Origin of the sequence: Leptolyngbya sp. NK1-12 (assembly GCF_032598965.1) — a bacterium.
Classification (GTDB): Bacteria; Cyanobacteriota; Cyanobacteriia; order Elainellales; family Elainellaceae; genus Elainella.
Map to the genome: position 1 here is coordinate 516118 of NZ_CP053587.1, position 57671 is coordinate 573788.

The window sequence follows — 57671 nt, forward strand, 5'->3', positions numbered from 1 at the left end:
CGTCAGCGCATTATCAGCCAGTGAACTGACCGTGATATTATTCGATGCTTCTAGCAGGATATTGGCGCTACCGGGCAGTGCTTCCAGTCGGGCTTCAGAAATGGTAAATGTGCCGCTGCCGTCGGTTGCAAAAATCGTTCCCTCTGGATTACCCACACTTGGTACATTGGGATCGAGCTGCTCATTTGCACCACCACTACCATTCACGATCACAATATCTTCTGGATCAAGCAATAGCGTTCCGAACGCGCCATTTGGGGCACTCAAATCAGCAACGCCATCAAACGTCAGATTCTTCTTTCCAGAGACTTCAGCAAAACCGCCGTTACCGAGCCGAAACCCACCGCGAGCGCTGATGTTGCCATAAAACTCGGTGGAGCCATCGGCCCAAATGATTACCCGTCCACCATTGCCGCTGTTGGTTGCATCTGCATTGACGTTGGAATCCCGACTAACAAAGGTTTGAGTTGCATTCGGAACTGTGCCATTTCCCTGATAATCACCGCCCACTCTCACCGTTCCGCCACCATTCACACCTGCTGCATTCACCTGAGCATTTACTAATCCGACGCGATTACCAAATACACCAACCTCACCGCCTGTTTGCCCCGACACATTCAAAGTCCCAGCCGCAATTGCCGTACCCGGATCAGCCGGAGCATTCATACCTGAATCGGTCAGGCGAATCGTGCCATCGGGGTTTGCCGTCGCGCCCAGATCAAGACCTTCTGTACCCATCGTCAACAAAATTGGCAGCGCTGCGACTGGAAGCGTCCAGGCATTCGGTTGGCTGCTGCTCAACATCGTCGGGTCAATTTCCAGACTCAACAACTGTCCCGGTATGCTGAGGCGAACGAAACGACTTCCTGGTACCGCCGTTACTAAAATCTGTCCCTCTGGAGCTGTGAGGCTACCTGTATTGATGACTGTTCCACCTAATAGATTCAGGCTCTCACCCGTACCCACAGCCAAATCACCGGCATTTAGGATTGCTCCCGGTTGCCCTAGCGTAAAGCCAAACCCACTCGGCTCACCGACTAAATCTGCATAGTTGCTGCTGCCCAGAGCGCTGAACCATTCCGAGCCAAATTGGATGCCGTTCGCCGTCGTAGCGGTAAAGCTAGCAGGCACATCCAACCGCGAATTCGGGCCAAACACAATTCCGGCTGGATTCATTAAATATAAATTCGAGTTACCACCCGTCACCCGAATCAAGCCGTTGATCACCGAAACATCACCACCCACTACACGACCGAGAATGTTGCGAATATCTGGGCGAGACAGAAAGTTAGCAATCTGTTCGCGGCTCAGCCCAAACTGCTCAAAGCTGTGAAACAAATTGGCGTTATCTCTGGAACGAGTGCCGCCACTGATGTCAATTCGGTTGCCCTGCCGGTTTACAACAGTGCCAGTGCCATCACGGGCTGGGGTAATGCGCTGGGCCTCTGCTGCTCCAGCCCATAGAAGAATTAACAGAAGTAGTGAAAGTGACCATTGCAGCCGCCTCAGCAAACCCAGGCCCGTCTCCATCACGACCTCCGGCAGAGATTGAGTATTTCTAGCAGTTTATGAACTGCAACTGAGTCAGGCTTCAGTTAATCACAAAATGTTGTAGTTCTACATTACTGTTTATATTTAGATATGCAAGTTAACGCTATTCTCACTTCAGCCGCTGCTCCAGACCATGCCAAACTTGCACGATATATACAGTGTCGTCTAAAACCTCAAAGTAGATTAAATACCCGCGTTTACCCCAATTTACTTTTAGCTTTCTACGATTTGGATTTGCTCTAAGCTGAGGGCAACGCAATGGATTCGTGATAAGCTGTTCGCTGCCTCAAAGATCGCCTGAGCAGCCCTTGCAGCCGCATCCGGATTCTTAAGTGCTAGAAAATCGTAAACCCGATTGAGATCATCTAATGCTTCTGGTAGCCAAACTACTTGGGGCATGGTAATGGATTGTCTGTTCCAAGGCTATAGACCCATTCTGCTACAACCTGATGTGGAATCACTCGCCCCGTCTGCTTAAACTTCTGCCAACGACGGCGATTTTCTGCTTCTATCTGCTCCTCTTGATCTGGATCAACCCCATCGGTCAACTGTAGCAGTGCTGCTGTGATTACCTCCTCCGGACTGTTGTAAGCTCCAGAAGCAATCTGCTGTTCGACAATCGTAGCTAACTCAGAAGACAGAGAGATTTGCATTGCTATTTCTGGCTGTGATGGACTAAGACCATATGATCGTTATGATAACGCAGCCTGCAAAAAAATCGTGCTGTGCCGATCAGCTAAAATATCAGCAAATTCAGGAGACGAACGATGATCCAAATCCTTTTGCCTGAGTTAGCTCCAGGCACGGTACTGCGGTTCCCCTGCTCTTATTCTGAATATGAGCGCATTGCAGCTCAGCGAGGCGATAGCAGCATTCCTCGCATCAAATACCGCAATGGAGAGATCTTGATTATGGTGCCGTTACCTGAGCATGGTAAAACTGGCGATGTCCTACCAGATATTGTTAAAACGCTACTTGATCAGCAAGATCGACTCTATGATTCCTATACTCCCATTACTATAACGCTGCCTCAGTTAGGAGGAATTGAGCCAGATCATTGCTTTTACATTACCAATTGGAAAGCCGTGCAAGGCAAGAAACGCATCAACTGGCAAATTGATCCACCTCCTGATCTTGTCATTGAAATCGATGTGACTAACTTCAGTGCTGTAGACGATTACGCACCCTATAAAGTACCAGAAGTTTGGATGTTTAAGGAGCAGTTACGCATTTATCAACTAATGGAAGGAGCCTATGTGGAAACCTCGGAGAGCCGCTACTTCCCAGGTTATGACCTCCAATCCATTGTTGCGGAAGTTCTCAAAACTGCCTATGAGCAGAATACCAGCGTCGCGATTCGGCAGTTGCGAGCTACATTGCGGCCTTCATCATGAACAGCTCACCGTAACCTAGAAAAGTAAGCCAAGCACAGAATTTATGACGACTGTAGTTGCTGCCTCGATTAGCCAAATTGAACTCGCGCCCGGTAGCGCCATTTCGATAGAACAGGCACCGATCTAACCGTGGTTCGAGCCGTTCGGCAATTTTGCCGCGAATTAGCTACATAAGGGCGATTCAGCGAATCGGTTTACTCGCCACATCACCAAGCTGAATTTGATTCAACAGGTCAGTCCAAGCCGAAGCCGTAGCTGCATCATTTGGTTGTGCTCGCTGCTGCTCAGCTAGTACAGTTAATGCATCCAGCCAGAGACCAGAATTGCGATAAACTGTTGCCCGCTCTTGGGGAGTAGTTGCTGCTTGCAAGGCGGTCTCCAACGCAGGGCTAAGAGCAATTCGAGTAACGGCACCTTCTACCGTCAATTTCATCTCACCGCACGTTACAGTAAACGTCCAAAGATATTCTTGATTTTCAGATAATGTAACACTTGAAGGTAAAGGTATACCAATTACACCGGGCAGCATAGCTGTTTCAGTTGGAGTAAATTGGTAGATGAGGCTGCCAGTTGCATCTTTTAATAAAAACTGCATAGACTGGGAATCGCTGAGTGAATAAGGCACATACACCCAAAACATCGGCTGAGAAGCAACCGTCAATCCCTCACCAGAGAATCTCGGTACAATCGAGGTCAGCAATTCATTTGTCTGTCCGCCTAATTCGCAGCTTCCATGACCGGCTCCTCCTCTGCGGGCCACGGGTCGTCCGCGTCCCGTTTGAGCCATTAGCAGCGGCGCACTCACTTCAGGTACATGAATCGAAGTAGATTCTGACACTGGGGTTAACGCTGAGTCATTGATAGGATAATTAGCAGGTGTAAACCCCATCAACCCAGTTGATAATCCGGTGGTGGTTAAAATCAGTATCCAAGCGTAATCCAAACCAATTCGGTTCATGATAGGACTCCAGAAAAAACAAGATTAATCAAACGCTACTGTTGCTTAGCTTGAACTCTGGTATAGATCACCAGTATTCCTGCTGCCGTTACAATCGAAAACGCAGGCGGCACTAACGGTACCCATCCCGCTTGCAGAATCAGCCCATAGCAGCACCCAAACAAAACCAAAACGGCACAACCTGCCGCTAACCAGATCGCTGCTTCCGACCGCCAATGATAGGCAATCACGCTACCCAACAACGCCCATACCCAGATCCAAACAATTTCACCCCACTCTGGTAACCACCAGATCAGCGGTCGTTTATCCTGCACCGTGCTCAAAATCTGGCTAACCATGTGAGCCTGCACCAACACCCCTGCCATTTGCTCAGACAGGTTTTTGCTATAGGGTGTTTGGTGAAAATCTTTATAGCTAGAGTCTGTTGTTCCAATCAGAATAATTCGGCCCTGCACCAAATCCGGCGTCAGCTGATTGCGGTTCAAAACATCATCCAGCGTTAACTGTTCGGCAATTTGTTTGGAGGCGCGGTAATTGAGCAGAACCTGATAGCCACCATTCGACATTCCTTGATAGCCGCCGGCATTCGACTCCATGGCCGGGAAGGTTGTCGGACCAATCCGGACATCGGTTGGATTCCACTGAATTTGCAGATTCGGGTCGTGCTGCTGCAAGTATGCGGTAGCGAGCAAAAAACTAAACGAAAGTTGGCTTTGGCAGGCCGACTTTTCCGGTGGAGCCTGTCCCAGCAGATGCCGACGAATACTGCCATCCAGATCGACTGGAAAATCACTAAAACCAACACGCTGCTGAAGTTGAGCCGTAGGAATATTCGGTGGCGGCGGAATACCCGGTTCGGCATCGGTGGCTCCGGCATAGCAAACGGCAATCAGGTGCGGTTGGTTTTCGCTGAGTTGTTCCGCTAAACGTCGATATTGGGGTTCTATCGCAAAATCGCGATAGATATCTAAGCCAATCACAGCTGGCTGATAGGGTTCTAGTTTATCGAGCAGTTGAGCCAAACTTTTGTTCGAGAGCGAAGAGCCTTGGCGCTCGGTCTGAGCCTGCACATCGGCCTGCGTCACCGTAATTACCAGCAAACGGGGATCGGGAGGTTCGGTTTGGGGACGCCAGCGGAGCAACTGGTCATACATCGCCAATTCCAAGGACTGGAATCCGCCAATCTGCCTGACACCCAACACGACTGCCAAGACAACGATACTGGTTAACAATACGGTCTGGAACCAGTCTTTCGTGAAGCGTTTCTTGGTCTCTTCAACGCCATCGCGGAGTTGTTTCCACGAGAGCGGAGTTTCGGCTGGGTTTTGGCAAATCACCGGCAGCCAAGAAGCACCCGGAAAGTCATTTTCTAAACCCTGAAGTTTTTCCCTGGCTTCGCGCACCGAACGGTAGAACGATTTTCCGCCTGAGAAGGCTGTCAGCAAATATTTCAAAAACTCTTGAGCAACCTGATCGGGAACTGGCTCTCGCATCACCACAAGTTGGGGGATATTCAAGTCTGCCATTGCTTTTGCTAGACCCAAACCATCGCAGGAGTTGAAAATCGCGAACTTCAACCCTCGATCAATCGCAGCTTTGAGGGCATGTTTTAACTGTTCGATCGTCAGACGCTCAGTTCGGTTAATGGCAATCTCACCGGTAGCTCTTCCCATCAAGCTAGAGCTATGTCCGGCAAAAAACAAAATGTCCCAACCTCGCTCATCCCAAAGCTGGTGATTCAACTGTTGCCGAGACGCTTCTACCAGAAAAACCACCTCTGCGCCAGGAAGTTGCGCCAGAAACTCCCGGTCCTTTTGAATGTCAATACCTTCGCTATTGCCCAGAACAGCAAGTATTTTGACTTTTGGGGCGAGCCTTTGAGTAGTTTGATCGACTCGCTTATGGTCGGGAACCGCCAGCGAAATTTCGGCCTGCGGATAATCCTCGAGAAAATTCCAAAGGTGCCAGGGAAACTGCCGCAGTTGCAGATCGTCAGTTTCAATCACAACCCGCAAATCCATTGCCGGCACAAGCACTGTTCGCAGTTGCCGCTCAATTTTACCGAACGAACTTGCACCCAGCCAACAATTTAGCTCGCGCTTGAGCTGTTGAGAGATCCCATGAAAATCAGCTTCGGAAACATTCGTAACACCCATTTCATCTAGCTCAATGCCTCGCATCCCTAAATTGAGCCGCCCTAAGCGGCGATGCAACGCCTGATACAGCAATTGCCACTGCTGATACAAATCTGGTATCTCTGGAGCTGGAGGTAGACTACCCGTAAATTGAGTTGGGGCATGAGTTGGAGCAGTGGTTCCAGATTCCCATACCTGAGCGGTGACGCTGGGAAAACCCTGCTGCCAGCTTCCTCTACCTAGATTGAGAATGACTAACTGACTCATTGCTGCTTCTCCGGCCCGCTTCAGAATCACACGATAAATGCTTCAACAAAGCTGTCATCATTTAAGGAAATTTGCAAACTAAAACGGGTGCTAGATGTGCATCTAAATTGAAGCTGAATATAGATATCCTGCTCACGAGCCTGAACTAACTGCAGCACATCGCCGGTTTCTGAGCACAATCTCAAAATTAAATTGGACGGAACAAAATTGCTGGTTTGGCTGGAATAAATTTGAACTAATACCCGAAGTCGTTCATCCGCCTCTGCTTTCAGCCCCACCACGAGCAGAACTGGTGGAATATCTGTCTCAGTTGTCCAGTTAATCTGTTTGATTCGGGTAACTTCAGATTCACCCACTTCTACGGTATCTCTGAAATTCCAAGCCAGGGAAGTTGAGTCAAATCGGGTTTCCAACGACTGCCAGCCTGCCACAATGTTCTCTAACTGATTTTCCAACCATTGACGCAGTAATATCGGGGCCATTGCTTGCCGCTGCTGACAGAGCTGTGATCGCCAAGTCGCTTGTTGCAACAGAGCGCCCCACATCGCAAAGGGAACCGCTAATCTAGGAAACGTGATTGAAGGGTTACCCAGCCGCTGCATCAGCTGTTCGGCTTGGGCAGCAGGCAGCTCAGATAAAGGCACAATTTCTACCTTGGCCGGTGACTCAGAACATAGGTCATAGCTGACCCAGAGGGAATTCATATCCTGGATTAGGGATTGTTTATCCAGATAATACATGCGTTGGCCCAAATCATAGTTACCCTGGGTTTTTAAATTGTGATGCGTTGTATATCCCCAAACTCTCAGCCAGTTTCGCTCCAACTTCTGGCCTAACTTGACCTGAACCGCAACATAGTACTCAACAGTCCAACTTGGGATATCAACCCATTCTTGAGGCACTTCTAATTCAGCATCATCAATAGTTTCTCCTGGCAGTAGAACCATCCGAGTAGAGCGATCCAGCCGGATTACAATTCCATTTACTAATTCCCATAGAGCAGGCAAATCAACCTGAAATTCTAATTGGGCCATTGGGGCAATCTCGGACTGGAGCCACGGCAAAAAGGTGTTGAGGCAGAGCTGATGCAGATAGGCGATCCAACGCCGGTTGGGAGTACCACTAATCTGGCTTTGCTGCCAAGCATCTGCTTGCACGTCCGGTGGAATTTCTAACCACCATTCCGTTGAGTCAGCAAACGTGAACGTCATTTTGTTTCCTCCTATGAGTCGATAGCAGAGGCAAGGTCAGACTCGCTATAGCGAATGGTTAGCCAGTCTTCTAAAGCAGCCCCCATATCTATAACACTGGTTGAAGTTGGAGAAATATTCAGGGTGTCTTGGCTCCACTGCACCAGAATTTTCAGTAAATCCTTTTTGGTTTGAGTCAACCGGCGTGACACCGTTGCTTGGCTGAGGCCCGTTTGCTTTGCCATTTGCATTTGGTTGAGATTTTGCCCGTAGTACAGATGCAAAAGCTGCTGCGATTGCCAATCAAACTGCTGTAGCGCCCCTGACAGAACAGTACTAACCTGAGCTTGCTGGGTTTGGCGAGCTTGCGCATCTTCTTGAGCAATTAACTCACTAAGAAGGGAGTCAGAGAGAGGATTGGGCAAATCATCCTGGACTTCGCCTGCCTCTTGTCCGGTTTTGATCACATTCAGAGAGCCAATCGAGGGATAAAGATAGGCGCGAATTGAGTTAGCGCAATCAGTTAGCCACTGCTGGATGCTTTCTGGGCTAACCGGACTACCCGCACTCGCTAACTGATGCTGTCGCTCAGTATTATAGAGATTAGCAACCGCCGCCCACAGCGCTTGGTTCGGCTGTTTCGGTTCAGAAGCAAATGAATTGTGGGCATAAAGCTCCTTAAAGCAAACCCAAGCCAGTTGGTATTGGGCAATATTGCTAGCCGACAAACCTAAATTCTGCAAAGTGTCAACAAATCGTTTGCGTCCAACCTTACGCAGCAGCGTCCAGTTTGTACAGAGATCAACTTCCTGACGTTGACGTAGCGTATCTCTCAAAATAGTTGAAAACACTAATGAAGCATATAGCTTGAAATCGGAGTACTTATTAGGATCGTATCGTCTCAACACCTGATGAATTTCTGCTATTACCGTTTGAAACGAGTCGGAAAATCGACTCTGTGTACTGGTAAACTTGGTCAGCGTGCGTTTGACTGTCCAGTAGCACGGTTCTTGAAGGTAAGCTGACAAATGCATAGCAGCCATTTGGCTAAAGGATTGGGTCTGCCAAACTCTGTACCAGTAAAGCGCCCAAAATTTATCGGATTGGGGAACATCAGGCAGTTGTTCTAGGCGACTTCGAATACTGCGGCGTAGAGTTGGATCCGTGCTCCAAGTCTTGAAATAATCGTTCTCAAATTGGATAAACGTTGAGAACAATTCAGAGAGTTCTTGGCGGGGGCGCATAAAGAGAGACCTCTTGAGTAGACTGCTAATTCGAAACAGTTTTTTAGTGTGAGGGACACCCTACAAAACTCTACACTGGAAAACTTTTGGAAATTATGCAGCGAGGATAAATCTTTAATGCTGCTTTACTCTTTCCCGGTCTCTCTGAGGTTTGTTAAGAATTCAACTTAATTAGAACCAAGATCAGGGTGTTGTCGCCGCCCTTCGGGTTTCATGTTTAATTATGTTGTTCTACTTAGCCGGGTTTGAATGATGGCATAGCTGCAGCAGAGGTTGTTGCCATCGTAGAGGCGCGGCACATCCACGACCAAGAACCAGTTGAGGCGCTTGTGCCAAGGGGGATGCCAAAGGGGATGGTAGATGTCATACTACAAATTCTGGCAGAGTTTGGCTGGAAGTTGCTGAATTATCCGCTGAAACGGAGACGGATCATGCAATCCCTGGGCTAAAATCAGAGCACCTTGAATGGCGATTACCCCATCCTCACCTTGCTGTTGGGCCAGATTTTCCTCTAGGCCTGCTTCAATTAACACAGCAGCAATTGCATCAATCCAACTTCGAAATAGAGCGTTTACCCGCTGATGAAACACATCACGGGCTGAACCCAGCAGCAGAATAGCAAACAGGCACGGCTGATGGCCTCCTTCGTAAACCTGATTCAGGCGATCGCACATCTGCTGCAATCGGGATAAAGGTTCACCTGGACCGTTGAGCACTTGCAAAATATTTTGGTTCAACCATCGCTCCAGATAATCCAATACGGCTTCAACCATTTCGTCTTTACCGCCGGGAAAATGGTGGTAGAGGCTGGCCTTTCCCAAGCCAGTCGCTTCAGAAATTTTCGCTAAAGTCGCGCCATCGTAGCCATACTGGCGCAATAGACGCAACAAACAGGGAATATAGGTTTCTCTGGACATGAAGCAATTCAGAAATCAGCTGTTGACATTGTACCGAACGGACGGTACAATATTTTGGTTTTGTTAGGAGTAAGGGGTGGGGGGTAAAGAGTAGGGGGTGGGGAGTGGGGGGTAATGTTGGTTGGACTATCGATCATTGGTAATAATTGAAACTTTTTATTTTTGACGAATATTAGATTGCTATGCAGCATCAGGAGAACGGTCATGATTCAGCTCTATGGTCACGAACTATCTGGTAACAGTTATAAACCAAGACTGTTGCTGGAATTGCTGAATGTCGAATATGAATGGATCAAGATAGATCTGATGAAGGGTGAACATAAAACACCAGCCTATCTGGCGATGAATCCGTTTGGTCAGGTGCCGTTGCTGGTGGATGGAGATGCCACGCGTTTCGTGGGTATGACTGGCATCGCAGCATCCACAACCGCTTAGGAGGATACTATGCCACGCAAATTTGGCGAAATTGCCTTTACGCCGGAGGTGAAAGCGGCGCAGGAGGAACGCGGCTCGCGACAGACCTATGAAAAATACATTGCTAACGGTCCCGCTAACAATACGATTACTCCAGAGATTGCAAGATTTATTGCCCAGTTGGATGGATTCTATCTTGGAACGGTTGGTTCTAACGGTTATCCTTATATCCAGTTTCGGGGCGGTCCAGCCGGATTTCTGAAGATTCTGGATGAAAAAACGCTGGGTTTTGCTGATTTTTCCGGGAATGTGCAGTACATCACCGTTGGGAATTTATCAGGGAATAACAAAGCATTTCTATTTCTGATGGATTACCGCCATCGCAAACGGATCAAAATTTGGGGTAGAGCTGAATTGATTGAAGGTGCATCTGAGCTGAGTGAACAACTGCGAGTTCCAGGTTATGCGGCCCAAGTGGAGCGGGTTATTCTCTTTCATGTGGAAGCAATCAGTGAAAACTGTCCGCAACATATTCCAATTCGCTACTCAGAAACCGATCTGGAGGCCATGATGGCTCCTCTGCGAGAGCGGATCACGCAGCTAGAGCAACAGATTGGCGAACAGAATGCAGCTTTAATCACTCTCAAAAACCGCAAAGTGCAGTAGATTCTACAATTGCACTGCTCAACGACAGCTGATTTTTTGCTCAACTTAGACCGATTGGTTTTAGAGAAGCTAGTATGTCTCTACCGTTCCCAACGAAATTTACGCTCTGATTCTTGAATTGGGACGTCATTGATACTGGCAAACCTGCGCATCATCAACCCATTTTCGGCAAATTCCCAGTTTTCGTTGCCATAGGAGCGATACCAGAAGCCTGAATCATCGTGCCACTCATATTCAAATCGCACGGCAATGCGGTTGTCCATAAAGCACCAGAGTTCTTTCTTGAGGCGATAATCTAGCTCTTTTGCCCACTTGCGCTTGAGAAACTCGATGATGGCAGGTCGTCCGCTAAAAAATTCGGCTCGATTCCGCCATTCCGAATCAACAGTGTAGGCGAGAGCCACCCGTTCTGGATCACGAGTATTCCAAGCGTCTTCTGCGGCCTGTACTTTGGCTTTCGCCGTTTCTAGGGTAAAAGGGGGGAGGGGAGGTCTGCTTTCCATTGGTGTAGTGAACGGGTGAGGGGTGCAGGTGTATAGAATGCAGCAATTCTATAGCGAAATGCTCTAGTTAGTAAAACAAGCGATGCATGGCTGTTGTACTACTCAATAACAGTTGCCACAGCCCGATGAAGGCCAGAACCATGCCTATATATTGTATCCAACTGATCAATTCAGATTGTGGCTTGGAGCGATTTGATAAATGCTTCATTGCATTCTTTGTTATTTCTAAAATATTTGGCGATGAAGGCTCGTCTACTGTCGGAAGAATTGAGCAGCATCTGATATGCCTACGGAAGGGCAGATTAGCAAGTGGATGGCCGATCACAGTTGCATACCTGGAAAACCTGCCCCTCCGATGAATGTACCGGGTTCTACCATTTTTTGTAGGGCAAAAACTTACCGTTCATGATTACCTTGACCCGATCTCCTTTTGGATCTGTTTCCTTCTCAATATCCAGCGTAAAATCAATGGCGCTCATGATGCCGTCGCCAAATTTCTCATGAATTACTTCCTTTATGGGCATGCCGTAGACCTGCATGATTTCGTAGAAGCGGTAGATCAAGGGATCGGTGGGCACTAATGGACCCAAACCTTTAGCGGGATAGGCCATCAGCTCTGGCGCTAAGTCAGCACTCAACCCTAATGCTGTTAAAATTTTGGTCGCTTCTTCCTCCGAGGCACTAGCCTGACGGTAAATGACGGCAGCAATCCAGATCTCGTCTCGACCAACTTGGGCTTCTAGATCGGCAAAGCTGACGCCGGTGGCTTCTTTGGCGGCCAGTAGTTTTTTGGTGATTTCAGGTACTTCAATACCAGACATGAGAATTATCCTCGCAAATGAACAACGTCAACATAGCAAAACAGATAGCAAAACCATCAGGACTCAACGGCTGCGGTGCGACGAATACGAGATTCTTCTACCGCACGGGTTTCCCGCGATAAATGCAGCTCCATTTCGGCCTTGAGGGGATGATAGGCCGGATGTTGGTCCAACGATTCGCGATGACGCGGACGGGGAAAGGGAACATCCAGAATTTTGGCGATTTTGGCTTCTGGGCCGCGAGTCATCATCACAATTTTGTCGGAGAGCAGCAAGGCTTCTTCGATGCTGTGGGTGATCAGGATCACCGTCTTGCGCTGCTGTTCCCAGATGCGTTCCACTTCGTCTTGCAAAAAACCACGCGTCAGAGCATCTAGTGCACCAAACGGCTCATCCATCAGCAAAATTTGTGGATCGATTGCCAAGGCACGGGCAATGCCCACCCGCTGTTTCATGCCGCCCGATAGTTCATGGGGGTGGCGATGTTCGGCTCCCCGCAACCCGACTAGTTCAATATACTCCTGGGCAATTGCTGTTTGCTGAGCTGCGGGTAGCTTGGGATGCACTGTGGTAATCGCAAACCGAATATTCTCTAACACTGTCATCCAGGGCATGAGGGCATAGTTTTGAAACACCACTCCTCGATCTGGACCCGGTCCGCTGATCGGAACGCCACCAATCGTCACGGTTCCGGTTGTGGGTTGGGACAATCCGGCGATGATATTCAACAGAGTAGACTTACCACAGCCCGAGGGACCAATAATCGACACAAACGTATTCGGCTCAATCTCAAGATTGATATCCTCTAGGGCAATGTAGTCGAGGGTTGCTTTGCGGGTAGCTCGACTCAGCCAATCGCGCTTGCCAAAATAGACCTTGGAAACCTGGCGGATGGATAAGTGAGCACTAGCAGACATAGTAGCAGTCCCAGCAGGAGAGATTGAGGAGGTAATCATAGTCGCTGTCCAAAGGAGACCCAGGTTTGCAATAAACCAAACAGGCGATCGAGTAATAAACCCACAACGCCAATCACTAAAATAGCGGTAATGATGCTGGTGATTTTGAGGTTATTCCATTCGTTCCAGACAAAGTAGCCAATCCCAGACCCACCTACCAGAATTTCGGCTGCCACAATCACTAACCAGGCAATGCCAATGCTGATCCGCAAGCCCGACACAATGTAGGGAGCTGCTGCCGGCAAAATCACCTTCGTCAGGGTGCGCCAGCGAGATGCGCCCAGCGTGCGGGTGACATCCAGATAGGACTGATCCACATGGCTAACGCCAAATTTGGTGTTGATCAGCGTCGGCCAAATGCTGGTAATGGCAATCACAAACAGAGCCGTGCTTTCCGAGTTTTTCAGTAGCCCCAATCCCAACGGCAGCCAAGCCAGCGGCGACACGGGTTTCAGGATCTGAATAAATGGATCAACGGCGCGGGAAATGACTTCGGATAGGCCAGTTAGAATACCGAGAGGAATGGCAATTGCGGAACCAATTGCAAATCCCAACAGCACCCGTCGCAGACTTGTCAGCAGCAGCCAGCCGATGCCCCGGTCGTTGGGACCGTAGTCAAAAAACGGATTGGAAATCCACCACCAGAAATCCTTCAGCGTGGCGCTAGCTGAAGGCATGAGCTGGGAAAACCAGCCCATTCGTGCTCCTACTTCCCACACCAATAGCACCGTACCCAGAATCAACAAAAACAGTAAAAATGCTTTCTGGTTAGTATTGAGGCTAAACTTCTTGGCGGGCATCGCCGCTACCGGAATCGCTGAATTGTTCATAGCGCCTCCCTATTTGCCAAACTGCTTGACTTGAGCGCTGACATAAGCAGCCGGATTCTTGGGATCGAGCGAGTCAAACTTGAGGGTTTCTTTGCGTTCTAGCTGACTCGGTGGAGTTTGGCCCAGTTCCTTTTGCAGTTCCGCTGCCAAGTCGGTGAGAAAGATATCCTGGGCAATCTGGTCATAGTTAGCTTTGTCGGTCGGCATCAGTTCCCAGCGCACCAACTGAGAGGAAATCCACTTGGCGAAACTCTTCCAGGGATAGGGATCAAAGCCGATCCGGTCAGGGACATTCTGCGTATTGCCCAACCCATCCTCAAATTCACCTGTGAGCACCGCTTCTACTACCGGCAGTGGCTGGTTGAGGTATTTTCGCTCGATTAGCGCTCCGGCAATTTCTTTGCGGTTGGCCGGATCATTGGCATGACCCGCCGCGTCGATAATCGCTTTGTTCACGGCACGGAAGGTGTTGGGATTGGCGTCAATCCAGCTCTGACTGGCGGCAAAGGCACAGCAGGGATGACCATCCCACAGCTCCTTGGTCAGCATATGAATAAAGCCGACCTTTTCGTAAACGGCTCGCTGGTTAAAGGGATCGGGCATCAGCATGGCGTCGATTTCTCCAGCAGTCATTTTGGCGACGCTGTCGGGGGGCGGCACTGGGAAGATTTGCACGTCCGTATCGGGGTTTAAGCCGCCGGTTGCCAAGTAGTAGCGCAGCAGTAGGTTATGCATCGAGAAGGGGAACGGCACCCCAATCTTGAAACCCTTGAAGTCTGCTGGACCCTTCACCGTGTCCTTGTGCTTGATGGCAACGGTGATGGCTTGTCCGTTGATGTTCTCGATACTGGCGAGCTTGATCGGGAAAGCGGTAGACCCCAACCCCAAGGTGATGGCGATTGGCATAGGAGAGAGCATATGATAGGCATCCAGCTCTCCAGCAATTGCCGAATCGCGCACCGCTGCCCAGTTCGGCATCTTCACCACCGATACGTTCAGACCGTGTTTTTTGTAGAAGCCTAACGGCTCTGACATCACAATCGGAGTGGCGCATGTGATTGGGATAAAGCCTATTTTTAGATCAGTTTTTTCAAGATTCGCAGGAGTGTCTGCTGCTCCGGCAGTATCGGTACTTTGATTGGCGGCTTCCTGAGTACAGCTCGCCATTGCAATCAAGGCTCCGGCCACCGCAACTCGTTTCAAAAACTCGCGACGGCTGTAGTCGCCATTGCGAATCGTGTTGCTGAAGAACTCGATAGCATTCACTCCGAATGCTGCCGCCATTGCCTGATCCAGTCCACCCGCCTCCCGAATCAGCTCGCGGCAAAACTGCTCCCGCTCCAGATTGCCGCCGCCTATGGTTTTTAGCAGCAGCGCTTCCCGCATTTCCACTTGGGTCAGGGTATTCGCTAAATCCAATGCAGTGGGCTGATAAACCCCCATCTTCACTAAATCGCTGATCCAGTCGGCTGGATGTTCCGGCATGCTTTCTAAAAATTCCCAGTGATCCTGTGGCAAATGATTTCCACCACAATAACATTGGGCGTCAACGAGAATAGACGCGCTCGTAGAAACTGTCATAGCAAAAACTCACCTGATTGAATGCGTGGGTTCGTCTCGCATTGATGTGCCATTGCACTGCTCTTGATATCGTTAGCGTATCAAGATTTCGTGGAACGTGTATTGCAACTTTTTTCGTTTAAATAGGACTTTCTTTTGATGGTTTTGGAGGTCACCGCAAGCAGCCGCAGACGCCGATCGCTCAATTCCTTTAGCAGCGTTTCATAGGTTTGCCAGCTAATCCCAGACAGGTGAATGATTCCAGTGGGAGGAGTGAGGGGAGTCGCAACTATAGGACGATTTGAGAAAAGGACATGGTTCAATTTTAGGACGATCGCCCAAAATCTCAGGAAAAATTAAACACGATTGTCGAACTCACAATCCAACAACTGTTGAATTCATTCCTGTAAAGGTTGCACTTTATTCTGCACAATATCTCAAATAATTTCGTCCTCAACCTGGAAATATGTATGAGCCAAAATATCTCTCAAACTCGCTATTCTTCGCCATTCAATATCAGGGGCAAGCTCCCGCACCTCTTGAGGTACATTTTTCACGGCTTCTCCAATCATTTGCAGATTACGAGCAGTCGCATCAAACGTTTTCTCATCGCCATAAACTGTTCAATGCTCATACCCTGCGTATAACGGAGTACCTTGGCACAGCAGCCTAGGATATCCTCCAAATAAAGACGAACATTACGCGACATGGATCGCTTCTTGCTCCACAACATCTCGAATTTGTGGCTTCAGCGATCGCCGACTGACTAAATCAACTCGCGTTCCCAATTGATCTTCTAGATAAAGCTTTACATCCATATAATGATCAAATGTAATCGGCGGTTCAAACTCAACCAGAATATCAACATCACTATCCGATCGGGCTTCATCGCGTGCAATAGAGCCAAAAATCGATAGAGAGCGAACCCCAAGTTGCTGCAAAACAGCCCAATTCTGCTTTAAGATCGACAGTACTTTTTCCCGTTGCATAGCCGGTATTAAAAATCTGGTTATGGTACACCATAGGCTCATTTTATCAGTTTGACTAGTGCTATCAGATCGCATCCCGTTGATCAGCTATAGTTTGCGTAAGAGAAGCACTGCTTAAGACACGGCCATCTGGGCTTCAGTCGTTCGCCACACGTGAGGTGATGCGTCATGAAATTGGCGAAACTGGCGCACGAAATAGCTAACATCCGTATAGCCAATTGCTTCCGAGATCTGGTTGATTGTTTGGGTCGTGGTTGCTAGCAGCCAACGGGCTTGCGCCATTCGCCGTTCAATAATCCAGCGTTTAACGGTGTGGCCAGTCTGGGTTTGTACAAGATTTGTTAAATAGGCCGGAGAATAGCCCACTGCTTGGGCCACATCACTGAGACTAATCGGTTGATGGTAATGGGCTTCGATAAACCGAAACACTTCGTCTAGTTTGGGGCTATGGGGAAAAATCGAACTGGGGCCAGCATTGGCTTCTTCTTTAGCCTGAGAACCAGTCTGAGAACTGCTGGTATACCATTGCTTCAGCACGGCTTGTCGTTCTAAGCGCGTGGTAATCGCGGCCAGCAACTGCTCAACCGTGCAGGGTTTGGTCAGGTAGTCATCGGCACCCAGTTCCATGCCCTGCCGCAAATCTGCCATTGTTACCTTTGCCGTCAGGAAAATGAACGGAATAGCCGTGGTTTTGGCATCCTGATGCAGGATTGACAACACTTGATAGCCGTCCATATCAGGCATCATAATGTCGCAAACGATCAAGTCGGGAAGGTAGCGCTTGGCGAGCTGCACCCCGGTCGTACCACTTTCAGCCACTAAGACAGAAAACCCCTCGAAATTCAAACAGCGTGAGAAAATCTCACGGGTCTGAGCTTCGTCCTCAATCACCAAGATTTTTTTCATCAGGCTATGAGCTTCATCGGCAGGTTTATCTTTCCTTTGATAAGATTTTTAGAGTAATGTTTGTGTGTAAGAGACTACAGTATTTATCTAAATTAATGCAGCGATGACTGGATAACTGCTAAGCAGAGACTCAATAGTTACCGAGTAGTTACCGAATAGCTACCAAACCTTCGGAATAGGGATCTGCCACTTTTACAGCAGTCTCGCTACTCATGCCATTTCCGATTAACCCTTGGACGATTTATGCGTGCCGATTCCCACCGTTTGTCGATACTTTCCGATCCGCTACCAATTCCGCGTGCATCGGTCCAGTATCCTGTTTTTTCGTCTAGTCCCGTTGCCGTGAGCGACCTCAGCCCACCGCTCAAGCTCCAATCCTACAGCCTACCGAGTCAGGTCTCCTATCAAGAATTGGCTCGCTTCTTTCGACGTCATCCTGATGCCTTGGGCGTTCTCATTACAGAAGATAATGCAGAAAATAGGCCAGAGAATAAAGCCATAAATAGAAACGCTAGCACGCCAATTGGCATGGTATCGCAGCAGCGGTTGAACCAGTGGCGATCGCAACGAGACCTTTGGCGCAATGCCCTGCAGCGACCTCTGGCCCAACACGTTGCCTGGTGGCAGGCCGCCAGTCAGTATGTGCAAATCGAGGATTGGCTACCGCTGCAAGATGCTATTGATCGATTATTGGAGGAACAGGTAGAGGAGGAACCAGCCGATGCGAGTAATCTGTCAGAACCCATTGTGATCATCACAGCCACAGGGGCCAAACTTTGCGATCGCAATCATTTGTTTGCGGCCTACACGCGGCTGATTCGCGCCCAGCAGAAAGCCTTAGTCGAGCCGGCGATTGAAACGCTACGACGGCAGCAGCAGCTAATCTTAGATGCAATTGGGGATGGCGTCTATGGTGTAGATTTGCAGGGCAATGCCACGTTTATCAATCCAGCCGCGGCCCAAATGATTGGCTGGGAGCCACAGGCGCTAATCGGCAAATCAATGCACCAGGTTTTACATCATTCCCGTCCTGATCATTCGCCCTACCCGCGCGAAGCCTGCCCGATCTATGCAGCGTTTCAGGATGGAATTATTCATCGTGTATCTGAAGAGGTATTTTGGCGCAAAGATGGCAGTTGTTTTCCGGTAGAATATATTAGTACACCGATGCGAGATGAGCAAGGAAAACTGGTCGGAGCGGTCGTTGCCTTTCGAGACATTACTCAGCGCAAGTGGGCAGAAGCAATTTTACAGCGCACCAATGAAGAACTCGAACAACGGGTCCGCGATCGCACCATTGAACTACAACAAGCCAACGAACAGCTCAAAGAATTAAGCGAATTGCGTTCACGAGTGGTGACAATGGTCTGCCACGAATTTCGGAATCCGCTCAACAATATTCTGCTATCAGTATCCTCTCTGGAGCGGTATGGTGCTCAGCTGACACCAGAACAGAAGGGACATTATCTTCTGGGCATTCAGGACAACGTAGAGCGGATGACCCAAATGATCGATGCGATCCTGATTATTGGCCGTGTGGAAGCGAAGCGGATTGAACCACAGCCGAGCCAGTTTGATCTGATTCCGTTTTGCCGCGATCTGATGGCAGAAATAGCTGGAGAAATACAGCACCCCCGCCTTCAGTTTACATGTCGATTCAAACGACTTCTGGTCACGCTTGACCAATGCTTACTCCGCTCGATTCTCACCAATATTCTCACGAATGCGATTCGCTACACTCCAGCTCCAGGTAAAATTCAGTTCAAAGTTCTGAAACAACACCATCAGATTGTTTTTCAAATCACGGATCAGGGCATTGGCATTCCTCCTGAGGATTTACCCTATCTGTTTGAACCCTTCCAGCGCGGGCGCAATGTCAGCAATATTGCCGGAACCGGGCTAGGGTTGAACATTGTCAAACGGTTTGTCGATCTGCACGGCGGACAGATCAACGTATCGAGTCAATTGGGCCAGGGCACAACGTTTCAAGTCAGCTTGCCATTGCATTTGCCGGTTTGCGGCTAAGAATCGTGCGGTGGCGCGGGTCGCTGGCTGTGGTGACGATATGCTCCAATCCAACCGAGCAGATCGCGGCTTCTACGTCAAACGTGTAGTAGTCGTCCGACCAGGGTTCGGTGCTTTTCATTAAGGTAAACAGCACCGGCGGCAGGTTTTGGATCACCGGCGATTGGGGGTTGTTATCGACCACGGCCAGATAGCCCTGCGGACGCAACAGCCGCAACGCCTCGCGGAAAATCGCAACCGTAGCCGTGCGCGGTAATTCATGAATCACAAACTGCAATGTGATCAAATCAAACGAGTTGGCGGGCAGTTCCGTCGCTTCGGCATTGGCGTGTATCCAGGCGCTAATTTCTCGGTTTTCGTCTCGCTGTTGGGCCACGGCCAGCATGTAGGGAGACAAATCGAGTCCTACGGTCCGCACGGGTATTGTTTGACTAGCTTGGTAAAACCGATGCAGCGCCAGCGTCGAAATTCCCACCGAGCAGCCGATATCTAAGATATCCTGCACCGGCTGAGCGATATGGGCAGCTAGCACCTGATGGAAACTGCCTCGTAACCGTGCCTGCGCCTCCGGCCAGCTAAGGGATTCCTGCTTCCAGACTCGCAGCGCCATCGCATGGGTGGCGGATTCCGCCTCAAACGCTGCCTGCCAGCAGAGATTCCCGGCTTCGTAGGCATGGAACGGCAGTCGGTAATAGTCAGGATAGGTGATGCGGGGATTGGTGAGTTGTCCCAACTGTTGCTGGATTCCTGAGTTAGCCAGCGCTTCATAGTTTTGCCGCCAGGGGATGCCGTTCTTTTCAGCCGTTTTGATCAGCACCTGTCTGGCCTGTTGTTTCATTACGGCATAGAGCGGCTTGGTTTGAATCAAGCGGTTGACGCAGCGGGAGAGCAAATCATCTCCAGCCCAGGCGGGTTTAGGCAGTTGGTTGGTTTGACTCATCGGTGACACATTCGTGATCGTCACAATCTTCATTATTGTATAGAGGAGCCGAGGCATCGCCTTGCATAATAAATTTGATTCTTTACATAGGAATTGGGTTAGACGCGACTCCACTCAACCTGACTGTTCTAGCCCCAAAGTCCCTACCCGTTCATCATCTTCAGTCCCTGTACCCCGCTAAGCGAATCCTGATATGACCAACACCCCCAACTCCAATCGTCAACCCAGCCAGACCGAGCATACCCTGACACTGCCCGACCGTCAGATTCGCTACCAAGCCTCTGCCGCGTGGCAAACCCTGTACGAGCGCGAAAAGCCCGTAGCAGAGATGTTCCATGTTGCCTACCTGGTTGAACCGGAGGCCAAATCCGACTCACCCCGCCCGCTGACCTTCGTGTTTAATGGTGGTCCGGGAGCTGCCTCAGCCTATCTGCATATGGGCGCACTGGGACCCAAACGCATCTACTTCGATACCAACGGCAGCCTGCCCAAACCGCCCGTTCGTTTGGTGGATAACCTGGAGAGCTGGCTCAGCTTCACCGATCTGGTCTTCATTGATCCAATTGGCACCGGCTTCAGCCGCAGTTTACCTCCAGACAAACATGGCAAAGACGGCGAGAGCAAAGACAGTTCCGATCAATCCGGTAGCAGCCATTCGGGCGAATCCGACAAACCGCAAGAAATCGAATTCTGGGAAGTGGAACGAGACCTGAGGGCGCTGGGAGAGTTCATTCAACGGTTTTTATCACGGCAGAAGCGCTGGCTATCGCCGATTTTTATTGCCGGAGAAAGCTATGGCGGGTTTCGGGTGGCGCGGTTGGCCCGCAAGCTCCAGCAAGAATTTGGCGTCGGCCTATCCGGTGCAATCTTGATCTCGCCGGCCTTAGAATTCAGTCTCTTAGGCGGCAGTGACTACAACCTTACTTCTTGGGCGACTCTGTTACCGTCGTTTGCAGCAGCGGCAGCGCACCACGGACGGGCCAAATGGGCAGTCACACCCGGCGATCTGCAGAGCCACATGGCCGCCGCGGAAGCCTTTGCTCGCAAAATCCTGATTCCGCTACTGGCTACCGGCGATGCCTATCCGGTTGAAGAGCGACAGGCGGCCTATCAGCAATTAGCGGATCTAATTGGCCTCCCGTTATCCGTCGTCGAACGACAGGCCGGACGGATTGACATTGAGGTGTTTGCCCGTGAGCTGCTACGCGACCAACAGCGAATTGTCGGCCTCTACGACGCTTCCATCACTGCCATCGACCCCTTCCCCAACCGCCCCTTATACGAAGGCAGCGACCCCACCCTAGACGGATTAGACCGGCTATTTACCGGCGCGATCAACAGCCACCTGCGCGACACCCTTGGCATCGAAACCGACCTCTCCTACTACCTGCTCAACTACGAAACCTTCAAAGCCTGGAAATTTGACCTCAAAGGCGAACTCAAACAAGGCTTCATCGGTGCCGTTGATGATTTGCGCGTCGGTATGACCCTCAACCCCTACATGCAGGTCTACATCACCCACGGCTTTTTCGATCTCGTCACTCCCTACTTCGCCTCCAACCACCTCGCCGACCTGATGCGCCTCAACCCCGAACTGCGCCCTAACCTGACGCTAAAACACTACCAAGGCGGCCATATGTTCTACACCTGGGATGATTCTCGCCAGCAGTGGTTTAGGGAAATGGGGCAGTTTTATCAGCGGGCGGGAGGTGAGGGGTGGGGAGTGGGGAGTGGGGGGTAGGGTGAAGAAACTGAAGATCCTGAAGATCGGGCTGAAGATCTAGCTGAAGTTCAAGCTGCAAACTGAATTACGCCCACTCTATGCTAAACGCAGATGAACGGCACTGACGGTTCCTAGCCGTGATCGCTGAGCAAAGGAGAAAAACTATGGGTGTTGTTTGGAGATATTGGACGCATGTTCGATTGCAGATGTCGGGGGAGTTGCGAAAATCCGAGGTGGTGGCAGCAAAGCTGTTCTTTCAGCAGCAGTTTCCCGATTGGGCCGACGCCATTACCGTTCCCGATCGATTGGTGCAACAACAGCTCGTGGCTTTGATGCGACCGTTGGATCGCTCTCTGGCGGCCCTAGAGCGGGCACGTCTCGCCGAATGCTGCCTGCGCTGCTATGTATCCAACCAAATTCCCCAAGTCTGTTTTGGGTTGATGCAGCGGTTTAAGCTTCAGGCCGGGTTGCAGTGGGGTAACTTGCTGCCCTACATTCTGAATGACTTGGATCCGCTCCAGCCACAGGCAGTCCACACGCCATTCCAACCGCTCGCAATTCGGGTTGTGCAAACGTTTGATCCGGAACAGAGCCACCTCAGCACCTGGACCAAGCGGCTGGTGTTGCAGCAGAAGAGTTTGATTGCGGTACTGGCCGAGCATGGGATTTATCTGGCGAGCAGTTGGGCGATTTTGAGCCATACCTCACCGGCCCGGATGCGACGCTTGCTGGCGGGAATGTTGGCAACGCCTGAACTGGAGCGGGCGAGTCTGCTGCTAGAGAGCTACCATGCTGTGTATCGCCATGACCGGGTGCAGCGGCAATCCACTCAAGTCGGACGACGCTGTAAGGAACCCAGCCACGAGCAACTCCAGCGCATGGTGCAGTATTTACAGGCTCAGGGCGCAAAGGACGATGGTCCTGGGCGGGTGCTGCAAGAATTGCGCCTGCTGGCTGAAAAGTTACGTCAAGTCAAAAGAATGCCAACGGTTTCGCTCGATGATGAAACAACAGGTTTTCTGGCCTATCAGCACCTCAGCCGCAGTGCCCCCAGCGAGGACGAACAGGACGAGTTTCTTAGCCACTACTACCGTGCTGCTGAGCAATGTCTGTATCAGGCGGTGCATCAGGTGCTTGAGGAGAGGCTAGCCGATTTACGCCAACAAAAAAATCCTAAAGACCAGGTATTCCTGAAGGCGTTGGCTTTGTTTCATCAGCAGCGCCAGTCAATGGCACAAATTGCGCCCCAAGTTGGCCTCAGCAAACAATTTCAAGTCACGCGGCTACTCGGTTTGAAGCAATTGCGGCTAGCTGTACGGCAAACCTGGCTGAAGCAGATGCGAGAACGACTGCCCCAATTGCTCGCAAACTATCTGGAACCGAACCAAATTGAACGCCTGGAACGCCTCGATGTTTTGCTCGAAGAGTATATTGATCGGATTCTGGCAGCAGATGCCAGCGAATCCTATAGCCCCTATCGCAATTCCAGCAGCATGTTCACGGTTTGCCTATGTCAGTATCTAGAGTTGAGAAGTACGAATGGAAGCGGTTATACAAATAAAAAACCATGAGCACTGAGAAACACCACATCGCTGAACTGATCAGCTTCACTGCTCAACTGATCTGTACCAATGGCGAAATCGTCACCAATGCTTGTTAATCAATCAGAATTCAGTTTACAGACAAGTTGATCAATTCATCTACCAAACAGTTCTATATCATTCCTAGCAGCATCTTCTAATACCATGTCCCTTTGATCGGGCTACAGATTCCATCATGCAACGGGTTTCGGTATGCAGCTTCCATCATTCAAAACTCGGTTCGGCTGACTCACCGGAAGCCAAAACTCAAAACTAAGAATTGGTATAACTACTCATCGGAGTAAGTGAAGAGTGCAGTTGATCCTCGCCGTTTATTTCCCAGATGAACCATTCGAGCCGGTTGATGGGTTGCGCATTTTGGAGAATACCCACGAAAGGATCAGCGCCAGCAAACTGCCCAACAACACTTCTTCGGCCCTGCGCAGCGATTGCTCAAAGCCAACCGCACTCGACTTCTGAACTAAAGCAGCGGTCAGCACCAGCGCAGTCGTCATCGGAGCAATCTTCCAACTTCCTGGTGTTTTAATTAGATTGGTGCAAACTAGAACCGTCAGAGCCAGGGTCGGAGGTAAGATCCACTCAACCGGACCGAAGATCAACAAGGCAAGAACGCCGGTTACACAGCCAACCAGGGTATTCATGAAGCGTGAAATAAAACTGGGCCAAGCAATTCGCACATCTGGATCAGAAACTACAATGAACGAAATAATCGCCCAGACCGGATTCCGGTCCCCAATGCCGCGCAACCCTACCCAAAGCAACAGCGTACCCAAAAATATTTCAATAGCATGGTTGAGGCTTGTGATATTGCGCAACTTTGTGATGTTGCGCGACAAAGAGGGGCGCATAGAGAAACCAGAGGGCCGATGCAGCAGTACAAGCTGATTTTAAGGCATATCAGAAATTTTCTGTCGTCTATCCAGAGGAGATTCCAGGGTTATGATGAAAGCTATTGATCGTGCCCAGTTATCGCAGAATGCGACACCAGTTTTGTTCGGCTCTCCCTTGTAATCGCCAAAGCACGCTTGGTTTCAAAATCGGAAGACAACACCTAGGTAAGGTCCCTGGAACAGCAGATTCAATTCAAGGTTTTCTCCCCCAGCCTCTGTATCATATCGCAGACTGGAAAGGCGATAAGCTAGTAGCAGTGATGTATCTCCCGAAAACATCCAATCGAGACCGCCCGTAAAGGAGGCTGCCATCAGGGTGCCGCCAATGCCCAAACCGGCCAGATCGCCTCTGATCCAACCAGCGAGTTTAGGTGACAAATTCCAGCGCAGTCGTCCGCTGACCAGCGGTTGCACCAGTGTTCCGCTTCCCTCAAAATTGCGACTGGTGCCAAGATTGGTGCTGAGATCAATCTCCTGCCGCAAGGTATAGATTCGTATGCCTAAAATCGCATCAAAGGCCAGCGGGCCCAATTCAAATTCGTTGTTTGCCTGATTGACATTTTCGGCTATCCGGTAGCCAACAGCCAGATCAAACTGCCCATACTGTACCTTGATATCCGCAGTAATTTCGGAAGGAAAGATATCGCAGAGGCAATTAGGAATGGAAAGAGAACGGGAATTCTCCTGCCCTAGATTGAAATAAGCCCCATCAAAAATCAGACCCAGGTTGCCTCGCCAAGCTTCCACCCGTCCCGCTGCTGCAAAATTCAAGGGATCTAAGACATCGTCCAGTCCCAGGTCAATGTCTGCTGTAAAGTCTCTTACCGTTGCGCTGCCCTCTACGCTGAGCGGCACAAAGCCGTAGGGAGTGAGGGTAAAGCGCCAGCGAGGAGAGGTTTCTTCTGCCTCTGGAACAGGTTCCGAAGGCTTGGATTCAGCAGGAGGTTCAGCCTGAGCAACTGGCTGATGGTCAACTGACTGAACTTCTCCTAGATCGGCACTGCTCGAGCTGAGCGGTCCTAAAGCTTCACTGCTCAAACTGGGCGGCTCAGATTCTGGCAGCACCTCAGCCGAATTAGATACATTAACTGAATCTGATAGGATACCAGAATTAGTAACAATGGAAGCAGCATCAGAACGCTGTACATTAACGAGCGGTTTGACTAGCGGTGTAGTTTGAAAGACATAGGACTGGGTATCGTGAAGAGAGACTGGCGCAAGCAGTAAATCTATCTGTTCAGAGGATGAACTGATTGGTGTGGTTGCAACGGGCAGCACTCCCGTTGCAAACGCTGCCTCGGCAATTTGTTCAGCTTGAAATTCGGGTGGTGCAACGATTGCTGCTGTAGAAAGGGAGACTGCTGCTGCAAATTCATCTGTTTCTGTGAGTTGAGAGGTTTCGGATGCATATCCGGCATCTATCGTTAATCCAATTACACCAGCAACAATTGAAGTAATCTGCATCAAGTGTTTAAATCGTACTGTTCGCATGAGCTAACCCCTCACCCTCGGCGTGTTTGCAAAAGATTCTTCAACCCCAACGACTCTGCTTGAATCGCATCGAGCAGAGGACCGCCCTGCTCACGATCAGCTAAATCTAGCAATGTTCGATTGCTCCGCGCACCCAAAAAGTCGCTGACATCAATGGAGCTAGACTGAACATTCTTCAGAATGGCTAGTTGTTGATTAGTTTCAGCAATACTGATGATAGTATTGCTGCCCTGCTGTCGAATCTCCAGTTGGTCAAAGGTCAAACGACCGGGCAGAAAGAGGAGATCTCCATCTGCATCAAAGTCCTGAATGGTGTCAGTACCGCTTCGGGGTCGTAACGAAAACAGATCACAGCCACCACCGCCAATCAGCAGATCGTCTCCTGGCCCGCCACTCAAGAAGTCGATACCATTGCCTCCAATCAGCGTATCTTGACCGGACTGGCCAAATAGCTGATCGCTTCCGGCTCCACCGCGCAGAAGGTCGTTTCCAAAGCCACCCGCCAGTAAATCATCATTCTGGAGGCCCTGGAGCCGATCATCTCCCCGACCACCCAGCAGGGTATCCCCGCCGCGATTGCCCTCCAACGCGTCTCGTCCGGCCTGCCCAACCAGACGATCATTGCCAGCATAGCCCACCAGAACATCATCCCGTCGGGTGCCAATCCGGGTAATATCACCCGTAATTTCGCTGATGATGTCTTCCCGCAATGTACCTGCGAAAACATTATGTCCTCGCGTGGTGGGATGCACCTGATCCCAAAAAAAGAACTGATTCGGGTCAGCGAGTGGATCAGCCGGGAGCAAGCCTTGAAGATAGCTATTAGCTACATTTAGAAAACCAAATTGAGAAGGATTTTGAGCAACCTCTTCACTAATGGGAAATAAATTACTGAGAATAATATTGAGGTCGGAATTCCGCTCTAGAGGAGTCAGAGCTGACTGCAATCGATTATTGAAGTCGCGGGTTAGGTTGGTTAGCGTATTGAGCAGCCCAGTCTGAAGGCTGAAGGGAGTGCGACCCAGATTGGAATTTTGCACCACAACAATATTTTTGGCTCCCAAATTCGCCAGTGTGGTAACGGCGGATCTAACATCCTCAACTGCCTGACTAATAGCAGCACTAGTCGCGTTCGGCTGATTGAGCAAATCATTGCCCCCGATCCAGACAAAATATAAGGCTTTGGGATTTGCACCCCGCGGACCAGTGGTGCTAACAAATCGGTCAATCTGATCGAGCAGTCCTCCAAATCTGAAGGCAGGGGTATCGCCGACGTTTTCCCGTCCTGTTTTTGCACCGCCGATGGCAAAGTTAGTTTCGGGCGTGACCGCAAGCCCGAGACGATCTGCCAGAGTTTCAATCGCAACCGGCCCATTCGAGAATCGTCCACTGAAGTAAGGCGGACTGGGCGGAGATTGATTGCCAGTCACTGTAAAGATATTGCCAATATCCGAGAGACTATCGCCAAATGCATAAATTCTGGCATCTCTGGACGTCACCCTCACCCGTTCGTTTTGCATGCGTTTCATAAAAAGTCAATCATAAAAGCTCAATCACTTTGCCCAAACAGCGTTATACCAGTACTGAATAACCCTAATCATTAATTTGAAATATCCAGCAACATTGCTCCCCAAAATTCAAAAGTTGCGAAAGAAACAACTAATCCTAGGTTAATCGTTGCGCAAATGCAAGTTCAAAGCTCGCCAGATGCAGCTAAAATTGTCAACTTTATAATCAAATTTTAATCGAAAGCAGAATATTTGCTTGTCATTTCGCGTCAAGCGATATAAAAATACTTCATCCACATTTTCACGAAACTGTAAATAATTGTTGTTATCGATAAGACAGCAATGACTCAAATTCTATGGCTGGTAAACATAGCCGGTGGCTTTGACAAACTTCTGGAACTGGGCATCGGTGACCAGATCTTGGGCCACCGTCATTTTCAGGTAATTGCCTTGACCGGGCTGATGGAATGCCGTGGGCTGATACTTGTTCTGGTCGTAATTGGCAGCATTGGCGTGGGTACCTTCCCAAATCAGATCAGCATCCTAATCCCCCATCCGATCCACTTTGATACAGAAGGGCGTTTGATCGGCAGGACCGAGGGTTTCATCCCAGACCGGATAGGGAAAGGGCTGATGATCCGTGCCCACCTGATTCCAGCTCCCTGGGGTCAACAGTTCCGCCGGCGTCTTAATTCCGGGCACCATCACCAGGGTTTCCAGCGGTCGCGTATGAATATACAGCCAGGAATTCCGCCACTCATCGGGGAAGTTCGGCACTTTGGTTTTGTCGATATAGTCACCATACTCGACCAGATAGGGATAGGCCAGGGAAAGATTGGGTCCGCGGACGATTTTTTTATCTGCCCAATAGCCAACGTTGTTTTTGAAGGGCAGCAGGGGCTGGGTTTGATAGCCAAATCTGCCCAGTGCCCAGTTGTAATTGATCCGAAACGGATTCAAATACAGCGGCGGCTGATCGAGTCGAATTGCTTTCCATTGGCCGTTATTGGGATCATCTCCGGCTGAGTATTGCCAGGAAAAATAATCCCAGTTGTCGTTGTTATACAGCGGCGGTGAATGTTCACTCACCGGATAACCGGGCGTAATTCCCGGCGGCGGGGTGCCGTCGCCCCAGAGAAACCAGCCCATCCAGGAGCGTTTGCGGATATTTTGAGCAGTATCGGTGACGGCTAAGCGCCGAGTTCCCACAACACTGGGATACTTGGTTTGATCGGGTGCCGCATCGGTATTGGAGACGGCGGGGGCAGCCAAATGAAGATAGGGCGTGACTGGCTCTAAACCTTCCCAGCTACTCATTGGATTACCCACTTGAATACTGTTTGTGGAATTTTTTTGAACAGAATCAGACATGATTATAGCTCCATAAATGGATGAGAAGGTGGTTATCTTCGGGAACTTTTTCGACTAGCTTGTGATTGAGTTTCAGATCGGTTAGAGGATGTTTTAGAAGTCGTTACTGCTATCTGAACCGCCCCTCTAGCCTTCAAAATTGAGCTACGGTATACACACAAGTCCTCTCAGCCTCCTAAATCACCCATAAATGGGAAACTTTGAGTAAACGTTAGGCCAATTTTTCCCATGATTCAGACCAAATTGGGTTTGAAAGTTCCCCAGAATGGGGGATTTAGGGGGCTGAAAAGCCTCGAATCCTAACCGACTCGATTTGTGTGTACACCGTAACCAAAATTGGAGGAAACTGACTCAGAAATAGGGTTCGGAAGTCCCCCATTGATGGGGGATTTAGGGGGCGATGCAGGACTTTGATACGTTTCAAACACCTTCTTAGGGCACGAGGTGCAAGATTGAATCGTGCCGTTGATGCGTTACGAGAACGTATAGGTATAGGTGTTACCTGGCGTAACGCTGGAATCAACGCTTTGGCTCAGCGTCACCGAATGATCCCCAGCGTTGGGCGTCTCCACTCGGGTGCCTGGAACGATGCCCGGACCGCTGACCATGGCTCCCAGCAGTCCCGCATTGGAGTCGGGCGGCGACAGCTTCCAGAACACAGTTGCATCCAGAAGTTTGATCGTAGTGCTGTCCGCGAGCTGACCCTGACCAGTGACGGGACCGTAGGGCGCACCATAGGTCCACTGATTTGGATTGGGCAGGCTGCCGGGCTGGTTGGAACTGCCAAGACCGCCAATGCCAATGTGAATATTGGTTGCTCCTCGCGCGCCAACATCCGCAATATCATCATCGACCGAGAAGCCATAGCCCGACAGCCCCAACTGTTTGTGCACAAACCAAACAAACGGATCCAGGTTACGGACATTGAAGGAGCGTCCGCCCGTGGGTGTCGTCGGGTCGGGATACCACAGCCCAGAGGATTCCTGCCACTGGGGGTTCTTGAAGTCGGGCACGCCGCGCAAGATCGATTTCAGTCGGTCGCGGATTTCGCCGGCAATCCGATCATCCTTGGGTGAGAGATCTTGACCAATATGGGGAATTTGCCCCACGTTGCAGCCGATCACGTTGTACAGTAACCGAACCGGGCGAGGAAGTGGCTTCAGGTCGTTCGGATTGGGCGGAATCGGACTCATGGCACTCATCACGAGATAGACCGCCTGGGCAAACAGCTTGGCTGTGTCCGCATCGTCGCCCTCAAAGCTGAGCGCAAAGGGTTGAATCTTATTCCCCATAAATTCATCATCGCTCCCGACAATTGGCGGTGGCGCAACGAATTGGTAACTCCCTGTTGAGCCAACGGTGACGAGTTCGCTCAGGGTCACGGACGCGATCGCTTTGTCGTCCGTGGTGAGGGCTGTAATCGTGCAAAGCGACCCGTCGGAGTCGTCTGGAATACCGGGTCCAGTCACCTGCATTCCGATTACCAAGGCATTGCTCGGAACCACAGAGGTGAACGTTAGGACGCGGTCAGCCGTGATGCTGCAAGTATAGGTTTGAGTAGGCAACTGGTGATTTATCTGTACATAGTACTTTGCCCAGGAGTACCAGAGATTCAGCATCGTACTGGTGACGTAGTCGGTAACGGGACGCTGAAAGTGAACGATATAGCCGGTTTGATGCGATGGATCGGGATTGGATGCCGGTTGACTCAAGGTGACGGTGCTGCCGGCCACATCTACGCTGATCAGTGTGGTGCCGGCTGGAATCACCCCAGACACACTGCATGTTACATCCATCGTTCCGGGTTGGCTCTCGCCATACAGCAAGGCCGCCTGCTGCGCTGGGCCATTGACCGAATCCCAGATCACCGGCAGCGTCGTTGTGCCATTCGGCAGCGTGTTGGGATCCGTCCCGATCGGCCCTGTGCCGCCACTAATCAGCATGTACTGGTTATTGCTGGGGTCATAGCTTGAGAGGTGAGAGGCAAAGGGACTATCACCCACCGCCTGGGCACCGGACGGCAACTTGACGCCCGCCACCGCCTCCATCTCGGCAGGGAAGTTATATTTCGTGTAGCCTTTGCCGCCAAAATACTGCCCCAGCGGCGTCAGCGTGAAGTTCTTCAGCGCTTGCTGAAACTGATCTTCGGTTTGGGAGGCCCCGATCCAGCCATAGGATGCGGTTGCATAGGGCGGCTTCATCGCGTCGTTGAGGACCCAGGCATCGGTCGCTTCGACGGCAACCGGCAGGTAGATCGTGTCCACATAGGAGACGTCATAATTGATTAGCGGCCCCAAGATGCCCGGATCGAGTGTCGAATTCAGGTTGAGCTGCCACGGGTCGCGAATTGTGAATTCAACCAGCTGAGCGGCCGCATCATTATTGGGTCCAATCGCCTGCGTGCCGTGAAACCACATCACAACTGCCGTGATTCCAGAGGGCGTCAGCGTACCCGACTTCTGGTAAAGGCGCAGCGTGGTCGAGCCGTCCTGGTTCTTGTCGTAGTATTGGTAGGGGTTGATGGGCGGGTTAGGCTGGAGAAATTGGGCATCTGGGGTAATGTACTCGCTATCATTGCAAATAAATATCCGCGAGCCATCCCAAAACACCAGCGGCACGGTGATGGTGATGGTTTCACCGGCGGGTAACCCTAAGTAATTCTTGCCGTCCGACCCGGTGTAGCCAATGTAACCTCGATAGTCTTCGTTTTTGGGATCTTCGGGATCATAAATCGTGCCTCCTCCATAGGCCGCCGCATCGTTGGGCGTAGCCAGGAAGGGATAAACGGTATGGTCGGTAAAGTTGGTAAGGGTGATGGTCTTGATGGGCACCGCTGGCACACTGCTATCCCCCATCCAGACCACTTTATTCGGCTCGTTCGACGGATAGTTTTCGGACGGCATCAGCGGCTCTGCCGCAGCACGAACACATTGAGTTGTCATGGTCAAAATCCTCCTTCAGGTAATTCGATCAAATCCAAAAAAACATAAACAAAATGACGCAACAAAATGACGCTTTTGCCTAACCGACAGCAGCAGACGAACATTGCCGGAACGATCATGAGGCTGTAGATGCACGAAGCGCATTCAGTCCATCGGAAATCTCAAACAGATAAAGGGTAGAAACAGTATTTCCCACAACTCCATAGAGACAGGTGCCATCGGGCTTCACAGCCCAGGACTGAAACTGGGCATCATTTGGAGATGCCACGGTGCCGACAACCTGGAATGTGTTGAGATTAATTCTGACGATAGTGTCGCTGCCGCTACCGTCCGTATCTATGGTTTCAACCTGGGCGTAGAGGTGTAGCCCATCTGGACTCAATACTAACGATCTAACAAAAGCGAAAAAGGGGTTAGGGTCAGAAAAGAGAATCGTATCAACTACCTGATTCGTATTGGCATCAATCACTGCAATCGCAGGCAAAGGCTGCTTCTTTGCTAGATCAATTTGGGCTCCACCAATGTAGTAGCGATTGCTGACTGCACTGAAAGCGAATGCATTGCCTAATGCAGAAGGTTGAATACCGGAGAACTGAACTTGAGATAGCGTATTGGACGCAATGGTGTAGGTATAGAGTGTAGTTCCTTTAGAATTTGTCTGATCACTACCATCAATGCTACAGAGGAAAATCCGATCGCCTTGCGGAGAGGCGACAGCAGCTAGGATATCCATTGATAAATTAGGTAACGCCAACTTCTGGATCAAACCGCAACTATTCGATGGATCAAGAACGTAAATACAGGAGGAGGGATCTGGAAAATCATCAGAAGTATTTATCGAATCCGTGACAACAAGACAAGACCTGCCATTGTGGGTACCCATTGCGATTTCTCCCAGAAGCCAGGGTACCGGTATGGATTGCACTTGATAGTTAGAGAGGTTCACCACTTGAATCACGGAACTTGAATTCGGATAAACGTTGTTGGTTGTCAGCACATAAAGCTGTGATTCATCTGGACTCATGACCATTGAATTGCTGCTTAGCTCCATCCCTCCCTCAAGATTTGGCCATTGAATGGAATGAATGATCGTGTTGCTTGCGGTTGAAACAACGTCTAACCCAGAACCCGCTATATAAAGCGTTCCATCCGTCCTCATCACCATCTGACCGGCGAGATACGTAATGTTCCCAATCGGGTTCGGCAGCAGCTTGAATTGAAACACGCTGATTGTTAGCGGTAGAGACGTTGGGTACTTGCCTGTGCTGTCGTAGGCATAGAGCATATACTGCGCCGCTTCTGCCACCAAGGGCACCGTAATGGGATAGCCCTGGCTGGCATCCATGTTGGCGGACAAGTTCTGAGCGATCGTGATACCATTCAACTTCAGACTACAGGACACCGCATTTTCGGTAGTCCAGTAGAGCTGAATCTCGCTGCCCACTAAAAACTCGGACTGGTTGCCCACCACCCCAAACTCCTGGATGGTGGGTTGATTGACGGTGACCGTACATTGCCGCTGGATCTGAAGGTTGCCCTCCGCAATCACCATGAGCGTAAAGTTTGTTGTCTGCTGGAGAGGGGGAACCGGAAACGTGTAGACATTTGGCAGGTTGGGATAGCTGAGACTGCCATAGCTCAGAGTGTAGACACCGCCCGCAGTGCCACTCCAGGACAGGGTCGCCGTACCGCCGGGGGCAACACTGGCAGGCGTAGCGACTAAGTCGCTGACCGTGAAGCCCTGGGGAAACTTGGGAATCGAGACCGATCCGTTACCCGTCCCGCTCTGCAAGGTCTCGGTGATATACAGCTCTGTGGTGCCCACCTGCTTATTGACGGCAATGTTGCTGAGAACAAAGGATAGCCCAGACGAACTAATTTCACCCTGACCGGGATTGGGTGTGAAGGTGAAGTTGCCGTTGCCATCGCTGCTCACCCCCCAGTTTGGAGGAGGAGAAGCTGAGATTGTAGAGGGGGTGGCGGTCAGGTCGGCGGCAGCGCTGCCTGTGTTGATGCTAAACGTGAGACTGGTGCATTGAGCTGCGGGTCGAGCCGATTTGGAAACTACAATCGAGATGCTGCCGGTGGTGTCGATTTGTAGTGGGTTGGGAGTCGTGGTTACCGCATAGGTCAGCGTCAGGTCGTCAGTGGATTGAATAGTAATATTATTCAGTTGAATGGTCATGGTGAGATATTCGGTAATGGTTAAGGATACGGGAAATGGATTGCGTCTGTTGCCCTCACCTAGCCCTAAGGGGGAATAAGAGAACAAAGAAATACAAGGAACTCAGTGGTTCAGCACCCTTCTCCCTCAGGGCTACCTTGTACACAGATCTCTGAACCGGTTGCTAATTGTGGTTTGATCCCCCTAAATCCCCTTAGAAAGGGGGACTTCAAACAACATAAGGTTTAGTTCCCCCTTAAGGGGGCTAGGGGGATCAGTTCGACTTGTGTGTATAAGGTAGCCTTGAGGGAGAGGGGCTGGGGATGAGGGGGAATTCACAATCCCTGCCATCAATCCTCTCGTTCGACCAGCTTCAGCCAGCCTTCGTGAATCACTGGCGGCAAACTAGCGAGTCGCGGTTTTTGATTCGCTTTCACGATCGGCAAACTCGTATTCCAGGTTTGGGGATCGTTGCGCTCAATCCAGGACCAGTCTGCCTGCTGCGCTGCCGGAATCGGGATGCGAATCGTCTCGGCATCGGTGAGCAGCCCGCTCACGCGGAAGGTGACGTTTAGCGTCTTAATCGCATCCCCGATGTAATCATCCGGAAGTGTCACCTGCTGGATGGGCAGCAGTCCGGTGGTGGCGTGGATACTGCCGCGCGGATCGAGCAGCAACGTCACCCATTGGACGGTGGGCGATGACTGACCGAGGTAATTCGGCGGTAGGGTGATGCAGTTGCTGGGGCTAATCGGCGCAATGTAGGGTGTGGAGCCGCTGGGCGGATGCACCGAGTTGAACTGCTGGTAGTTGTCGCCATTGAAATAGCCCAAGACGCCATCATTCAACAAGTCGGTTCGGCCCAACCGCACGTTGAACTGCACCTGGGTAAAATCAAACGTTGTTTCTCCCAGCCGGTTGACGCCACAGGTTCTTGCCCAAGCTTGGTCCTGCACCGGGTCGCCTTCTAGCATGAGCTGCAGGCTAGCGCGAACCAGAGCCAGCGGTCGCCCAATCAGCACCGACAGGTTTTGATCGCCTCTGCCGCCCAGGGGGTCAATCGTCCACAGCGTCGCGTCAATCACCTGCAAGAACGCCTGGAAGCCCTGCCCCTGATCGTTGAGGCTCAAGAGCTGCTGCACGAATTCCTTTAGGTGCGGGTTGGCAATGGTGGTGGGCAGAACCGGCGTGGGGTTGCCGGGGTCGGGTTGCCAGATCAGCGTTGGTCCCTGGCCGGTGGCAATCAGCAGCAGCTCGCCCAGCAGTTTGCCGGTGGCGTCGTAAATCCCCAGCCCCTGATCGAGGTGGTTCGGCAGCACCCAGCCGCAGACGGGATTGGCATTGGCAAACAGATTCGACGGCTGCTGGTCGTTGGTAGCAGAGACGAAATTCAACTCCAGGCGACTGGGCTGCACCAAACGCGGCGGCTGTTTCAGCAAACATTGGGGATAGGAGAGGGTATTGCCGGAGTCGGGCACCAGTCCGGTTCCCCGAATCGGGTAGAACGATTGGTAGTTGCCGGAGGGGTTGGTGTTGGCTTGCAGCAGATTCAGCACCTGACCAAAGCGATCGACAACCTGCAATTGCCGGAAATAGAAATGGCCCGCCCGAATCGGGAAGAAGTAGTTGGCGGGGGTGGGCGGTGGATCCCAGCCGCTGCCGGAGGTGGCTCCTGGAGCCGTATAGGGGAACGAATCGTATTGGTTCTCGATCTGCGGCAGCACCGAGGTATCGGGTGGCATCGTTACATCCAGGTCTTGCATGATCAGGAAATCATTGAAGCCGCTCAGCGCCTGAGACAGGAAATTCCACTCGCCAATCTGGTCGATCAAGCCGGCGATAGCCTGCAAGCCGGGAGCGTCAGGGCTGTTGGGGTTGTCTTGCAGATACTGTTTGAGCCGGGCAATGAAACCCATCGTGATGTGGGGGCTGAGAAAAATCCGGCTGCTGTAGGTTTGCTCTTGTTGGGCACTCGGGCTGCCGCCGCTCCATTCATAATCGCTGCCGTCAAAGCTCCAGTTGACGAGTCCGGGGGTGGAGCTGGTGCCGGTCGTGGGCTGCCAGGTGATCTGCCATTCCAGATATAGCGGCGACCAAGCCTGCTGCCAGGACGTGACGGCGAGTTGAGCGGGGACATTGGCGGGGGGCTGTTGATTGATCACCGGAGCCGTGCTGGAGCTATTCCCATAGGCGCTGATAGCGTCCGCCACGGCAGCGGGAGTAACGCCGTTCAGGTGGGCGGCAATCACCGCCGCGTTCCCCGGATCCATAAAGAAGGCTTCCTGCAGCACGGCGATCATGCAGCCCAGCAAATTGGGCGGCAGCTTCGCTTGACCCTGAGGCGAGAGCATCGGGATCGCGGCATCGATCTGGCTGGTCGTGATCGTTTGACCGCTAACCGTCAGACCCGTGATCGTGTGATCGCCAAACCGGGTTAGCAGCGGAGCCATCGGATCGCTGACACCGCCGTAGAGGTAGCGGTCGGGCCACTCCATGCCGCCAATCATCAGCACCGGGTCGCTGGGCTGATAGAAGCGCGGTTGCGCCACCGGGATCAGCTGCAGGGTTGCCGGTAAGTTCAGGACCGTGGTGGCATAGGTGCTGATGCTCTGCGGGTTTTGCGGATCGGGCAGGGCAGCAGACTGGGTACTGACGCTGCTTTGGAGCTGGTTGACCTGGCTGATCAGGCTCTGCGGGTTGGTGGGATTCAGCGCCGCGCTCAGGGCATCCAGAATGGGCTGCCAATTTCCGGCTAAGCCTCGCTCTGGCGGACTGTTGGGGTTGGTGTAGTGGTTTTTAGTGATAAACTGCTGCTTCCACCAGGCGTCATGCAACTGTGCTTGCCGAGATTGGAGCTGGCGGCGAGTGCGATCAAGCTGAGCTTGGGCTTGGTTGAGGGCAGCGAGGGCGGTTAATTGAGCGGGGGTGGGCTGCGGCTGCGGCTGATTGGTTTGGGTGAGGTCGGCGCGTTGGGCAGCCACAATTTGCCAGAGGGTGCCGCCGGGGGTTGAAGCAAACCAGGCTTGCTCGGTTTTCACGTCCACCTGAGCCGCTCCATCCGGCTGATCCAGCTCGTTCAGCAGGTTGTACTGAAAGGCCTCCATCAGCTCTGGATTGATCGGGCTGTTGGGATTCTGCGCCGCCTCTAGAAGCGCCACAAAGGCATCGATGCCCTTATTGCCCACGGCAACCCGCAGCTTGGTGGGGTCAGAATTGACGCGATTGGGAGCCGATTGGGTCTGCCACTGCACCGTGCTGATCAAGCCGTGACAGAGGGACTGCTTGGGCAAGCTGGCGGCAGGGAGTTGGTCGGCACCGGCTGGCATCGCCCAGTTCAAGGTCTGCATCAGGTCCTGCCACTGCGCTGCCGTTGTCCAGCCGCCGGGGCCATACTGGCTGCCATAGAGCAAATCCGCCGTTGGGTCGGAATACCAGCCCATCACCACATAGCTGAGGTCGGCGCTGCTGCCGGTAACATCGCTGAGGTCGTCATAGACCGAGAATACGTCGGTGACATTGGGCGTGTAGGCGGAAAAGGTGACGTTGGCCGGACCCACTGCCTTGAGAAATATCTGCACCGCTGTTGGCTCCACCCAGCTCTCTAGAGCCACGGTTTTGCCTAGAGTCGTCGGTTCAATCGTGTTGGGGTCGCTAGGAAAGGGATTGGGATAGGGATTCGAGCCGCTGCCGCCATTATTGGGATCATAATAGTCGCTTTGAATCACCCAGGCTTTGCAGGTGCCGGTCGTGGTTGCCGTACCCGGAACAATCCGCACGACCAGCCAGCGATTGGGTACATGGGGGTAGATGATTTCCTCTTGATCGGGTAATCCCGCAGCGGCTCGGATCGCGGCAGCCGTACCGGGTTGGGGGGAGGCGGGCGGCGGCTGTTTGATGCCGTGGGCAAAGGTATCCGGCAAGACCCAGTGCAGATAGACTCCGTGGGCAGGACTGCCGCCCTGATTATTAAAAGGTGCAGGAATCGGCGACTTAAACTGATTCAGATTTTCATACACCGGCGACCAGCGGCTAAAGGGAACCGTCGCGGTCACGGCATCGTTGACGATCAGCGCTTCCAGAGCAACGGGAACGAGCAGAGTCGGAGGATTCGTAGAAGTCATAGAAGTGAATAGGTGCGTAGAAAGGGCAATGAAGAGAAGTGGAATGAATTATGCAAAACTCTGAGCAAGACTCTGATTAGGACTCTGATTAGGATTCTGAAACACGATCTTTTCAGGTGCTTGCATCAGCTGAATCGCAAACTCTGCTGGGCTGATCATGCCGTTGGGATTATTGAGCTGGCCCTGCAATTTCTGCTGAATCGCCGTTTGCAGCGCCCCCATATCCACCACCGTGCTCGTTCCCCGGAAGGGAATGGGCTGCGATACTTCGGGTTGAATGATGCTGCCGGGTTGGGAACCAGTTACCGTGCGCAGATCGATTTGCAGCGTAGACTGCACCACCTCAACGCCAAAGCCGAAGCTTTCCTTGGGTTGGTTGAACTCGATCCAGGCGGGCACGGTGGGCAGCAGACAGAGCAGCACATCCTTCGTCAAGCGGTCGATCCGCAGTGGCAAAATCAGGGTTGCCGGAGCTTGCCCGTTGCTGAACTGATAGCAGTTGATTTCCAGTCCCGGCAAGGCCGAAACCGCCTGCGACCGCAACAAAAAGCCCGCCACCGGCTGCGTCACCGTCACGGAATTGCTGCCATTACTCATATCCATCGCCGCGCCCAACAGCCGCGAGCGGATCATTGGCAGTGACTGATGCACCGCCTGGCGAATCGTGTCTCTGGCGAATTCATTAAACACCTGCTGCTGGCTGCTGTGGACGCCCAAACTGAGGGCACCGTCGATCAGACTATTGATGGCGTTGGGATCGACGTAGAAAAAGCGAATCGACTCGGGTGGCAGCATCTGTGGGTTAGGCACCAGCGTATCGAAGGGTACGCCGTAGAGCAGCGCCAGGCGGGTGAGCCAAGTCAAAATATCGGGCGGCACAGCATTGGCAGGCGAGTCTCCCGCCCCATCTCCCACTCCATTTCCCACCGCATCTCCCTGGATCTGCCGCAACGCCAGCAGCGTTCGTTGGAAGATTCCCACAGTCTCGGGTTGCTGCATCCATTGCCGCAGGTCGGCCAGTGCGGGAGAAGCTGGGGGTTGCTCTTTGGGTAACGGCAAGGGATGATCCTCGATGCCCAGGGTCGCTACTCGCGGTGCAACCTGCGCGGCAAAGTCCTCTCCCAGATACTGCATAAACGAGTCGCGAATCAGATGGGGATGGAGGAGCTGGCGAATCTGATCCACCGTGTCGGTTTGCTTCAGCGCCGCAGGGACATGGGGTGAGTGGAGTCGCTGTCTCAGCAGCTGCAAGGCCTGATTGGTCTGCCGTCGCCAGTTCAGGACGCTGACAGCAAAACTGCGGTCGGCCAGCGCCAATATCCGCCCCGTCTGCCACGCTACCGCATAGGACTGGTCAAACAAGCCCGTATTCGCGTCGTAGACCAAGGCAGCTTCGGCGGCACTGTAGGCGGAACTGCTGGGATAGGCAGTAATCGGTAGCGGCGTCAGCGGGCCGCGATACCAGGAATAGGTCTGGTCGCCGGCTCGCGTGTTGTATTGCAGTGGCACATAGCCGTGGGAGAGAATCGTCTGGGCGAGCTGCTGATCGGGGGTGGGGTTGGCAGGCAGTGCGGCGGGCAGGGTCAGCGACAGCGCCTGCGGATTGGTCTTTGCTTGAGCAACCAGGTTCAACATCAGAGCGCTGAAGTCTTCTTTGGACTCTGCTAGACAGTCAAAGGTCCAGCTTGCTAGAGAAACCAGACGGATGCTGGTGATGCCGCTCGGAAAACTAGGGGAATCCGTGAGATACGATTGAAATCCTTCCAGAGATACCAGATGGGCAATATTGCGCACTGCCGCTGATGAACCTGCTGGAGGCGCGATGGGCAATCGATTCGCCATCACTACAGAAAACCATCCGGTTCCCGTCAATTCCGATTCGCATTTGCCCTGAAGGCTCTGCTGATCAATCTGCCGGACATGCGTTAGATATTTTAATTCCCCCAATCGCGGCACAAGCGCTGTGAATGTTGTCGGTGAGATATTGATCGCTCGACAGGTTGCCTGCGGATCATCCACCACGCTGAGCTGAATTGCTGGCCCCAAAACGCCTGCTTCTGGCTGCACGATCTGGCTTAGGCTATAGGTCCCAGCTCCGGTTGGGTTAGATAGAGTCCCCTGATTCCCGGCAGGGGCAATCAGTTCGCTCTCCTGAAAAATCAGCAGCGCTACCCAGGGAATTGTATTGTCGCTGGGTTGGAGCAGCCGCTCCCAGGGAAGGGCGCGTTTCGTCAAGACAATATAGGGAAACTGTTGATCGAATTGTCCTTGGCTTTTGTTGGCAGGAAACTGGGTTTGAATATCTGCTGCCGTGATGCTAAATCGTGGTCCCTCCACCAGAAACTGCTGCGTCTCAGTGAATGGCTGCGGCGGGGAAGGCGGCAGCTTGGCATCTCCCGAGATCTGATGGGTCATCGTGATCGTATAGGTGTCTGCGGTCAATGCCGGAATGTAGTTGTCGCAAAATTGAATATCGGCAAGGGTTGCATCATCGAGTCGAGATGGAGCTAAGTTTGTGTTCATGGATGGATAGAAGATTACAAATGAAGCAAGACGAATGATAAAGCGATGAACAGATACTGAATACAGTGGAAAATCACCCCTCATCCTTCCCTCTTCCCTGGGAAGAAGAAAGCTGGAATTCTGATTCCCTCTCTTTCAGGAAGCTATTGTGTACACACAAGTCGGGTCTGACTTCGTTTAAGTCTTTTGTGCCCCCTAAATCCCCCAATTCTGCGGGACTTTGAAGGGTTAGGCTCCCCCAACTTCGAGGGCTGGGGCGGTTCGCCAGTGATTCGGTTAGATTTGATCACTTGTGTATACACAGTAGCTTTCAGGGCGAGGGCGAGGGTGAGGGTGAGGGCAAGCCACACGCATTGATCAGGTAGCGATGCCATCGGGGCTACCAACCTGAGGCAGTGCCTGGTAATTCAGTCCGACGGCTTTCTGCACATCGCTCAAATCACCATCCACTCCGGCATTCACCCCTAAAGATACAAGTGCATTGAATAAACTAGTGCGTTTAGCTTGTACGGCGATGCTGGTGAGAGTCTGGCCGATCAGCGTTAGCACTTGATTATCGGTTGCGGCAGGCTGGTTGATGGCGGGAGCGGTGGCTGCGAGCGGCAGGTAAACGGGGATGCCATCGGCGGTTTCACCAATGATCATGTAAGCGAAGACTTGGGCAGCAGCGACCGGGATCGGGGTCGAAGGAGCACCCGGCTTCAGTTGTATTTGGCTCAACCCGACCAAGCGATTCGGCAGCAGCGTGGCCTCAGGAGTAGGCGCTTGGTTGGGGCCGAGCGGTGCTCCCCACATGGCTTCGGGAACAGCCCGCTGGCTGAGCACCCACTGCCAGTTCTGGTTTAGATCCTGGTAGGCACCTTGCGAATTGGTGATCTGCACCTGGGCTGTGGAGGTAACGCTGGCAATTCCCATCGGGCGAATCCCGACCGTGTAGCTGGTAGTGGGTGTAATCGAGGTGTCCTGGTTGTTGGGACCCACTAAGGTCATGCCAGTCAGAGGAATCGCCGTTTCCACTGAAAACTGGAACTCATCGGCCCGAATACACCAGAGTCCGGACTCGGTTTGCTTGAATAGCCCATTGGCTGCCCGAATATGACAAACCGCCAGATCCACAACAACCTGATCTCCCCCAAGCGCCGTTGGGGAAACCTGGGGAGCGTTGCTATGGGGCAATAGGGCTTGGAACTCGGTCCAGCCAATGTTTGGGGGTGGCGTTTGTGGCGGACCAAAGGGAATCGTGAAGGAGACAATCCACAGCGTTACATGCACAGTGCCGCCGGTCGGCGGTCCCCAGAGATTCAGATCGGCACCAATTTCTAGCTTGATTGTGTGGGTGCCAAAGAACGTGAACGTATAGGCGACACCAATGTCGATGCCCACGGATGCCGTGTAGGAGAAGGGTTTCCAGAACATCAAAAAGTCGGCATGGGCAATAAACCAGGCTTGCAGTCCACCATCCTGGTAGAGCGCTTGCAGCCGCCCGCCACCCATGACGCAGGAGGGAGTCAGGGCAAAATAGGCTTCGCCAGAAATCGTCAGCGAACTATCGATTGCCCAGTTGAAGCCCAAGCGTGGCAGCGTCGGATACCAGGAATACGCCGCCAGATTAAACTGCGGGTGGTAGCCGCCAATCGACAAGACAAAATCGCCTGCGTGCTGATTCGAGCCAAACCAGAGGCAAAAGGCAAAGCCGCCGGTGAGGTGGCAGCTGGGATCGAGCACGTAGGAGTTGGGCGTTAGCACCGCAATTGCCGAGAATTCCCCTTCGGCTGGCTTCAGCACCACCTCTAGTTCCAGCTCAGCGTAGGCAAAGGTTTCCGGACCTTCCGCCGGGAGCTTAATGGTGGAGAGGCCGAGCAAGGCGATCTCCAGCTCTTTGCCAAACTCCACCACCAGCAGCGCGTGCGACTGAATCAGCTCAAAGGAGGTGAATTGCAGCCCCACTGCTAGCCAATCTTCGCCGCGCGTGGGCGGCACCGAGATGGCAATTGCTGCTAACGCAGTCGCGGGCGTGGCATTCGTGCCGCCCACCTGCCTTGAGTCAGTGAGTCCCGCCACAAACGGGAACGTTTGGATCTGATCGATAGCCGGCAAGATTAGGCTGCGATTGTAGCCAAAACCGCCGCAGATGCCGGTGACAAAGCAGGGAGGCGGTCCACCCAAGGGATCGGTGAGAAAGGCAAAGATGAATAGCGACGGATCGCCATTCAACTCGCCATTCAACTCGCCATTCAACGTCGTGTAGGACCCCAGCGCCGAGATGGAAAACTCGCCGGCTTTGATCACCGCCTCGCCGTTGTAGATCAGATTGTTTTGAGCATCGCGGGTTTCTTGCAGCCCACCGCTGATCTCGACTGGGTCCGCGTTCAGGGTAATATCCAACCCGCTCAGATCAAACTGGTAGTTGCTGAGGTTGGCTGGCGTGGTCACCGGAATCGCCACCGACAGGCCCTCCAGCTCAATGTCTAATGCCGCTAGGGACACACCGCCGTAGTAGAGGAACGACAGCAATTTACTGGCGTTCTGCCAGCCAACGCCGATCTTCTGACAGTGCAAGGGTCCAAAAGCTCGCTGTATCGGGATCCAAACTATATCTGCCGCCGTACCGTCGCTGTCGTAAAGCTGCACATTCATCGTCGTGCTGTAGGCAGCCGCCAGGGAAAAGCTGGGATTGACTGCCTGATTATCTTGATTCTGAGCCTCTTCGTCTCCTAAGGCATGGGACGCGGCAGCAGTATGTCCAGTAGCATATCCAGCAGCGTGCCCTGAAGTATTCTCAAATCCCTTAAATTCTTCGTCGGCATCGAGTAGATTTTGAGCTACCGGATTGTTACTAGAAGAGGCATTCAGCCCCGATCCTAGGGGCAGCCCCAAATCATCACAACGCAGCGCTACACCCCAGGAAACGGGAGTCGGATGTTCGAAATCAATCGAGACATACATACGGGGATCGATTCCCGCCAGGGTGACCCCCTTGGTATTGACTAGTGGCGTATCCTTGCTGCCCTGAACGGTGAGTCCCAGACTGACCAACTCCAGCTTGGGGTGAAACGAGGGAGTGTTGCTGCTGTCGGCCTGCACCAGATACAGCGCTAGCCCCGGACTGGGCGTGGTTAGGCTCGGTGCCGCCCGATTCAGCCAGGAAGTGCTGGGGGTGGTTTCTCCCGGCAGCCACTGCCCGAGCTGCAATTTCAACTGCGGCGAACTGGCATTGGTTGGCTCATCCGCTTGGAACGAATTGGATTTGCTATTCTGCGAATTGTCAGTTTGCGCACTGGACGTCAGGTCAATATCGCTAATTTGCAGGCGCAATCCGTAGTCGGTCGCTCCACCCCCCTCCGCCTCACCCACGACATAGATGCCGTTGCCCTGACCCGAGAGGGGAATCAGCGGATTGGTATTGCTAGAAAGCTGGCTTAAAACCGTAAAGAAGAAGTTCTCCAACAGGGTCTGGGGCGATTGGTTGAGAAACTTCGCGAGGTCGCCCAGCACGTAAGGCTGACCCGATGCCTGACCCGATGCTTGCAGTAACCCCATATCCACCAGCAGTGTTCCTGGAGTTTCGTTGGAGGTACCAATCTTCTGATTCAGGAAATTGATCACGTCCTGGGATGCCAGAACCACATTGATCCAGTCTTTGGGCAAACCCAGACCGGGGAGGCTATTCAGCAGTTCTTGGATCGTTGTGAAAGGACCGGTGCCGGGCGGCTGCACATCCAGGAAGCTGAGCTGAAACGAGGAGCCGGTGCCCGCAAACAGGACTTTGCCGAGCAGCTCCAAGCCGTCAAACGAAACACTGCCGCTCGTGAAGTGGGCCTGGGTATTCTTGAGATCCAAGCCAATTTCAATCGGGTAAGCAACCGAGTTGTTTGTTTGTCCGGTAATCACGGGATTGCCTGAGATCGGCAGAGCCAACAACGGCATATACAACCGAGGCGTTACCGTAACATTCCCGTCTGCGTAGGGATATAGGAGGCCGATCCCAATGGTGGAGCTGGTACCGCTGTCGTCCTTTGGTAGCACAACATAGCAGGGGGTGGGTTTGCCCTGTTGCGTGATGGCATACCAAGCGCAGCCATCAGGAGGCGGATTGGGAATCGGACTGCCTAGCAGCTCACGCAGCAACGTCAACAGGTTCGTGCGTTCGTTGGGAATATTTTTCAGAGCAGGAGCCGGATTCTGAAACCAATCGAGATCGAAGAAATAATTAGTTTGATTTTGCTGAATTACGCCAATAATAATACCCAGTTGCAGCACAACGGGATGAATATCCTGAGTCTCAATCGGCAGCAAATTAAGCATAGTAATCTCCAAATAAACCGGTCATAATTTTGATTGCACAACGATAGTAGACAGCACTCAATACACTGCAAATAGGCACTTCTGAGGGAGAGAAATCAATTGACGGTTTAAGGAACTCTGCTTGAAGCGGAACTGAATCCGACATGAAAATCTCGTGGACTACTTGTGATACCAGTTCAGATATAGAATACAAACGCCAATCGAACGCCAATAAATCGCCAAATTATCGCCAATGGGCTGATCAACTTGGCAACTCAATAGAATAGTTCACCATTAAGATGGCGTCGTTTCTCTATTGTCCTTTCCAAATGTGATGTGCCCAAAGTTGATTGTCACTGGAAACCGTTTGATACATCAGATCCCAAGAATAGTGCAGGTTTTCACCACTTTTGCTTTCATCATAGCCATCCGGTGTCCAAACTCCATTCGGGTCATTCACCCAAACCCCCGTTTGATCGTATCCGCGTAGTAAAATCACATGGCCTGATCGGGTCAACTGCGTATGCACCACAACCGGCAGTCCGCTGGCCAACCAGGTTTTAATCACATCCCAATTGCTGTTGTAGCTAAAATCATCTTTACAGCCGTAGGCTTCCACAACTTTGGCTAAATCGAGCGGCGAGTGTCGATCTAATCCATGCTGATCGCAGTAGGCATCTAATTCATCGGGATAGCGCATAGCAGGATGACGTTGAGGCACCCCCAGATAGGCCAAATCCATCGCTAGCGCCGTGACATTGCAGGAACCTCCGGGTGCTTCCTGGTTGTCATTCTGGTCGTAATAGTCATAGTGCGGAATTGGCAAGTTAACCGAACTAGGGGTTAGATTCAGAGGCTTACCATCTTGCAGAATTTCTACATCCGGTCTAAAGACGTACCAAGTGTTGTGCCCTTGATAGGACAACTGCTGGCCCTGAGCGTCCGTTCCCAGGGAAACCTTGAGATGATCGCCGACAATTTCATAGCTAGAGATGGGCAATAAAGTTCCGGCTGAAATGACTTGCTTTTGGTCATTGGCTAGGGCTGAGCTTTGAGCAGTAGACAGTTTCAGCCAAGTATCACGATCGATTTTTAGCGTGTAGGTCATGATCAAAAACCTGATTATGGAAGGTCTAAATCTAGCTTTGGCTAACGTTTCGGGCACATGAAAAATCTACTGATCAGGCTAGATAATGCCTTCAGTAGAGTGATGAGAAGAAGTGTTTCGACGCAATACCAGAGGATTGTGAGCATTGCGTCAAAACCCAATCAGGGTAATTTAAGCGATTGATTGTTAGGGATAATTAAGGGTTTCTAACACCAGAGCAATAATTTGCGGTTTACCCGAATTGTCCTTCAGCTCAAACCCAGTATCAGTGGAAGTATACTGAACCTGATCGGATTTACCAGAAGCAGATTCTGAACCAAGATGGATAATGTTCAAAATGCTGACATCTACTTTTTCACTCCAGGTAGTATGAGTTTCCGTATCTGACCAGTTGGAAAACTCCATTTTGATCCAGGGTTGATAAGCAACAATAACACTAGCAATGCGAACATTGAAGATACCTTGTGGTCCCCATACCCTGGGCTTTCCACTCGTATCTACAAAAGGGCTTGACTTATCAAAACCAGCATAATTTTTGTACTTTTCAATCATTGACGAGTCATACCAAGTGCTGGCTGGTCCTAAGGAAATATTTTTAATGGACTGATATGTGACTGTGGCCTTGAAGTCATACTTAGACATATCCACCTTGCTTTGAGAACCGCTCCCCTGAACACCCACCATAAAGACATCTTCAATCGGAATAGTGGCATTGAATGAAAACTGCCAGCTAGAACTATTATTAGTTTGCGTGGAGTTACTCAGTTCTACAGTAACTTCTGGATCATTGCCATTATTAGCAGCCGTTTGCGCTGTTGACAGCCATGACTTGAAATCAGCGACCGTCTCGCCCTGTTGCAAGGTATAACGGGGCTGCCAAATCACTGCACCATCTTCATCCACCTGAATTTGATATTGATTTTGAGCCTTTTTGTTGGGGAAACGATTGTTTGGGTTTCTGGGATCAGCCTTTTGCACCGCCGATTTAGCTTCAGCAAGTTCTCGATAATCTGGGCCGTAGACTTTCTCTGCTAGCGCATCATACTGTTCCTGCAAGCCTGCCAGGTCGTCTCCATAGATTTCATTCAGGTTTGCCACCTTCTCTTGATAATCAGTGCTCTGTAAATAGGTTTGCAGATAAGTTTGGAAGGTTTTTTCACTATAACCTGGAATCCAAGTTGTGCAGGTCATCCCGTCAGCACTGGCATTGACACAATAGTTACTGATGTAATTCTTATACTCCTCCTTTACAAGTTGTTGTGTGGCGTTCTGATAGTTGACGATTTTCTGCCGGATCGCATCCAGGTCAGTCGTACTGGTACCGGGTTGGGGGGGAAGCGAGATCTCATCCAGCCAGCTCTGATACATGCCAAAAAAGTTATTGTTGGTAATGCCATTCCAGGTCAAGGACCAGGGAGGAATGGTGTTCCCTAGATCAACTATTTGACCATTGGCATCATTAGTAGCGGCATCAAAGTTACAGGTAATCCCTTTAGAAACCATCATGATATTTCCTGGATCGGTTCCTGTCTGACTCGCAATCGCTTGAGTCACGGCCTGCCAGAACTTCGTCTGATCATTAGCTTCTTGTCCCATGATTTTCTGTCCTCAAAATGTTGTAGTTGACATAGTTAATTTCGCAATACCGAGGTGTAGAGACCCAATACATGCTCACAGTTCAAGTTAGAGAGCACTGATCACATCCTCTAAATCAGAAGCCCAACCTTCTCCTTCAGGATCGGCTTCTTGCTCTGGCTGTTGATCAAAGTCATTTTCACTGGTTTGTTGTTCTGCAATTTGCTGCTCTAGTGCTGCTTGCTCTTCAACTGGAGCGATGCTCTTTTTGTATTCCAGATCTTTGAGCATGTCACTGCCTTTGAAGTCCAATTGCCGAAATGGAGATTCACCAATTTCTTCAATGTCCTTTGCACCCTGCTCAGCGCGGCTTGAAGCATCTGATAGTTTATCGCCAAAAGCTTCATCGCTGTCGGCTTCAAAGTCTTTAAAGGAAGTGTACTTTTTACCGATTGACACTAGCATCTTGAGAATAAACATGCCAAGCAAAGCATAGTTTATCCACTTCAAAATTTGGCTGAGTAATGATGGATCTTCATTCGCAGGCAGACGGTGACTAATATCATCCGAAGATAATTCGTGCAACCGACCAGTAATTTGTAAAACATCTCCCTGCTTGCGGTTGTTAATCGGATCATCTTCAGCATAGGTAAGCGTACCCGAGAAGAACGGACCTGTGTAAGCATCTTGGGCAGTGGCTAACGTAATTTCGCTGAATGTCAATTTTCCAGCATACTTTACTAACATATCGGCTTGCCATGTCAGAACACTGTTGTCATATTGCAACTTGTTCATATGGCGGTCGGGCATGTCGTGATCCAGACTGAACTTGTAGTTGCCGTATATCACAACCAGTGGACCTTTTTGGGTTTTTCCATCTGCATCGGTCAGGACTGTATCGGTATAACTACCAGCCCAGTAATTCATGTTGTGATTACGCATTTTCACAAATGATGCATTCACTTGTAGATAGCTACATTGAAAGCCATGTTGATGTAAGAATGCGTCCAGTTGTGGGGTTGTGGCTTGTCCTTGGACCACATTTTTGAGCAAGCCCTGCCATGCCTTATAAATGGTCGTGCTGGTTAATAGGGTTTGCACAAACCGATCAGAGGCATCATTTGGGGCAGTATCTTGCAAGTACTCCTGATAAAAAGGAGACTTCAGCATGTTTAGCACAACAGCCGCTGTAGTGTTGTATCCATTATTAGCGAGGAAATTATCGGCAGCTTGAAGAGCTTGCTGATAGACCTTTTGAATCTGATCAGAGGACTCACCAGCTTGCTTGGCTTGTTGCACGGCATCATTCATTTTGACCAAAAGCGTGCTCCACTGATCGCTCAAAAATGAGTTCGACTTGAGGTCTGTGATGAACAGGACTGCATTAGCTTGAAAACCAGCGTCTTGAGAAGACGGCACAGTTGAACTGAAGGATACTGTCATAGAATTATCCCCGTTGAATATATCTTGCATCTCCCACATTATTCCTATAGAAGATGCAAGATTAATACCAGATTGAGAGCGAACCAGTTCTAAGGGTGAGATGCTAGAGAAGATAGTCTGCTACTCAAGCGCCTCATCAAGTGTATTAGCGGTTTCACCCTCTCCAGTCAAATCAGTTTCTTCGTCTTCAAAGCTTTTTTCATCCGCTTCGTTTTCCTGATCGATTTCTTCTTCAATCTCCTTTTGCTTCTCCGGATCAGATGTGTTATTCATCTCCTCAGTAAGCTGCTTCGCGGTTGTACTCTGGTTGTTGAACTCGTCCGGGGGCACTTCAGACAATTCCTGTTTAGTCGTTTCAACCGCATCATCAACCTTTTCCTTGACCTCTGAACTGAATTTGTCCTTGAGCCATTTACCCCCTTTGAATAGAGCACCACCAGCTCCAAATAGCAGCGATATGGCAAAACCAATCTGGATATAGGGACCTAATGTTTTGGCAAGTTGGTCAACAGTGTTTGTGTCAACACTGGGAGGATGATTAACATTGCCTCTTTGATTGGGCGGTGGATCACCTATCTTGCCATTAAAGGTATAGATACCACTAAAGTTCTTGTTTGTGCCTTCAGGATAGGTAATGGTTCCTGAAAAGGTACAGCCAACATAGGAATCCTCGCTCTTAGGGCGATTGATTTGACTGAAGGTAATCGAGCCAGAAGTTGAGTTGGTTTCAAGCCCCCCGCCGCCATCAGTCGTCCAGGTTAAGGTTCCTTGACTATATTTGAACGCAAACAATTTCTCAGGACCAACGCTGACGGTGCTATCTCCATATACAATCACAGCCGGACCAGGTTGGGCATCACCACCGCTAGTGGGTTGGACAATAGTTTGACCATAGGTTCCAGTCCAAAAGTTTAGGTTTTTGTCACGCATCTTTAAGAACGAAGCGTTTACCTGAATCGCAGTGCAGTCGTAACCATTTTGCTTTAAGAACTGGTCAGCCTTGTCCAGATTGCCACCTGTAGCAGATTGCTGGATGATCTGCGCCCATTCTCTATAAAGGTGGCTATCTTGAAGCAGATCTTGAACAAAGCGATCGGACTGATCATTGGGTTTGCGCGAAGCGATATAGTCGTTCCACCAAGGAGTTTTGAGAAGAGACAATACAGCTTCTGCCGTTGTGTTATACCCATTATCAGCCAGGAAGTTGTCCAGATAATTGACTTTGTCTGAAATGCCATATTTGGGATCGCTAGCATTGGTCAAATGAGTCTGCCAATCTGCATTCAGAGCCTTATTAGTCTTCAAATCATCTAGAAAAACATAGGCCCATCCCATTTGCTCTTCTGTTGGCTCATCAGTTGTCAAATTCGTTCGCAGATTATTGCCCATAATAGTCTCAATGAGTTGAAACGATTTGTTTAGCTTAGTCAAATAGTTTGAGGAAGAGTTGTAAGAATGTACAAATCACCATATCCGACTGGAGTGAAGTTTTTATCGATTACTCATCATCATCATCGAAAAGATTATTAACCTTAGTTTTCTCTTCTGATTTATCCTTATCCATCTTTTCTTCTGTTTCGTTGATCAGCAAGCTCTTTGACTCATCAAAATCTTTCTCTAGCTTTTTTTTGATTAATGGATCCTGAGTTTCTTGAATCTGTTTTCTCAGGCTGATAGTTTGCCCGAATGATCCATAGTTGTCAAAAATTTGAACTCCATCTTCAAAGTTATCTACCATTTTCTTTACGATAGGATTATCTGAGCTTGCTTGGCTTTTTACTTTCACCCAATCTTTTTCGATATCTTCAGCTTTACTCTTAGTCTTACCCAGTTCTTTACTGAGTTTTTCAGCTTCCAGTTTCAGCTTGTCTATCTCCAGTTTAAGTTTAGGGAATTCCCTAACCATCTTGGCAACAAGGACAATCATGCCAACAGTAGCAACAAGACCTGTGATCAGTGGGCCAACGAACTTGGTCAACAGATCATAATCAGCATTTGGTATAATCGGCGGATCGCTGGATGGAGTGGCAGTAATGCGTCCAAAGAAATCTACTGTACCCTTAACAGGATAGGTTGATGAGTCAGGCAGCGTCAAAGTTCCACTAAATTCATTGCCCGTGTAGTTATCACCAGGAGTGGTTTGACTACGGTTTGAAAAAGTGATTGAACCTGCTGTGTCATTAGTGATGCCGCTGCTCTCATGTGTCCAGGTTAGTGTAGCGGTTGTTGCATCAAACTGGGGTTGAATCAGCCGATGCCGACCAATTGAGACATAGTTAGCAGTAACAATCAGGGCTGGACCAGTGACTTCTGAAGTTCCTTCTTTCGAGATCGTCGTATTACCATAGGCACCGACCCAGGGAGTAATTCCAGCAAGGGAGTTGGGATCGGTAGTGGCTGCCGCTGCTTTGGCTTGCACAGCCATCAGCTTTGGAGGTTCTGTATTAGCGGTTTGTCCAGACCTACCGTTAATAACTGCACCTACTGCATTCACCACTTGGGCTGTAGACGCTTCAACTCCATTTTGAGCTAGGAAATTTTCGATTGGCGCTAGATCAAGGCTACTGTCTGCCCGCACAGTTTGGCTACAGGCATTAACCCAGCCACAAAACAAATCTACATCTGTCAATAGTTGAATCGCAAACATCATAGCACTACCGTTGGGCATGTCTGCTGGATCAATCGCTTGATCAAATGCCTGTTGTACCAGTTCAATCGTTGTGTCGTAGCCTTGGCTGGCTAAAAAAGCATTCATGGATGCAGCACGCTCTGATTGAGGTAGTTGCTTGGCTTGGTCAAGTGCAATTCTCCATGCTTGCTTGAAATAGGGATCAACGCTGAGCCTATTGACACAGGCTTGGGCATAAACAGTTTGAAACGCAGAATTTTGAGTGGATACCATCAGATTAGTTCTCCAAGTTATTACTTTTAGAAAGAAGGTTGGGTGCAGTTCTTACTTTGACAATCTGATGCAACCTGGTTTTAGTTATAGAAGACAAACGCCAAACAAACGCCAAACAAACGCCAAACAAACGCCAAACAAACGCTAATTGCCGAAAAAATTATTAATGGCTAGGTAAAAATCTGAGAACCCGACGAAAGCGAGGTGAAATATGAGTTTGCAAAAAAAATGTAAAAATTTCTGGAAGGCGTACAGGATTTAAGAATAGATGATAAAGTTCAGTAAGAGTCTATCTATCAATTATTGAGTTGCCTTCCAAGAGAATTTTGATGACTCGGAACAGGCTAGGCATAAATTAAAAGTTGGAAAATGCCTAGAGTTTGACAGGATCAGTTTTAACGTTTCAAATGGGTGCCCATCTATTCAGAGGCAGCTAGAAGATAGTCAATGATCATCGCCGTTACCCTGGTTGGTTAACTCAGAGGATGCTTTGGGTGCCATCCAGTAACTAACCTGGCAACCATTACTAAAACTCGCAAGGAATTTAAAATGTCTACCTTAATTGGAGTAGTGCAAAGTGCACCGTCAGGTCGGGTGGGCTTCGATACCGATACCAAACTAGACTTGGCGACTGCTAAATTATTTCGCCAAAGCGGCTATGATTTTTGCCTACGGTACGTTTCTCTGGGCAGCGAAAGCAGCTACGATTTAGACCACGATGAAGCCCAGGCCATCCTCGATGCTGGCTTAGCCCTGATGCCGGTGCAACATGTCCGCTATGCCGGCTGGCTACCCGATGCCACCCTGGGAACTCAGACCGGCCAAACAGCAGCCAATAACGCCATTCAGGTCGGCTTTCCCCCCAAAGTCAATGTTTGGCTCGACCTCGAAGGCATCAGCTCCAGCGCTACCGCCCAAAATGTGATTGCCTACTGCAACAGTTGGTACGATGCCGTTGCCCAAACAGGCTACCTGCCCGGTCTCTATGTGGGAGCCAACTCAATTCTCGATAGCCAACAGCTCTACAGTGCACTCAAATTTCAGCACTACTGGCATTCCCTCAGCATCGTCCCCAATGTCGCCGTGCGAGGCTATCAAATGATCCAATCCGACGGCGGCACAGTCCATGGCGTTGGCATCGACAAAAACATCACCCAAACCGACACAGAACACAGCCAAATCCAATGGCTGATTCAGCAAACATAAACACCTTCAACCACAACCTCCCCACCCCCCCCCTCCCCACCCCCCTCCCCCTACCCCCTACCCCCTACCCCCTCACCCCTCACCCCACCAACTCCTATGCTCTCAACCGCTCTTACCCTAGCGTGTCGTTCGCTGTGCGCTAGCGTCGCCGCCTACGGAATCAATCCAACCGGCAAGCTCACTCCTCAAGACCCTTACTACAGCGCCGTTGGGTTTCTCAAACCACCCGTTGCGTTTGCTGCCGGAGAGGATGATATTGACGCTTGTTTAGTCGGCACTACCGACCAAGGCGTCATCCTTGCCTTTCGCGGTACTATTCCACCTGATATTCACAACCAGGAAAGTATGCTCGACTGGATTAGCGATCTGACCGATGAACCCGTGGCAGCAGCCGGTATGCCTGGCAAAGTGCACGACGGCTTCTGGCAGGCGCTATCGGCTCTGTGGGAACCGCTGGTGCAGGAAGTTAAACAGCAAATGCAAGCAGGTCCACCCCCCCTACCCCTCTATATCACTGGACACAGCAAAGGCGGAGCGTTGTCTAGTTTGGCGGCTCTGCGGCTCAAGCTGCAGGCAGGCATTGTGCCTACGGCCATCTATACCTATGCCTCACCCCATCCCGGGGATGCCACCTTTGCCAGCCACTACCAACTCGAAATTCCCAATCACATCCGCTATGAGTTTGGCAATGACATTGTGCCTCACATCGTACCGGACTCGACCTTTATCCAAGCCATCGCGCACCTGCCGGAACTCGGTCAATTCTTTAAGGGGATGGAAACCTGGAACTACAGTCCGGTGGGGATGCTTCAGTTTATCGAGTGGCATCAGCACATGGTTGTAGGAGACTCTCCAGAACTTCATCTGGAACGCTTAGCGCGGCTCATCGGTGCGATTGTAGAAGGCCAGTTTGAGGCGATTGTGGCGGCGCACTCGGCTAGCTGTGGTGGTTACATGAGCGGTGTCTGCACATCGGGAGTTTGTGGATAACCATTTTTTGAATGGTAGGGGTGAAACCAAATGTTGAGTAATTTTCCGCTGTTGGATATTGCGATTGGGTTGATCCTGATCTACACCTTCTTGAGTCTATTAACTTCCGAGTTAACCGAATTCATCACGACCGTGTTGCGGTGGCGAGCTAATCATCTACAGCAGGGCATCATGACTCTGTTGGGAGAATCCTCAGCTCTGAGGCGAGATCCAGCTCAGTTCAAAAACACAATTACCGGCAGACTGTATGCGAGTTCTTTGATTAGCTCCATGACTCAGCCCTTCAGACGGCGCAGGCGGGCAGTGGGTCCCTCTTACTTGCCGGCTGAGGTGTTTGCCGATGCCCTGCTCGAAGTGTTGCAGGCCCTACCGGAAGTCGAACAGGATCAGGCTCAACTCCAACAGGGTGTGAATCAATCCGTAAATGACCTGACTCGACTCATAGCGAAGGTCGAGCACTCGGACCAACTCCCTGCTCGCTTAAAAAAGAACCTCACTCTCTTGGCGAGACGCACCCAAGCACAAATCCAGTCAAGCCAACAGCAGATGGAGCAGTTCCGGCATGAGATCGCCCTGTGGTATGACCATTCGATGGACCGGCTCTCTGGCACCTATCGGCGCAATGTCAAAGTCTTTACGGTCCTGATTGGGTTCCTCCTGGCAGTTCTGATTAATGCGGATTCGCTGTATATGCTCAGGCGCATCAGTGAGAATACAGCCACGCGCACGGTGATTATTCAAAATGCAATTCAAATCGAAGGATGCGAGAATGACCTCAGTTCATCCCAGTGTATGGAAAAAATGGCCGACCTGCTGGATACAACTACCATTCCGATTGGCTGGCACCCGGTGAATTTCCAACAGCAGTTTCCCCAGCTCAATCCGATGTATAGCCTGAAGGCAGGACTCGGGTGGTTACTGACCGGCATTGCTATTTCGATGGGATCTCGCTTCTGGTTCCAGATTCTCGACCAGCTCATTCATGTACGAGAAACCGGAGAAAAACCGGATAATGTCGAGGAGCAGCGTTCGTCTTAAACAACTCTTAAATCAAATCAATCAGTATAATCACGAATCAGGGAGATTCTAGCCATTCTGATCCAAATCCGTCTCAATTCTGGAGCGATCTGTGGAGAACCTTCCCCTGTTGGATATTGTGATTGGGCTATCCCTGATTTACACCAGCCTAAGTCTGCTGGCCTCTGAACTGACACAATACACCATTACGGCTCTGAAATGGAAGCAGAAGTATTTCAGACGTTGCCTGATGATCCTGCTGGGCGAATCATCCCTGATCGGCGATCCAGAACAGTTCAAAGACACGATCACAAGTAGAATCTTGCTGACTCCACGCATTATTTCGGTTATACAATCAGCCCGTTATCGTAACCGAGCCATGATGCTAACCGATGTGCCTCCTTTACTATTTTCAGAAACATTATTGGAGGTTTTACAAAATCTGTCTCAATCTAGTTCAAGCAGAATTCAACAGTACACAATAGACCATTCCAGCACTCAGCTACAGTCAATTCAAACAATTGTGGAAGAGTCTTCTACTCTATCCCCATCCCTGCGGGCTAATCTAACCAGGCTGATTCGTCAGGTAGAAACCTGGGAACCCGATCCCCAACGGCAAATGGTTCGCTTGAAACACGAGATTGCCCGCTGGTATGGTCACGCGATGGCAGAGATGTCACCCATCTACAAGCACCATTACCAGCTGGTTGTCTTTTTCGTTAGTTTAGGGCTGACCGTTGCCATGAATGTGGATTCGCTGTATATTATTCGACGCATTAGCGAGAACACGGCCATGCGAGCCATCACGACACAGAACGCTACCCAGATTCAGGGCTGTAAAGCTAGCCTCAATTCACCGCAATGTACAGAGCGACTATCCGGTTTGATGGAAAGCACCACGATTCCGGTGGGATGGCAGGATTCGAATCGCCGCAAACAGTTTGCTCGACTCGATGGAGTAATCTGCTTGCGAACCATTGGCGGCTGGTCTCTTACCAGTATTGCCATCGCGATGGGATCTCGCTTTTGGTTGCAGTTGTTGCGGCGGCTGGGTACATTTTTAGGTAGAGATAGCCAACCTCGACGGTGAACGATTGCTTTAAAGACATGTTGAGAATCAGGATACAAATCAGCAAGGCGATTGATCAATCGTGGTGAAAGGTTTTGATCAAACAGCAGTTTCATGCTTGAACCATTAGCGTTTGTCGTTCTCGGTCAGCCGCATAGCTCAGGCAAGCCTATCTTCCAGAGTTAAATGTTGCAGCAGAGGAACGACGTCACTTTTGGCGGATCAGAACGTTCAAGCGCCTCGAGCAAGAGTGACTGTATCATTAGTCTGCTTGATTTGCTCAACTGCTCCCAATGCTTTCAAGCTAGTTTTCTGTGCCTTAGTCAAACCGGTAGTTCCCGTAATGTTCATACCTTCGTAGGGTCGATCCGCTCTGAGAATATTCAAACACTGGCCGGTACTGACCTGCCAAATTCGGATCGTATCATCGTCTCCCGCACTCGCCAGTAGATGTCCTGCGGGTTGCCACGCCACGGTCCAGAGGGAATGAGTATGTCCCTCCAGTCGCTGCACACATTGCCCGGTATGAACATCCCAGATCTGAACCGCTGGATCGCCCCCACCGCAGGCTAGTTGCTGACCATCCGGACTCCAGGCCACAGAAAAAATGCGCATCGAGCTGGTGTGAAGCACACGCAGACAGTCACCGGTTTGTGCATCCCATAGCCGAGTGGTACCGTCTTCACTGCCAGTTGCCAGCATTTTGCCATCCGGACTCCAAGCCACCGACCAGATCCAACCATGATGGCCCTGCAATGAGATGAGACGTTCACCTGTTTTCAGGTTATATAGCCAAACGGCGCAATCCATGCCGCCACTCGCCACGAGCCTACCATCGGGACTAGGCGCAATTGCCGTCACCCAAGCATCACTCTGGAAGCACTGCAAACATTGTCCAGTGTTGCCATCCCAAACCCGAATGGATTGATCATTACTGCCGCTGATGATCGTTTGACCATCTGGACTCCAGGCCACTGACCAAACCCAGTTGGTGTGTCCCACCAGCGTTTTCAGGTATTGCCCTGTATGAGGATGCCACAGCTGAATCGTCTGGTCATCACCACTGCTGACAATCCGCTCACCGTCGGGACTCCAGGCTATTGACCAGATGCAGTTGCCAGACCCGCGTAGCTTTTTCAAACATTCGCCAGTGCTGGTATGCCATAACCGAATGATGCGATCATCTGAGCCAGTCACCAGGGTTTGATTATCGGCATGCCAAGCCAGCGCCCGGATACAAGCACTGTACCCCTGGAGGATGCTTAAGCAATCTCCTGTCTGAGCATCCCAAAGCCGTGTGGTGTGATCGAAACTGCCGCTAGCAATCAGCGGTTCTACCGGACTCCAAGCCAATGACCAAACGGTATTTTGATGCCCCTGCAAGATGCGGAGGCACCGGCCTGTCTGGCCACCCCAGAGCCGCACCGTGCTGTCGTCGCTGCTGCTAGCCAGGGTGCAACCGTCCGGACTCCAGGCC

The 57671-nt window shown here is 50.9% G+C and carries 40 protein-coding genes and 3 pseudogenes (2 of these 43 only partly in view); 10 read left to right on the plus strand and 33 right to left on the minus strand.

Annotated features, from left to right (window positions below; genetic code table 11):
* The 3 genes and pseudogenes from HJG54_RS30565 to HJG54_RS30575 all read right to left on the minus strand — a co-directional run.
* Window positions 1-1530: the beginning of a CHAT domain-containing protein gene (locus tag HJG54_RS30565; RefSeq protein WP_316436889.1), read on the minus strand. 4188 nt of this gene lie to the left of the window's left edge; only the first 1530 of its 5718 coding nucleotides appear in the window; its start codon is at window positions 1528-1530; its stop codon lies off the left edge, out of view.
* A 130-nt stretch (window positions 1531-1660) separates the two neighbouring features.
* Window positions 1661-1950, minus strand: a pseudogene (locus HJG54_RS35650) (type II toxin-antitoxin system RelE/ParE family toxin).
* Window positions 1938-2204: a ribbon-helix-helix domain-containing protein gene (locus tag HJG54_RS30575; RefSeq protein WP_316436891.1), complete on the minus strand. Its 267-nt coding sequence runs from the start codon at window positions 2202-2204 to the stop codon at window positions 1938-1940. Before HJG54_RS30575 ends, HJG54_RS35650 begins: the two are co-directional and overlap by 13 nt.
* A 114-nt stretch (window positions 2205-2318) precedes the next feature.
* On the opposite strand from HJG54_RS30575, the gene HJG54_RS30580 reads away from it, so the two are divergent.
* Window positions 2319-2945 (plus strand): Uma2 family endonuclease, encoded by a 627-nt coding sequence (locus HJG54_RS30580; protein WP_316436892.1) that lies wholly within the window; start codon window positions 2319-2321, stop codon window positions 2943-2945.
* Window positions 2946-3126: 181 nt separating this feature from the next.
* Here the strand turns inward: HJG54_RS30580 and HJG54_RS30585 are convergent, their stop codons facing one another.
* The 5 genes from HJG54_RS30585 to HJG54_RS30605 all read right to left on the minus strand — a co-directional run bounded on the left by HJG54_RS30585 (window position 3127) and on the right by HJG54_RS30605 (window position 9656).
* Window positions 3127-3903, minus strand: a complete 777-nt coding sequence (locus HJG54_RS30585; RefSeq protein ID WP_316436893.1) for a DUF928 domain-containing protein — start codon at window positions 3901-3903, stop codon at window positions 3127-3129.
* 35 nt (window positions 3904-3938) lie between these two features.
* On the minus strand, window positions 3939-6305 hold the full coding sequence (locus HJG54_RS30590) for a CHASE2 domain-containing protein (protein ID WP_316436894.1): 2367 nt from the start codon (window positions 6303-6305) through the stop codon (window positions 3939-3941).
* A 26-nt stretch (window positions 6306-6331) separates the two neighbouring features.
* Window positions 6332-7516, minus strand: coding sequence for a DUF1822 family protein (locus HJG54_RS30595; RefSeq protein ID WP_316436896.1), 1185 nt, complete (start codon window positions 7514-7516; stop codon window positions 6332-6334).
* Between the two features lie 11 nt (window positions 7517-7527).
* Complete coding sequence (locus HJG54_RS30600; RefSeq protein ID WP_316436897.1) at window positions 7528-8739, minus strand: sigma-70 family RNA polymerase sigma factor; 1212 nt, start codon at window positions 8737-8739, stop codon at window positions 7528-7530.
* Window positions 8740-9107: 368 nt separating this feature from the next.
* On the minus strand, window positions 9108-9656 hold the full coding sequence (locus HJG54_RS30605; protein WP_316436899.1) for a TetR/AcrR family transcriptional regulator: 549 nt from the start codon (window positions 9654-9656) through the stop codon (window positions 9108-9110).
* Window positions 9657-9860: 204 nt separating this feature from the next.
* Between HJG54_RS30605 and HJG54_RS30610 the strand changes: the two genes are divergently transcribed.
* Together HJG54_RS30610 and HJG54_RS30615 are read left to right on the plus strand one after the other, a co-directional pair.
* Window positions 9861-10091, plus strand: a complete 231-nt coding sequence (locus HJG54_RS30610; RefSeq protein ID WP_316436900.1) for a glutathione S-transferase N-terminal domain-containing protein — start codon at window positions 9861-9863, stop codon at window positions 10089-10091.
* 9 nt (window positions 10092-10100) lie between these two features.
* Window positions 10101-10736 (plus strand): pyridoxamine 5'-phosphate oxidase family protein, encoded by a 636-nt coding sequence (locus tag HJG54_RS30615; RefSeq protein ID WP_316436901.1) that lies wholly within the window; start codon window positions 10101-10103, stop codon window positions 10734-10736.
* Window positions 10737-10816: 80 nt separating this feature from the next.
* Here HJG54_RS30615 and HJG54_RS30620 read toward each other — a convergent pair whose 3' ends face one another.
* The 8 genes and pseudogenes from HJG54_RS30620 to HJG54_RS30650 form a co-directional block, all read right to left on the minus strand.
* On the minus strand, window positions 10817-11239 hold the full coding sequence (locus HJG54_RS30620; RefSeq protein WP_316436902.1) for a nuclear transport factor 2 family protein: 423 nt from the start codon (window positions 11237-11239) through the stop codon (window positions 10817-10819).
* Window positions 11240-11610: 371 nt separating this feature from the next.
* A complete protein-coding gene (gene cynS, locus HJG54_RS30625) occupies window positions 11611-12060 on the minus strand; it encodes a cyanase (protein ID WP_420717432.1) in 450 nt (149 codons plus the stop codon).
* A gap of 56 nt (window positions 12061-12116) precedes the next feature.
* Window positions 12117-13016, minus strand: coding sequence for an ABC transporter ATP-binding protein (locus tag HJG54_RS30630; protein WP_316436903.1), 900 nt, complete (start codon window positions 13014-13016; stop codon window positions 12117-12119).
* Window positions 13013-13846, minus strand: a complete 834-nt coding sequence (ntrB, locus tag HJG54_RS30635; RefSeq protein WP_316436905.1) for a nitrate ABC transporter permease — start codon at window positions 13844-13846, stop codon at window positions 13013-13015. Before ntrB ends, HJG54_RS30630 begins: the two co-directional genes overlap by 4 nt.
* 9 nt (window positions 13847-13855) lie before the next feature.
* Complete coding sequence (locus tag HJG54_RS30640; protein ID WP_316436906.1) at window positions 13856-15427, minus strand: ABC transporter substrate-binding protein; 1572 nt, start codon at window positions 15425-15427, stop codon at window positions 13856-13858.
* Window positions 15428-15843: 416 nt separating this feature from the next.
* Window positions 15844-16008 (minus strand): annotated as a pseudogene (locus HJG54_RS35655) (DUF86 domain-containing protein); the annotation flags it as partial.
* Between the two features lie 96 nt (window positions 16009-16104).
* A complete protein-coding gene (locus HJG54_RS30645) occupies window positions 16105-16395 on the minus strand; it encodes a nucleotidyltransferase family protein (RefSeq protein ID WP_316436907.1) in 291 nt (96 codons plus the stop codon).
* Between the two features lie 114 nt (window positions 16396-16509).
* Window positions 16510-17301, minus strand: a complete 792-nt coding sequence (locus tag HJG54_RS30650; protein WP_316436908.1) for a response regulator — start codon at window positions 17299-17301, stop codon at window positions 16510-16512.
* 243 nt (window positions 17302-17544) lie between these two features.
* Between HJG54_RS30650 and HJG54_RS30655 the strand changes: the two genes are divergently transcribed.
* Window positions 17545-19326, plus strand: coding sequence for a PAS domain-containing sensor histidine kinase (locus tag HJG54_RS30655; RefSeq protein WP_316436910.1), 1782 nt, complete (start codon window positions 17545-17547; stop codon window positions 19324-19326).
* Here the strand turns inward: HJG54_RS30655 and HJG54_RS30660 are convergent.
* Window positions 19292-20266 carry a class I SAM-dependent methyltransferase gene (locus tag HJG54_RS30660; protein ID WP_316436911.1) on the minus strand — a complete coding sequence of 325 codons (975 nt, stop codon included), beginning with the start codon at window positions 20264-20266 and terminating at the stop codon, window positions 19292-19294. The two genes, HJG54_RS30655 and HJG54_RS30660, sit on opposite strands and share 35 nt — an antisense overlap.
* Window positions 20267-20459: 193 nt before the next feature.
* Here HJG54_RS30660 and HJG54_RS30665 point away from each other — a divergent pair, with 193 nt between their 5' ends.
* Both HJG54_RS30665 and HJG54_RS30670 read left to right on the plus strand, forming a co-directional pair.
* On the plus strand, window positions 20460-22007 hold the full coding sequence (locus tag HJG54_RS30665; RefSeq protein ID WP_316436912.1) for a S10 family peptidase: 1548 nt from the start codon (window positions 20460-20462) through the stop codon (window positions 22005-22007).
* A 146-nt stretch (window positions 22008-22153) separates the two neighbouring features.
* Window positions 22154-23560, plus strand: coding sequence for a hypothetical protein (locus HJG54_RS30670; protein WP_316436913.1), 1407 nt, complete (start codon window positions 22154-22156; stop codon window positions 23558-23560).
* A gap of 341 nt (window positions 23561-23901) precedes the next feature.
* Here HJG54_RS30670 and HJG54_RS30675 read toward each other — a convergent pair whose 3' ends face one another.
* The 14 genes from HJG54_RS30675 to HJG54_RS30740 all read right to left on the minus strand — a co-directional run bounded on the left by HJG54_RS30675 (window position 23902) and on the right by HJG54_RS30740 (window position 51912).
* Window positions 23902-24438: an FUSC family protein gene (locus tag HJG54_RS30675; RefSeq protein WP_316436914.1), complete on the minus strand. Its 537-nt coding sequence runs from the start codon at window positions 24436-24438 to the stop codon at window positions 23902-23904.
* A gap of 183 nt (window positions 24439-24621) precedes the next feature.
* Window positions 24622-25971, minus strand: coding sequence for a hypothetical protein (locus tag HJG54_RS30680; protein WP_316436915.1), 1350 nt, complete (start codon window positions 25969-25971; stop codon window positions 24622-24624).
* An 11-nt stretch (window positions 25972-25982) separates the two neighbouring features.
* Window positions 25983-27500, minus strand: coding sequence for an SGNH/GDSL hydrolase family protein (locus HJG54_RS30685; protein ID WP_316436916.1), 1518 nt, complete (start codon window positions 27498-27500; stop codon window positions 25983-25985).
* Window positions 27501-28022: 522 nt separating this feature from the next.
* Window positions 28023-28850, minus strand: a complete 828-nt coding sequence (locus tag HJG54_RS30690) for a hypothetical protein (protein ID WP_316436917.1) — start codon at window positions 28848-28850, stop codon at window positions 28023-28025.
* Between the two features lie 473 nt (window positions 28851-29323).
* Entirely contained in the window at window positions 29324-31792 is a 2469-nt protein-coding gene (locus HJG54_RS30695) for a hypothetical protein (protein ID WP_316436918.1), read from the minus strand.
* A 115-nt stretch (window positions 31793-31907) separates the two neighbouring features.
* A complete protein-coding gene (locus tag HJG54_RS30700) occupies window positions 31908-33977 on the minus strand; it encodes a YncE family protein (protein WP_316436919.1) in 2070 nt (689 codons plus the stop codon).
* Window positions 33978-34306: 329 nt separating this feature from the next.
* Window positions 34307-38077 (minus strand): hypothetical protein, encoded by a 3771-nt coding sequence (locus HJG54_RS30705; RefSeq protein WP_316436920.1) that lies wholly within the window; start codon window positions 38075-38077, stop codon window positions 34307-34309.
* A gap of 48 nt (window positions 38078-38125) precedes the next feature.
* Window positions 38126-40600 (minus strand): hypothetical protein, encoded by a 2475-nt coding sequence (locus tag HJG54_RS30710; protein WP_316436921.1) that lies wholly within the window; start codon window positions 40598-40600, stop codon window positions 38126-38128.
* A gap of 357 nt (window positions 40601-40957) precedes the next feature.
* Window positions 40958-44905 (minus strand): DUF6603 domain-containing protein, encoded by a 3948-nt coding sequence (locus HJG54_RS30715; protein ID WP_316436922.1) that lies wholly within the window; start codon window positions 44903-44905, stop codon window positions 40958-40960.
* A gap of 292 nt (window positions 44906-45197) precedes the next feature.
* Window positions 45198-45992, minus strand: coding sequence for a C39 family peptidase (locus tag HJG54_RS30720; RefSeq protein WP_316436923.1), 795 nt, complete (start codon window positions 45990-45992; stop codon window positions 45198-45200).
* Between the two features lie 186 nt (window positions 45993-46178).
* A complete protein-coding gene (locus HJG54_RS30725) occupies window positions 46179-47588 on the minus strand; it encodes a hypothetical protein (RefSeq protein WP_316436925.1) in 1410 nt (469 codons plus the stop codon).
* A gap of 87 nt (window positions 47589-47675) precedes the next feature.
* Window positions 47676-49010 (minus strand): hypothetical protein, encoded by a 1335-nt coding sequence (locus HJG54_RS30730; protein ID WP_316436926.1) that lies wholly within the window; start codon window positions 49008-49010, stop codon window positions 47676-47678.
* A 120-nt stretch (window positions 49011-49130) separates the two neighbouring features.
* On the minus strand, window positions 49131-50399 hold the full coding sequence (locus HJG54_RS30735; RefSeq protein WP_316436927.1) for a hypothetical protein: 1269 nt from the start codon (window positions 50397-50399) through the stop codon (window positions 49131-49133).
* A gap of 109 nt (window positions 50400-50508) precedes the next feature.
* Complete coding sequence (locus tag HJG54_RS30740; protein WP_316436929.1) at window positions 50509-51912, minus strand: hypothetical protein; 1404 nt, start codon at window positions 51910-51912, stop codon at window positions 50509-50511.
* Window positions 51913-52461: 549 nt separating this feature from the next.
* Between HJG54_RS30740 and HJG54_RS30745 the strand changes: the two genes are divergently transcribed.
* The 4 genes from HJG54_RS30745 (at window position 52462) to HJG54_RS30760 (ending at window position 56215) form a co-directional block, all read left to right on the plus strand.
* Window positions 52462-53118 carry a DUF1906 domain-containing protein gene (locus tag HJG54_RS30745; protein ID WP_316436930.1) on the plus strand — a complete coding sequence of 219 codons (657 nt, stop codon included), beginning with the start codon at window positions 52462-52464 and terminating at the stop codon, window positions 53116-53118.
* A 96-nt stretch (window positions 53119-53214) separates the two neighbouring features.
* Window positions 53215-54108 carry a lipase family protein gene (locus tag HJG54_RS30750; protein WP_316436931.1) on the plus strand — a complete coding sequence of 298 codons (894 nt, stop codon included), beginning with the start codon at window positions 53215-53217 and terminating at the stop codon, window positions 54106-54108.
* 30 nt (window positions 54109-54138) lie between these two features.
* Window positions 54139-55146, plus strand: coding sequence for a hypothetical protein (locus HJG54_RS30755; RefSeq protein ID WP_316436932.1), 1008 nt, complete (start codon window positions 54139-54141; stop codon window positions 55144-55146).
* Between the two features lie 91 nt (window positions 55147-55237).
* Window positions 55238-56215 (plus strand): hypothetical protein, encoded by a 978-nt coding sequence (locus tag HJG54_RS30760; RefSeq protein WP_316437109.1) that lies wholly within the window; start codon window positions 55238-55240, stop codon window positions 56213-56215.
* 20 nt (window positions 56216-56235) lie between these two features.
* Here the strand turns inward: HJG54_RS30760 and HJG54_RS30765 are convergent.
* Both HJG54_RS30765 and HJG54_RS30770 read right to left on the minus strand, forming a co-directional pair.
* Window positions 56236-56310 (minus strand): annotated as a pseudogene (locus HJG54_RS30765) (DUF5615 family PIN-like protein); the annotation flags it as partial.
* 115 nt (window positions 56311-56425) lie between these two features.
* Window positions 56426-57671, minus strand: partial view of a BTAD domain-containing putative transcriptional regulator gene (locus HJG54_RS30770; protein WP_316436933.1) — the final stretch only. 2987 nt of this gene lie beyond the right edge of the window; 1246 of the gene's 4233 nt are visible here — the last part of the coding sequence; its start codon lies beyond the right edge, outside the window — the gene reads right to left on this strand; it ends in the stop codon at window positions 56426-56428.

Coding starts and splice junctions, on each gene's coding strand:
- HJG54_RS30595 (WP_316436896.1), bottom strand. CDS start 7,516: ATGACGTTCACGTTTGCTGACTCAACGGAATGGTGGTTAGAAATTCCA.
- HJG54_RS30630 (WP_316436903.1), bottom strand. CDS start 13,016: ATGATTACCTCCTCAATCTCTCCTGCTGGGACTGCTACTATGTCTGCT.
- HJG54_RS30590 (WP_316436894.1), bottom strand. CDS start 6,305: ATGAGTCAGTTAGTCATTCTCAATCTAGGTAGAGGAAGCTGGCAGCAG.
- HJG54_RS30730 (WP_316436926.1), bottom strand. CDS start 49,010: ATGACAGTATCCTTCAGTTCAACTGTGCCGTCTTCTCAAGACGCTGGT.
- HJG54_RS30665 (WP_316436912.1), top strand. CDS start 20,460: ATGACCAACACCCCCAACTCCAATCGTCAACCCAGCCAGACCGAGCAT.
- HJG54_RS30660 (WP_316436911.1), bottom strand. CDS start 20,266: ATGAGTCAAACCAACCAACTGCCTAAACCCGCCTGGGCTGGAGATGAT.
- HJG54_RS30695 (WP_316436918.1), bottom strand. CDS start 31,792: ATGACAACTCAATGTGTTCGTGCTGCGGCAGAGCCGCTGATGCCGTCC.
- HJG54_RS30610 (WP_316436900.1), top strand. CDS start 9,861: ATGATTCAGCTCTATGGTCACGAACTATCTGGTAACAGTTATAAACCA.
- HJG54_RS30725 (WP_316436925.1), bottom strand. CDS start 47,588: ATGGGACAAGAAGCTAATGATCAGACGAAGTTCTGGCAGGCCGTGACT.
- HJG54_RS30580 (WP_316436892.1), top strand. CDS start 2,319: ATGATCCAAATCCTTTTGCCTGAGTTAGCTCCAGGCACGGTACTGCGG.
- cynS (WP_420717432.1), bottom strand. CDS start 12,060: ATGTCTGGTATTGAAGTACCTGAAATCACCAAAAAACTACTGGCCGCC.
- HJG54_RS30750 (WP_316436931.1), top strand. CDS start 53,215: ATGCTCTCAACCGCTCTTACCCTAGCGTGTCGTTCGCTGTGCGCTAGC.
- HJG54_RS30755 (WP_316436932.1), top strand. CDS start 54,139: ATGTTGAGTAATTTTCCGCTGTTGGATATTGCGATTGGGTTGATCCTG.
- HJG54_RS30685 (WP_316436916.1), bottom strand. CDS start 27,500: ATGAAACGCATGCAAAACGAACGGGTGAGGGTGACGTCCAGAGATGCC.
- HJG54_RS30705 (WP_316436920.1), bottom strand. CDS start 38,077: ATGACTTCTACGAATCCTCCGACTCTGCTCGTTCCCGTTGCTCTGGAA.
- HJG54_RS30690 (WP_316436917.1), bottom strand. CDS start 28,850: ATGTCTGATTCTGTTCAAAAAAATTCCACAAACAGTATTCAAGTGGGT.
- HJG54_RS30605 (WP_316436899.1), bottom strand. CDS start 9,656: ATGTCCAGAGAAACCTATATTCCCTGTTTGTTGCGTCTATTGCGCCAG.
- HJG54_RS30645 (WP_316436907.1), bottom strand. CDS start 16,395: ATGCAACGGGAAAAAGTACTGTCGATCTTAAAGCAGAATTGGGCTGTT.
- ntrB (WP_316436905.1), bottom strand. CDS start 13,846: ATGAACAATTCAGCGATTCCGGTAGCGGCGATGCCCGCCAAGAAGTTT.
- HJG54_RS30670 (WP_316436913.1), top strand. CDS start 22,154: ATGGGTGTTGTTTGGAGATATTGGACGCATGTTCGATTGCAGATGTCG.
- HJG54_RS30675 (WP_316436914.1), bottom strand. CDS start 24,438: ATGCGCCCCTCTTTGTCGCGCAACATCACAAAGTTGCGCAATATCACA.
- HJG54_RS30600 (WP_316436897.1), bottom strand. CDS start 8,739: ATGCGCCCCCGCCAAGAACTCTCTGAATTGTTCTCAACGTTTATCCAA.
- HJG54_RS30680 (WP_316436915.1), bottom strand. CDS start 25,971: ATGCGAACAGTACGATTTAAACACTTGATGCAGATTACTTCAATTGTT.
- HJG54_RS30745 (WP_316436930.1), top strand. CDS start 52,462: ATGTCTACCTTAATTGGAGTAGTGCAAAGTGCACCGTCAGGTCGGGTG.
- HJG54_RS30720 (WP_316436923.1), bottom strand. CDS start 45,992: ATGACCTACACGCTAAAAATCGATCGTGATACTTGGCTGAAACTGTCT.
- HJG54_RS30655 (WP_316436910.1), top strand. CDS start 17,545: ATGCGTGCCGATTCCCACCGTTTGTCGATACTTTCCGATCCGCTACCA.
- HJG54_RS30615 (WP_316436901.1), top strand. CDS start 10,101: ATGCCACGCAAATTTGGCGAAATTGCCTTTACGCCGGAGGTGAAAGCG.
- HJG54_RS30575 (WP_316436891.1), bottom strand. CDS start 2,204: ATGCAAATCTCTCTGTCTTCTGAGTTAGCTACGATTGTCGAACAGCAG.
- HJG54_RS30710 (WP_316436921.1), bottom strand. CDS start 40,600: ATGAACACAAACTTAGCTCCATCTCGACTCGATGATGCAACCCTTGCC.
- HJG54_RS30585 (WP_316436893.1), bottom strand. CDS start 3,903: ATGAACCGAATTGGTTTGGATTACGCTTGGATACTGATTTTAACCACC.
- HJG54_RS30735 (WP_316436927.1), bottom strand. CDS start 50,399: ATGGGCAATAATCTGCGAACGAATTTGACAACTGATGAGCCAACAGAA.
- HJG54_RS30620 (WP_316436902.1), bottom strand. CDS start 11,239: ATGGAAAGCAGACCTCCCCTCCCCCCTTTTACCCTAGAAACGGCGAAA.
- HJG54_RS30715 (WP_316436922.1), bottom strand. CDS start 44,905: ATGCTTAATTTGCTGCCGATTGAGACTCAGGATATTCATCCCGTTGTG.
- HJG54_RS30650 (WP_316436908.1), bottom strand. CDS start 17,301: ATGAAAAAAATCTTGGTGATTGAGGACGAAGCTCAGACCCGTGAGATT.
- HJG54_RS30640 (WP_316436906.1), bottom strand. CDS start 15,427: ATGACAGTTTCTACGAGCGCGTCTATTCTCGTTGACGCCCAATGTTAT.
- HJG54_RS30700 (WP_316436919.1), bottom strand. CDS start 33,977: ATGACCATTCAACTGAATAATATTACTATTCAATCCACTGACGACCTG.
- HJG54_RS30740 (WP_316436929.1), bottom strand. CDS start 51,912: ATGGTATCCACTCAAAATTCTGCGTTTCAAACTGTTTATGCCCAAGCC.